This window comes from Candidatus Leptofilum sp. (assembly GCF_965223525.1).
In the GTDB taxonomy this organism is placed as follows: Bacteria; Chloroflexota; Anaerolineae; order Promineifilales; family Promineifilaceae; genus Leptofilum.
On record NZ_CBDCWX010000005.1, the window covers coordinates 980,417 to 1,038,087 of the forward strand.

At 51.7% G+C, this 57,671-nt stretch carries 44 protein-coding genes (2 of these 44 running past the window's edge); 14 read left to right on the top strand and 30 right to left on the bottom strand.

The genetic code is table 11. The features are described 5' to 3' along the window. A protein-coding gene (locus ACOQPM_RS09715; protein WP_420629057.1) for a S9 family peptidase crosses the window boundary here: on the top strand, positions 1–173 show its 3' portion. The gene continues 1,843 nt to the left of window position 1, outside the view; 173 of the gene's 2,016 nt are visible here — the last part of the coding sequence; the start codon falls outside the window, past its left edge; its stop codon occupies positions 171–173. A gap of 42 nt (positions 174–215) precedes the next feature. Here ACOQPM_RS09715 and ACOQPM_RS09720 read toward each other — a convergent pair whose 3' ends face one another. After that, the gene (locus tag ACOQPM_RS09720; RefSeq protein ID WP_420629058.1) at positions 216–758 is read right to left on the bottom strand and encodes a DUF805 domain-containing protein; all 543 of its coding nucleotides are present in this window, start codon (positions 756–758) and stop codon (positions 216–218) included. 266 nt (positions 759–1,024) lie between these two features. On the opposite strand from ACOQPM_RS09720, the gene prfA reads away from it, so the two are divergent. From prfA to ACOQPM_RS09745, 5 genes are all read left to right on the top strand, one after another. Continuing rightward, the gene (gene prfA, locus ACOQPM_RS09725; protein ID WP_420629059.1) at positions 1,025–2,095 is read left to right on the top strand and encodes a peptide chain release factor 1; all 1,071 of its coding nucleotides are present in this window, start codon (positions 1,025–1,027) and stop codon (positions 2,093–2,095) included. Positions 2,096–2,176: 81 nt separating this feature from the next. After that, on the top strand, positions 2,177–2,644 hold the full coding sequence (locus tag ACOQPM_RS09730; protein ID WP_420629060.1) for a MaoC/PaaZ C-terminal domain-containing protein: 468 nt from the start codon (positions 2,177–2,179) through the stop codon (positions 2,642–2,644). Between the two features lie 15 nt (positions 2,645–2,659). Continuing rightward, the gene (locus tag ACOQPM_RS09735; protein WP_420629061.1) at positions 2,660–3,118 is read left to right on the top strand and encodes a hypothetical protein; all 459 of its coding nucleotides are present in this window, start codon (positions 2,660–2,662) and stop codon (positions 3,116–3,118) included. Further along, on the top strand, positions 3,111–6,710 hold the full coding sequence (locus ACOQPM_RS09740) for a PBP1A family penicillin-binding protein (protein ID WP_420629062.1): 3,600 nt from the start codon (positions 3,111–3,113) through the stop codon (positions 6,708–6,710). The genes ACOQPM_RS09735 and ACOQPM_RS09740 overlap by 8 nt, the downstream gene beginning before the upstream one ends. Positions 6,711–6,891: 181 nt before the next feature. Continuing rightward, positions 6,892–7,632: an HAD family hydrolase gene (locus tag ACOQPM_RS09745; RefSeq protein WP_420629063.1), complete on the top strand. Its 741-nt coding sequence runs from the start codon at positions 6,892–6,894 to the stop codon at positions 7,630–7,632. 2 nt (positions 7,633–7,634) lie between these two features. On the opposite strand, the gene ACOQPM_RS09750 is transcribed toward ACOQPM_RS09745, so the two are convergent. From ACOQPM_RS09750 to ACOQPM_RS09810, 13 genes are all read right to left on the bottom strand, one after another. Further along, positions 7,635–10,679, bottom strand: coding sequence for an NACHT and WD repeat domain-containing protein (locus ACOQPM_RS09750; protein WP_420629064.1), 3,045 nt, complete (start codon positions 10,677–10,679; stop codon positions 7,635–7,637). A 69-nt stretch (positions 10,680–10,748) separates the two neighbouring features. Further along, the gene (locus ACOQPM_RS09755) at positions 10,749–11,483 is read right to left on the bottom strand and encodes a hypothetical protein (RefSeq protein WP_420629065.1); all 735 of its coding nucleotides are present in this window, start codon (positions 11,481–11,483) and stop codon (positions 10,749–10,751) included. Positions 11,484–11,499: 16 nt separating this feature from the next. Continuing rightward, the gene (locus tag ACOQPM_RS09760) at positions 11,500–12,915 is read right to left on the bottom strand and encodes a metallophosphoesterase family protein (RefSeq protein WP_420629066.1); all 1,416 of its coding nucleotides are present in this window, start codon (positions 12,913–12,915) and stop codon (positions 11,500–11,502) included. Between the two features lie 10 nt (positions 12,916–12,925). Beyond that, positions 12,926–15,232: a caspase family protein gene (locus ACOQPM_RS09765; protein WP_420629067.1), complete on the bottom strand. Its 2,307-nt coding sequence runs from the start codon at positions 15,230–15,232 to the stop codon at positions 12,926–12,928. A gap of 59 nt (positions 15,233–15,291) precedes the next feature. Continuing rightward, on the bottom strand, positions 15,292–16,953 hold the full coding sequence (locus ACOQPM_RS09770; RefSeq protein WP_420629068.1) for a caspase family protein: 1,662 nt from the start codon (positions 16,951–16,953) through the stop codon (positions 15,292–15,294). A 94-nt stretch (positions 16,954–17,047) separates the two neighbouring features. Then, a complete protein-coding gene (locus ACOQPM_RS09775) occupies positions 17,048–17,896 on the bottom strand; it encodes a hypothetical protein (protein ID WP_420629069.1) in 849 nt (282 codons plus the stop codon). Between the two features lie 17 nt (positions 17,897–17,913). Next, positions 17,914–20,196 carry a formylglycine-generating enzyme family protein gene (locus tag ACOQPM_RS09780; RefSeq protein ID WP_420629070.1) on the bottom strand — a complete coding sequence of 761 codons (2,283 nt, stop codon included), beginning with the start codon at positions 20,194–20,196 and terminating at the stop codon, positions 17,914–17,916. 2 nt (positions 20,197–20,198) lie between these two features. Then, on the bottom strand, positions 20,199–21,296 hold the full coding sequence (locus tag ACOQPM_RS09785; RefSeq protein WP_420629071.1) for a C39 family peptidase: 1,098 nt from the start codon (positions 21,294–21,296) through the stop codon (positions 20,199–20,201). Between the two features lie 70 nt (positions 21,297–21,366). Then, on the bottom strand, positions 21,367–22,476 hold the full coding sequence (locus tag ACOQPM_RS09790) for an NBR1-Ig-like domain-containing protein (protein ID WP_420629072.1): 1,110 nt from the start codon (positions 22,474–22,476) through the stop codon (positions 21,367–21,369). Positions 22,477–22,557: 81 nt separating this feature from the next. Beyond that, on the bottom strand, positions 22,558–25,737 hold the full coding sequence (locus ACOQPM_RS09795; protein ID WP_420629073.1) for an NBR1-Ig-like domain-containing protein: 3,180 nt from the start codon (positions 25,735–25,737) through the stop codon (positions 22,558–22,560). A gap of 89 nt (positions 25,738–25,826) precedes the next feature. Further along, a complete protein-coding gene (locus ACOQPM_RS09800; RefSeq protein WP_420629074.1) occupies positions 25,827–30,827 on the bottom strand; it encodes a pre-peptidase C-terminal domain-containing protein in 5,001 nt (1,666 codons plus the stop codon). Next, positions 30,824–32,050, bottom strand: a complete 1,227-nt coding sequence (locus ACOQPM_RS09805; protein ID WP_420629075.1) for an SIR2 family NAD-dependent protein deacylase — start codon at positions 32,048–32,050, stop codon at positions 30,824–30,826. The genes ACOQPM_RS09800 and ACOQPM_RS09805 overlap by 4 nt, the downstream gene beginning before the upstream one ends. Then, complete coding sequence (locus tag ACOQPM_RS09810; RefSeq protein WP_420629076.1) at positions 32,047–32,925, bottom strand: formylglycine-generating enzyme family protein; 879 nt, start codon at positions 32,923–32,925, stop codon at positions 32,047–32,049. The genes ACOQPM_RS09805 and ACOQPM_RS09810 overlap by 4 nt, the downstream gene beginning before the upstream one ends. A gap of 533 nt (positions 32,926–33,458) precedes the next feature. Between ACOQPM_RS09810 and ACOQPM_RS09815 the strand changes: the two genes are divergently transcribed. After that, complete coding sequence (locus tag ACOQPM_RS09815; RefSeq protein WP_420629077.1) at positions 33,459–34,628, top strand: aminotransferase class V-fold PLP-dependent enzyme; 1,170 nt, start codon at positions 33,459–33,461, stop codon at positions 34,626–34,628. On the opposite strand, the gene ACOQPM_RS09820 is transcribed toward ACOQPM_RS09815, so the two are convergent. From ACOQPM_RS09820 to ACOQPM_RS09835, 4 genes are all read right to left on the bottom strand, one after another. Beyond that, on the bottom strand, positions 34,610–35,764 hold the full coding sequence (locus tag ACOQPM_RS09820; RefSeq protein ID WP_420629078.1) for a choice-of-anchor X domain-containing protein: 1,155 nt from the start codon (positions 35,762–35,764) through the stop codon (positions 34,610–34,612). The two genes, ACOQPM_RS09815 and ACOQPM_RS09820, sit on opposite strands and share 19 nt — an antisense overlap. Before the next feature lie 61 nt (positions 35,765–35,825). After that, complete coding sequence (locus tag ACOQPM_RS09825) at positions 35,826–36,530, bottom strand: sulfite exporter TauE/SafE family protein (RefSeq protein WP_420629079.1); 705 nt, start codon at positions 36,528–36,530, stop codon at positions 35,826–35,828. A gap of 136 nt (positions 36,531–36,666) precedes the next feature. After that, positions 36,667–36,963: a hypothetical protein gene (locus ACOQPM_RS09830; protein WP_420629080.1), complete on the bottom strand. Its 297-nt coding sequence runs from the start codon at positions 36,961–36,963 to the stop codon at positions 36,667–36,669. After that, a complete protein-coding gene (locus tag ACOQPM_RS09835; RefSeq protein ID WP_420629081.1) occupies positions 36,950–37,162 on the bottom strand; it encodes a hypothetical protein in 213 nt (70 codons plus the stop codon). The genes ACOQPM_RS09830 and ACOQPM_RS09835 overlap by 14 nt, the downstream gene beginning before the upstream one ends. 259 nt (positions 37,163–37,421) lie before the next feature. On the opposite strand from ACOQPM_RS09835, the gene ACOQPM_RS09840 reads away from it, so the two are divergent. The 3 genes from ACOQPM_RS09840 to ACOQPM_RS09850 all read left to right on the top strand — a co-directional run bounded on the left by ACOQPM_RS09840 (position 37,422) and on the right by ACOQPM_RS09850 (position 42,185). Continuing rightward, the gene (locus ACOQPM_RS09840; protein WP_420629082.1) at positions 37,422–37,766 is read left to right on the top strand and encodes a hypothetical protein; all 345 of its coding nucleotides are present in this window, start codon (positions 37,422–37,424) and stop codon (positions 37,764–37,766) included. Next, the gene (locus tag ACOQPM_RS09845) at positions 37,733–38,116 is read left to right on the top strand and encodes a hypothetical protein (RefSeq protein ID WP_420629083.1); all 384 of its coding nucleotides are present in this window, start codon (positions 37,733–37,735) and stop codon (positions 38,114–38,116) included. Before ACOQPM_RS09840 ends, ACOQPM_RS09845 begins: the two co-directional genes overlap by 34 nt. Before the next feature lie 85 nt (positions 38,117–38,201). Then, positions 38,202–42,185 (top strand): tetratricopeptide repeat protein, encoded by a 3,984-nt coding sequence (locus ACOQPM_RS09850; RefSeq protein ID WP_420629084.1) that lies wholly within the window; start codon positions 38,202–38,204, stop codon positions 42,183–42,185. A gap of 59 nt (positions 42,186–42,244) precedes the next feature. On the opposite strand, the gene ACOQPM_RS09855 is transcribed toward ACOQPM_RS09850, so the two are convergent. The 3 genes from ACOQPM_RS09855 to ACOQPM_RS09865 all read right to left on the bottom strand — a co-directional run bounded on the left by ACOQPM_RS09855 (position 42,245) and on the right by ACOQPM_RS09865 (position 45,361). Further along, positions 42,245–42,382, bottom strand: a complete 138-nt coding sequence (locus ACOQPM_RS09855) for a hypothetical protein (protein WP_420629085.1) — start codon at positions 42,380–42,382, stop codon at positions 42,245–42,247. A 10-nt stretch (positions 42,383–42,392) separates the two neighbouring features. Continuing rightward, positions 42,393–43,988, bottom strand: a complete 1,596-nt coding sequence (locus ACOQPM_RS09860) for an ABC transporter substrate-binding protein (RefSeq protein WP_420629086.1) — start codon at positions 43,986–43,988, stop codon at positions 42,393–42,395. A 74-nt stretch (positions 43,989–44,062) separates the two neighbouring features. Next, entirely contained in the window at positions 44,063–45,361 is a 1,299-nt protein-coding gene (locus ACOQPM_RS09865; protein ID WP_420629087.1) for a peptidase MA family metallohydrolase, read from the bottom strand. A 149-nt stretch (positions 45,362–45,510) separates the two neighbouring features. Here ACOQPM_RS09865 and ACOQPM_RS09870 point away from each other — a divergent pair, with 149 nt between their 5' ends. After that, entirely contained in the window at positions 45,511–46,125 is a 615-nt protein-coding gene (locus tag ACOQPM_RS09870; RefSeq protein WP_420629088.1) for an NYN domain-containing protein, read from the top strand. A 98-nt stretch (positions 46,126–46,223) separates the two neighbouring features. Here the strand turns inward: ACOQPM_RS09870 and ACOQPM_RS09875 are convergent, their stop codons facing one another. The 6 genes from ACOQPM_RS09875 to ACOQPM_RS09900 all read right to left on the bottom strand — a co-directional run bounded on the left by ACOQPM_RS09875 (position 46,224) and on the right by ACOQPM_RS09900 (position 51,981). Then, a complete protein-coding gene (locus ACOQPM_RS09875) occupies positions 46,224–48,011 on the bottom strand; it encodes a hypothetical protein (protein ID WP_420629089.1) in 1,788 nt (595 codons plus the stop codon). A gap of 100 nt (positions 48,012–48,111) precedes the next feature. Further along, positions 48,112–48,297: a Flp family type IVb pilin gene (locus ACOQPM_RS09880; RefSeq protein WP_420629090.1), complete on the bottom strand. Its 186-nt coding sequence runs from the start codon at positions 48,295–48,297 to the stop codon at positions 48,112–48,114. 25 nt (positions 48,298–48,322) lie between these two features. Next, complete coding sequence (locus tag ACOQPM_RS09885; protein WP_420629091.1) at positions 48,323–48,757, bottom strand: Flp family type IVb pilin; 435 nt, start codon at positions 48,755–48,757, stop codon at positions 48,323–48,325. A gap of 75 nt (positions 48,758–48,832) precedes the next feature. Next, positions 48,833–50,392: an HD domain-containing protein gene (locus tag ACOQPM_RS09890; protein WP_420629093.1), complete on the bottom strand. Its 1,560-nt coding sequence runs from the start codon at positions 50,390–50,392 to the stop codon at positions 48,833–48,835. A gap of 38 nt (positions 50,393–50,430) precedes the next feature. Further along, the gene (locus tag ACOQPM_RS09895; RefSeq protein WP_420629094.1) at positions 50,431–51,333 is read right to left on the bottom strand and encodes a class I SAM-dependent methyltransferase; all 903 of its coding nucleotides are present in this window, start codon (positions 51,331–51,333) and stop codon (positions 50,431–50,433) included. A gap of 21 nt (positions 51,334–51,354) precedes the next feature. Beyond that, positions 51,355–51,981: a hypothetical protein gene (locus tag ACOQPM_RS09900; RefSeq protein WP_420629095.1), complete on the bottom strand. Its 627-nt coding sequence runs from the start codon at positions 51,979–51,981 to the stop codon at positions 51,355–51,357. A gap of 317 nt (positions 51,982–52,298) precedes the next feature. Here ACOQPM_RS09900 and ACOQPM_RS09905 point away from each other — a divergent pair, with 317 nt between their 5' ends. Continuing rightward, positions 52,299–53,540, top strand: a complete 1,242-nt coding sequence (locus ACOQPM_RS09905) for an NYN domain-containing protein (RefSeq protein WP_420629096.1) — start codon at positions 52,299–52,301, stop codon at positions 53,538–53,540. A 118-nt stretch (positions 53,541–53,658) separates the two neighbouring features. Here the strand turns inward: ACOQPM_RS09905 and ACOQPM_RS09910 are convergent, their stop codons facing one another. Then, positions 53,659–54,111: a pyridoxamine 5'-phosphate oxidase family protein gene (locus ACOQPM_RS09910; RefSeq protein ID WP_420629097.1), complete on the bottom strand. Its 453-nt coding sequence runs from the start codon at positions 54,109–54,111 to the stop codon at positions 53,659–53,661. Beyond that, the gene (locus ACOQPM_RS09915) at positions 54,098–54,688 is read right to left on the bottom strand and encodes a UbiX family flavin prenyltransferase (protein ID WP_420629098.1); all 591 of its coding nucleotides are present in this window, start codon (positions 54,686–54,688) and stop codon (positions 54,098–54,100) included. Before ACOQPM_RS09915 ends, ACOQPM_RS09910 begins: the two co-directional genes overlap by 14 nt. Before the next feature lie 218 nt (positions 54,689–54,906). Between ACOQPM_RS09915 and ACOQPM_RS09920 the strand changes: the two genes are divergently transcribed. Further along, positions 54,907–55,869, top strand: coding sequence for a 3'-5' exoribonuclease YhaM family protein (locus tag ACOQPM_RS09920; protein ID WP_420629099.1), 963 nt, complete (start codon positions 54,907–54,909; stop codon positions 55,867–55,869). A 21-nt stretch (positions 55,870–55,890) separates the two neighbouring features. Then, positions 55,891–56,550: a hypothetical protein gene (locus ACOQPM_RS09925; RefSeq protein WP_420629100.1), complete on the top strand. Its 660-nt coding sequence runs from the start codon at positions 55,891–55,893 to the stop codon at positions 56,548–56,550. A gap of 7 nt (positions 56,551–56,557) precedes the next feature. On the opposite strand, the gene ACOQPM_RS09930 is transcribed toward ACOQPM_RS09925, so the two are convergent. After that, positions 56,558–57,671, bottom strand: the 3' portion of a protein-coding gene (locus ACOQPM_RS09930; RefSeq protein ID WP_420629101.1) for an ArnT family glycosyltransferase. 1,043 nt of this gene lie beyond the right edge of the window; 1,114 of the gene's 2,157 nt are visible here — the last part of the coding sequence; the start codon falls outside the window, past its right edge; the stop codon is at positions 56,558–56,560.

Here is a 57,671-nt window from a genome sequence, read left to right on the forward strand (position 1 = left end):
GCTGCGACCATGAGCAGGGTGAGCAACTGTTCGTTGCCCTGAAAAAGCTAGGTGTAGACACGGAACTGGTGCTATTCCCCGAAGAATCACACGGGCTTTCCCGCGCTGGCCGCACCGACCGCCGCATCGAGCGGCTCAACCATATGATCCGCTGGTTTGCAGCGTATTTATAGTAAAAAGGTAGTTGACAGTCACCTTCGAAGGTGACTGTCAACTCATGCAATAAAACGTCCCCCACCTGTCTGACTAACACTCACTCTGCTTTCTTGAGCTAGCAGATAAAAGATAACAATTTGCCCAAAAGGAACCAAAAATAGTAATTGCCACCACCCACTTCTGCCAATATCATTTAGCCTTCTGGTGCCAACGGCAATGAAGGGCACTAAGAGGATCAGCGCTACGATTTGATAGGCGTTTGGGTGGAGGGTGGTAGCAACGGCCGTTACCAGCAAGGCAAATAGAAAAAACCACCAATACTCAAATCGAGTCGCGCCATCAGAAAAGTTAGCAAAATTAACAAAGCCAGCTTTCACAGCATCCAGTGGCGTCATCTTTTCCTCATCCTCATTCACAATCAGATCATTTGGGCCAATCTCAAAAGCGTCGGCCAAAGCGCGAACCGATTCAATGGATGCTTTACTATTACTTTCTAAACGCTGAACCGTTCGAAGGCTCAATCCGCAAGCCTCACTCAATTGCTCTTGAGACCAATTTTTCTCAGAGCGCAACCTTTTTACCTTACCTGAATCAATTCTCATTCACTTTTCCTTTAGGAGTTACGCAGTAAAGAGTACAAAAGTCTTTCTCTCTCTGGAATTCAAATCATTAGCTCCAAGACTTTTGTAGTCTGGTGAAGGTAAGTGCGTAACTCCTACCTTATGAACCATTGGCAATCTTTTAGTTACCATTTACACAAAACCAAGCAAAGTATATTTGAAAAATAGATGCACTGTCTACGACAGCTTGGCGACACTTTTACGACAGGGTTTGTTGCCCGCACAACAATATGTTATACACTTGAATTATGCTAGACAAAATCAAACAAGTCGTCACCCGCTACGACGAAATTGAACGACAAATGACCGACCCGGCCGTGTTGGCCGACCACGTAAAGCTCACTGAGCTAGCACAAGAACGCTCCGATTTGCAGGCGCTGGTGGAAGCGTACCGCGAGCATGAGCGGGTAAAGCAAGAATTGGCAGACGCCCGCGAATTGGTCGAACTGGAAGAGGGTGAAATGGCAGCGCTGGCAGCAGAAGAGGTTAAAGATTTAGAAGCCCGCCTAGAATCGTTGGATGGCGAAATGCGCCGCCTGCTGGTGCCCAAAGACCCCCGTGACGAGCGCAATGTCTTTGTAGAAATTCGCGCCGGGGCAGGGGGCGATGAAGCGGGCATTTTTGCTGCCGACCTGCTGCGAATGTATATGCGCTACGCTGAAGGCCGCAAATGGAAGCCTACCATTTTGGAAGAGAATGCAACCGGGGTGGGTGGTTACAAAGAAGTCATCTTTTCAGTAAAAGGCAAGGGGGCTTACTCACGCTTCAAGTATGAAAGTGGCGTTCACCGGGTACAGCGCGTACCGCAAACAGAATCGCAGGGGCGCATCCATACCAGCACGGCAACTGTGGCCGTGATGCCAGAAATGGACGAGGTGGACATCACCATCGATCCCAAGGATTTGGAGATTACGGCCACCTTTTCCTCCGGGCCGGGTGGGCAACATATGCAAAAGAATGCAACGGCCGCTCGCGTCGTACATATTCCTACAGGCATGTTTGTCAAAATACAGTCAGAGCGCAGCCTGACCCAAAACAAACAGTTGGGTATCGCCATTATTCAAGCCCGGTTACAAGAAATTGAGCAAGAAAAGCAAAATACGGCCGTGGCCGCCGACCGTAAATCACAAATTGGCACGGGCGACCGCAGCGAAAAAATCCGTACCTACAACTATCCACAGGGGCGCGTCACCGACCACCGCATTGGCCTCAGTAGCTACAACCTGCCCGCCGTCATGGATGGCGACATTGACCAATTTATTGATGCCCTTACCGTCGCCGACGAAGCGGAGAAGCTGGCCGCGTTAAACGAATCGTAAAAAATGTGTTCAGGTGCTCAAGGTAACTTTCCGCCCACTCACTTGAAAACCTGAACACTGGAACACCAAACGGAGTACTGAATGTCCAAACTCACCTACCAACCACGGGGAAGCTATTTTGAACAATTTGAAGTGGGGCAGCAGCTAGTAACGGCCGCACGCACCATCACCGAAACAGACATTGTCCGTTTTGCCGGGCTGACGGGTGACTATAACCAGATTCATACCGATGCCGAATACGCGGCCAAAGATACATTCGGGCAGCGTGTGGCACACGGCATGTTGGTGCAATCCATCGCCACAGGCCTGGCTGTGCAGTCTGGCATCATTGAAGGGACGGTACTTGCCTTCCGTGAGCAAACTGCCAAGTTCAGCCTGCCCGTTTTTATTGGCGACACGGTACATGTCGAATTAAAAATTACGGAGATAAAAGCGTTGCCGCGCTTGGGCGGCGGGAACATAAACATGAAGTACGCCGTTTATAATCAACATGGTAAAGCAGTGCAGCGTGGCGATTGGGTCATGTTGATCAAAAGCCGGAATAGTTAACTTTGCAGGTTACTAGTGAGCACAATCAAGCATTCGCACACATTTCAAATCAATCAGAATATTGATGTTCTCTTTCCGCTGTTTAGTGCTGAAGGGGAAAAGCTTTGGGTGCCTGGTTGGGATTATGAACAAGTTATGGAAGGCACAGAACTCCATGAAGATTATATTTTCCTGACCGAAGCTCATGACTATGCCTCAACAAAGGCGATTTGGCTCGTAAAAAAGTTTGAGCCTGAATCACATCTTGTGCAATTTTATAAGGTTGAACCAGAAGATAAGGTGGCTATCATTACTGTAGATTGCACGGAAATAAGCAGCAAGCAGACGCTGGTAGAAGTGAGCTATGAATATGTTGGGCTAAGCTCAAAAGGAAACGCATTCGTGGCTCACTACACGTCAGAAAAATACAAATCATACATAGATGAGTGGGAGCAATTGCTCATCAGCTACTTTGAATCAAAAACAGATGAGTGACGAACAAGAACGGCCGTTACCCCCAAACGATCCCGACGAAGAAACCCCCAAACCAGCATCCCTGCCAGATGAGGATGAAGCATTTGGCACGGTGTCGCTGTTTGATTTGATGGAAGAGGCTGGCGATGAAGAAACGCCAGAAACCATCGTGCTGCGGCCAGAGCTGGCTCCACGCCCCAAACCCGTACAGGCAGAAGATCCCAAAATTGATGAACAAGAAGTAGAAACGGCCGCTTCCAACGACGCCCCTACCGAACCCTCCGATGACGAGCAAACCCTCACCATTGGCCTACCCGGCTCAGATGATGAAGAGACCGGCGACTTGCCGGCCATTCAGCCAGCGCGACCCAAACCTGCCCCGTTGCCGCTTACGCCATCCAAGCTGCGCCCCATCGAACGGCCACCTGTGGAAGACCCCGACGCCACCGAGGTGTCGCCCGATTTAGCCATTCCCGCACCGGAACGGCCGCTTTCTGAGCAACCCACCCAAATTTACCAGCGCGAAGAGCCAGAGACAGCCAGACCACTTGACGAAATCGAAGCAACTGACGAAACCGACGCTCACACCGTCGTGCGCCCGGTGCGTGAAGCACCCACGCGCCCCCAACCGCGCCGCGAGCAACGACCAAACCGTCGGCCAGACCAGGGAGCCAGGCTGAGACCAAAACCCCAACAGCAACCCCGTCGCCAGCAAGGGCAACCCACCGGGCAGGTTGTCATGCCCCAACGCGAACCCAAACCGCGCCCCAAACGGCATGCCCCCGGACGCCGCAACTGGGGTAGCTGCCTCATTCGAGGCGTGGTGATCAGCCTAATGCTGGGCGTGGTGGCGCTAGCGCTCACCGCTGCGGGATTAGCCATTGGCTACCGGGTCATCGCCAGCGATTTGCCCCCCGTGACCGAGCTAGAAAATCGTGTTAGCACCTTTGAGACGGCGCGTATTTACGACCGCAACGGCAATGAACTGCTCTCTCTGGCCGATCCTAACGTGGGCAACCGCACCCGCGTGCCGCTGGCGCAAATCTCAGATCACCTAATCCAGGCGACCATCGCCACAGAGGATTCCCGCTTTTACGACAATTTTGGCTTTGACACGATTGCCATCGCCCGCGCCATCTGGCAGGCGGCACAGGAAGGGGAAGTGGTCTCCGGGGCCAGCACGATTACGCAGCAGGTGGTTCGCGCTACACTCTTGGAAGAAGATGAACGCACCGAGCGCACCTTCCGCCGCAAAGTGCGCGAAATTATTCTTGCCGCCGAGATGTACAACACCTACGACAAAGACACCATCCTGGAAATTTACCTGAACGAAATTTATTACGGCAATTTGGCCTATGGCATCGAAGCCGCAGCCGAGACCTATTTTGACAAATCGGCAGCAGATTTAACGCTGGCGGAAGCCTCTTTGCTGGCCGGGCTGCCTCAATCCCCCGCCAGTTGGGATCCGTACACCGCACCCCAGTTGGCGCTGGGTCGCCAATCGGAAGTGCTTACCTTGATGGCCTCCGAAGGCTACATTTCTACCGCCGAAGCGCAGGCCGCGCTGAATGAAACCAACGCCTTCATCTTCGACATGACGCCGCCCGTGCGGGAGATTACCTATCCGCACTTTTCGGTGACGGTGCTACAACAGGCGGAAGAGATGTTAGGAGCGCAAAATATTTATCGCGGTGGCTTGCGAATTCACACCACGCTGGACCCCACAGCCCAGCAGCTAGCCGAAACCACGCTGGCCAATGCCCGCCCCAACATCAACGCCGCTGGTGCCAACAATGCGGCCATGGTGGTGCTAGAACCGTCTACCGGGGAGATTTTGGCCTTGGTGGGCAGCGTAGATTTTGACGATGAAGAAATTAGCGGCCAGGTGAACATGGCACTAGCCCCACGTCAGCCAGGCTCAACCATCAAACCGTTTGTATACCTCTCGGCGATGGAGCAGGGCTGGACGCCCGCCACGCTGATTTGGGACGTGCCCACATCGTTTCCCAACGGCACCAATCCACCTTACGAACCGAAGAATTACGACAATGAATTTCATGGGCCGCTGCGGTTACGGCCGTCTCTAGGCAACTCCTACAACATTCCAGCGGTGAAGGCGTTGGAGTTCGTGGGCGTATGCAATTTTATTGATAACGTGCAAAAAATTGGGCTGACGTCGCTGCAAGACCCTGGCTGCGTAGAGCAGGGTGCGCCGCGCAACTACGGCCTGGCACTCTCGTTGGGCGGCGGCGAAATTAGCCCGTTGGAGATGGCTGGAGCCTTTGGCACGCTGGCCAATCAGGGCAACTTTGTTGCGCCATTCACCATTCGCCGCATCGAAAACAGTGCGGGCGATATTTTGTTCCAGGAACCAGCCCCCGATCCAGCAATCACTCAGGTGGTTCGCCCGGAACATGCTTTTTTATTGAGCGATATTTTGTCTGACAACAGCGCCCGCCAGCCGGAATTTGGCACGAACAACACGCTGGTTATTCCCGGCCATCGGGTTGCGGCCAAAACGGGCACCTCTGGCACCGACCAATTCGATGTGCGTGACGGCTGGACGATTGGCTACACGCCGGAGGTGGTGACGGCCGTTTGGGTGGGCAACACCAATAACGAACCCATCGGCGAGGGGCAGTCCGGTACGCGGGTGGCGTCGCCCATCTGGAACAGCTTCATGGCGCAATTTTTGGCCAATAAGCAACCGGTGGATTTTGTACGGCCGTCCAGCGTGGTGGACATCGAGATTTGCAGCGATTCCGGCACGCGCCCCGGCAACGACTGTACCGACCGCCGCATTGAGCGATTTGCTGAAGACCAGCCGCCGCTGAGCAGCGAGCAAGATTTTATTCAGGCGGTGCAGCTAGACCAATGGACTGGCCTGCAGGCTAACGATTTTTGCACCGAGAATGTGTACCAGGCCAGCTTCTTCACGCTGCTGGTGAGCGGTGGCGAAACCGTGGAAGCGCGTGAGGAAACGGTGGCGCAGGATTGGTTAGAGGATACGGCCGCTGGGCAAGCGTGGGCCAACAGTCGCAACATCGCCGTGCCGCTGCGCCTGCCGCCAACCCAATCGTGCGATGAAAACACACCTCGTCCGCAGATCACTATTAGCCAACCAGCGGCGGGCAGCGAGATTATTGATACGGTGGAAATTCGCGGCTCGGTGAGTGCGCCGGGCTTTGGCGGCTACCAGGTGGAGTATGGCTTTGGCAACGAGCCCGGCGGCTGGGGCATGGTGCAGGAGCAGCAAGGTTTGAGCGTAGAAAATGGGCTCCTGGCCAGTTGGGACACATCCTCACTGAGCTATTCTGGCCCGCTAACGATCCGGGTGCTGCTGTTTGGCCCGGACAATCCCAGCACGCCAGAGGAAGATCGCGCCATTGCCGAAGAGCGCGTGGTGGTGACCCTGCTGGAACCCACGCCAACACCTACTCCGACAGCGACACCGACCGCGACGCCCACAAACACGCCCACGGCCACGCCGACTGAGGAACCAACCGGAACCGCCACCCCCACCACAGAAAGCACAAGTACGCCAACGGGAACGGCCGTTGCCACCGAAACCGCCACCCCCACAGCGACAGCATCGCCTACGCCCACACCGTAAGCAGTTTTCTGCCACAATTGGCCCAATTTATGCCCAGCCCCCAAATTTTGCGTGAAAATGAGAGCAATTTCCTGCCCAAACAAGCAGCCAGGCCAGTTTTGATGTGACCTTCACGCCATCCCCTTGTCCAAAAAAGTACAATGACGAGCCATGATAGATTACATTCAGGCAAGGGTAACGTATGAGTTCATCGCAGAACGCACGGCAGGTGGGGGCGGTAACGGCCGTTCTCTTTGATTGGGACTTCACATTAGCATACTCACTGGGGCTGCACGTTTCCCATGTGGCTCGCACCACCACGTTGTTCCAAAAATATGGCGTTGTTTGCACCGAGGCGGACGTAATGGCTGCACGGGCGTCGCTGGCGGCAGATATTGCCAGCGGCAAGCTGACCGGATCGCTGCGGCCACAAAAAAAGCGGGAGATCATCCGGCTGTACCGGGAGCTGCTGCGCCGCCTCAACCACTCCGACGACAGCTACGACTTTGCCTACGACGTGTATGCAGGCTACGGCTTGCTGCCCCACTTTTTGTTTGATGATGTGCTGCCCACCCTACATGCCTTGAAAGAGCGAAACCTGAAGCTGGGCATCCTCTCCAACCACTCCTCCTCGGTTCGCGCCACGATTCACGAGCTTTTGGGGGAGATCATCCCCCAAAACCAAATCACGATTAGCGAGGAAGTGGGCATACACAAGCCCCGCAAAACGATCTTCCAGCGAGCAGCGAGCAAGCTGCGCCAAAAACCAGCCAACTGTTTGTACGTGGGGGATAATTTAGAGGTAGATGCCAAAGCGGCCGTACAGCCCGGCGGCTACGCGGGCGGCATCTGGATAGACCGCTACGAGCAGCAGCGCCTCAATCCCCTGCCCCAAAACGTCCACCGCGTCACCAACCTCACCCAGCTCATCTTGCTGCTGTGAGCTTACTCCTCTAAACTTTGCCAGTCCGCCTGCTGTTCGAGGGTGAGATATTCAAACAACGGCTCAAAAAGCTCCCGTTTGCTGCGGGGACAAGCGTCTAAATCATCCCGAAAATATTGTTGGCATTCTTCATCGGTGAAATCACGCTGAATGCGCCGATATGATTCATTTACGATGTATTTCACCGAATAACCGGGCCACACCCGTACCGTCTCATCGGCACCTGTAGTCACAATCCTCTCTCCATCTGGGTTAAATGTCGCTGACCAGACTGCATCTTTATGCCCATTCAGTACTGCCAGTTCATTACCTGTCACGTCCCACACTCGCGCCGTCCCGTCTATGCTGGCCGTCACAATTCGCTCCCCATCTGAGCTGAATGTTGCTGACCACACCCAATCTGTATGCCCGTCCAGTATTGCCAGCTCATCCCCTGCTACATCCCATACCAGCACCGTCCCATTATTAAGGTTTGTCGTCACAATTCGCTCCCCATCTGGGCTAAATGTCGCTGACCATATCCAATCTGCATGACCACTTAGCACCGCCAGTTCGCTCCCTGATGTGTCCCACACCCGCGCTGTCCCGTCTATGCTAGTCGTCACAATTCGCTCCCCATCTGGGCTAAATATAGCTAACCTCACCGCATCCGTATGCCCATTCAGCACTGCCAGTTCATTACCTGTCACGTCCCACACTCGTGCCGTCCCGTCTATGCTGGCTGTCACAATTCGCTCCCCATCTGAGCTGAATGTTGCTGACCACACCCAATCTGTATGCCTGTCCAGTATTGCTAGCTCATTACCTGTTACGTCCCACACTCGTGCCGTCCCATCTTCACTAGCCGTCACAATTCGCTCCCCATCTGGGCTAAATGTCGCTGACCACACCCAATCTGTATGCCCGTTCAGTATTGCTAGCTCATTACCTGCCGCATCCCACACCTGCGCTGTCCCATCACCACTCGCTGTCACAATCTGCTCCCCATTCGAGCTAAACTCTGCAGAACTGACCGCACCTTCATGCCCTCTGAGCACCGCGAGTTCGTTACCCTCCGTATCCCAGACCCGTGCTGTCCCGTCATCACTCGCGGTCACGAACTGCTCCCCGTCGAGGCTAAACGTCGCCGAATTGACCATACCTTCATGACTGTACAATATTGTTGTTGGATATGTTGGAAAAGGTGTTTGTAAAGTTATTGCTATTGAATAATGTGTGTTTGGTTGACGGTTTAGACGAAATCCTGCTACTGCAATCAATAATGCTTTTATAGGATCATTTCTTGCTTCAACACGCGCTAATTCTGCTAATTGGTTAGATTGAACCACCTCCTTTAATTGCCTAATTTCCGCTTGCGTCCTTACTGCTTGAAAAGTGGAATTAACTGAAATGATAAGCAAAATCCCACTAATCACTATCGCCCATCCGAGAATGCGGCCAATTCGTTTTTGACTTTTTAGATCTTCCTCGCGCTTACGGCTAGCTTGTGCTTTTTGTTGTTCCTGCTCTCTATGATCTAAGCTGGTCTGAACAAACTCGACCGAAATAGAACCAAGAGACGATTTTATTATCTCAAGTTTTTCTTCTATCTGTAGAAGGCGACGACCGCGATACAAAAACCCGGCATCGTGATCTTTAGCCCATGCTTGGGCGTCGTTGTTAATCTGGTTTTGTAAGGCAATGAGGTCGCGGTTTTCATCTACTAGGGCACGCAACCAGGGCCAGGCGTCAATCATTTTTTCATGAGCAATCGTCACCGTGCTGTCCTGGTCGCTGGTCGTCACAGCTTCCCCTTCCACCACGGCTAAATCGCTGGTGGTTACCAGGCGCATATCAGCCAGGTTAGCTAGCACTTGGGTCACTACCTCGGCGCTGCTGCCGGCGGGGATCAGTTCGGCAAAAGTGGCGGTGCGGCGGGTGTCTACGCGCCCTTGCCCCACCTCAATCAGCTTAGAGAAGATGTTTTTGGCAATCTCTTTTTGGTCGTCTGTGAAGTTGTCAAACACTTTGTTGGCGTGTTCTTCCAGTGCTTTTTCCAGCCCGCCCCGCTGCACATATTCGGGCAGGGTCAAATCCATCGGCTCGCCCTTTTTTGTTTTCTCCACTTCAAACAGGTCACGCAGGGCAAAGCTCATCAGTGGCAGCGCATCGGGGGAGCCTTTCATGTCGGCAATGATTCGGGAAACCAGTTTGTCATCAATGTCGGCACCCACTTGCAGAGCGGGCAGGGTAATTGCTTTAGTCAAATCGCGCGGGGCCATTGCACCCACTAGCTGGAATTGCTGGCTCATCAGCGCACGCAGCTTCTCGTGGCCGGCGCAGTTAGAGACAAAATCGGAGCGCAGGGAGATGATGATAGTGAGGGGGCTTTCTGGCGCTTGGGAGGCGTGGGTGAGCAGGTCAATGAAGGCTTGACGCTGTTCGGTGCTTTTGGTTTGGGTAAATAGCTCCTCAAATTGGTCTACCAGCAGCAGGCAACGGCCGTTCCCATCCTCCAAATACATCGCAACCTGACGCAGTAAGGTTTCGGCCGTTGGGTATTCATCATCTTTGGGCTGAAGGGCGTCGCCAACGGCCGTTGCTTTTGTCGCTTTTTCCATGGCCGTGGCCAACTGCCCAAAGGGATCGCCTTTCGGCTGCATCGTCGCCAAGAGCCAGCGGTCGCTGTTTTCAATCGCCTCCCCCTGGCGCAGCGCGTGGAACAAACCGGCACGCGCCACCGACGATTTGCCGCTGCCGGATGGCCCCGCAATGGTGATGAAGCTGGCCTCCTGCACCCGCTGGAGCAGTTCTGCCACCAAACTTTCGCGGCCAAAAAAGTAGCGGGCGTCGGCTTCCTGGTAAGCACTAAGGCCGAGGTAGGGGATACGGCCGTTCCACACCGTCGGCTGGTCCTTATTTTTCAGCTCAACAACGAGTGCTGCCACTTCTTCGACGGTGAGTCCCTGGTAAACGGCCGTTGCGCCGCGCCCAATCGCTATCGCTTTGCCATTTTTAATGTCGCCAATTTCAATATGGTCGCCACTGGTTTGCTCAGTTTCTGACATGCTGCTACTTCCTTTCTATGAAAAACGGACTGGAACGATTCTACTGTGCAAAAATTGGGTAGAAAGCGATTATTGTTGCTGAACGGCCGTTACAAACTGCGCCACCACCTCATCAAGTCCATGTACAGAGCCGCCTATTTCTTGAGCAAGCTGCTGCTGCCCCAGGCAGAGCAGCTTCAAATGCAGCGTGTCCACTGGCTGTTGCGCTGCCAAATTGAGGATGAGGTTCATGCCCTTGGTTAATTCGTCAGCAACCTCTTTTTGTTTCCTGGAAGCAAAATCTAGGTAATCTTTTAACTCATCTACCGCTTCTTGCACGGTGAGGTTGCTGATGGTGGACGGCCGTTCCGTAGGTGCTTCCCCCTTATTCACACTTGCCGAAGAACCTCGGCCAATGGCAAGCCCTTCGGCATTGTCAATATTGCCCACACTGATTTTGTCACCACCGACCTTATCACCCGCCACCTTGTCGCCATGCACTACATCACCGCTGTACACATGATAATTGACAACCTGCTGAATATCTTCCTGAGCGATGTCTTTTGGCAGTTGGAAATTGGCAGGCACATCTTGCCAATTGATAAAAGATCGCTTTTCCCTGACAAGATTTACCAGTTCTTGCAGCCGCCCCTCCCTTGCCAACGAAACAATTAAATTTCTGATGAACGCCGATTTTGTGTTGCCGGGAACATTATCAAAATCAATATTCAATTCAAAGCATAGCGATCGCACTTCTTCAAAATTAAAGCGTTCAGATATGTTGCTGTGCAACGCCGACATAAATTTTGCACTTTTACCCGCCATCAGTTTCCCTCTCTTTTTATAATGTTTCGCGGAAAATTTCGGTGCTGATGGCCTCACTGCCATCCCCAGGCACCGTGTAATAAATTGCTTCGGATGGTTGGTTTGGCGGTTTCAGCTTCAAAATCACGTACCCATGCTCATAAACCCCAGATCGCTCATCCGCCACGAGTTCGATCCGTTGACCCGGTTCAACATCTTTGTCGTACAGTTTTACACCGGTTTTTTCTTCAACTTCGTAGGGGTTTTCTTGGGCAAGAATAGGAAACGCCCCGTACCCCACGCACCGTCCCTTCGCCAACCCAAATTGATCGGCATACACCTGCAAAACATGTTCATGCCCCCAAAACCAGGCGTCAATCATTCTGGTTTTCAGAGCATCGGCAAACTGTTCTTGCAAATGTTGGTTAATGTAATCCTTACCAACCTTGAGATATGCAGAAAAAAGTTGGTGATGCGACAGGAAAATCACCCGACGATCCCCTCGATTTTCCAGCTTGTCCAGATGCCAGGCCAGCTCTTCATCCGTTAGATGCGTTTCATGATCCGCGCCAATGTCTTGAAGCACCAGTCGAGCGTTATCAACGGCATGTTTGAAGTAGTCGTGATCGTGGTAGCCAGTGTCTAGCCCATGAATTTGCCAATGATCGTTTCGCAAACAGAAGAAGCTGGCTTCCTGCTGCGGCGTGCCCGCTGGGGCGGCGGGCGGCTGGTTCAGGCGAGCCAGCTCATCGTAAAAAGCCGCGCCGCCCGCATAATAATCGTGGTTGCCGGGCAAATTGTAGAGCACACACGGGTAATCTTCACGAATGCGATTGACGATGTTGGTGAAGTTTTCGGCTTGCTCTTTGCCTGTGCCGGAGTAATAGACATCGCCCAAATGGATCACCACGTCTGGTTTGTGCAGGCACATCTCTTCAAAAACCAGCTCCGCCACCCGCTCGCCAGACCCCCAATCGGCAATCAGTCCAATTGTTAGCGTTTCACCCTTGCCCTCTGGCAGAGGGTAAACAAAATCCTCGCGGCGGGCGGGCTTGCGGTAGACGGGTTTGTTGCCGCTGAGCTTGTAGTAGCCAGCCGCCACGGAGGCAATCTTTGCCCAGTTGATGGCATCACACAGGCTGGCCGTGAGGATGTTTTGGAGCCGTTCAACTTCATCATCCCGCCCCAATGCCTTGGCCTTCGCCAAATCGAGCGTATGCTGCACACAAACGCCCATCGTGCTAAACAGATCGCCGCCACCTTTGGCATGCGGGTCTAGCACGTTGGCCAGGGTTTGCATGGTGTCGTCCTCTGCCTTAAGCCCCAGCCCGGCCGCGTCAAAAACTGACTTTTCCAAATCGTCCTGCTGAGCAATCTCATCAGCCAGCACTTCTAAAAATGCTGATTGAAAGACGGATTGTTCGGCCGTATGAAAACTAATGGGTGCTGTCATTTCTCACCTCTCATTTTTGCAGGCGGCCGACTACGAATTTAGTAGCAGCCCCAGCCACTTTAGCAATGATAGAGTTCGTAAACAGATTGACAATGCCCTCTACGGCCGTTGGCGCAGCTTCGGCAATGTCACTAATTAAATTAGCCATCTTATCATCATCGGCATCGTCCCCTTTACTTGCTTCTTCTTTGAGTTCGTTAACTTGAGGAATAACAGCCGGATTCTGTTGCGCCATTTGCTGCAACAATGGCGCAAAAAGCTGATTCAATTCTGCACCGCTGACACCTTGTGTAACATTTGCCTGTGCTCCACTACCAATGGCAATTCCTGTCCCGCTAACGTTACCAACCGAAATTTTATCCCCACCGACCTTGTCACCACCAACTTTATCCCCGTAAACTGTATCACCTTCGTTTACTGTTTTGTTTCCCATATGTTCCACATTCACATTGCCGCCAGCATTGATCTGATTGCCTTCCACTTTCTGTCCCTCCTGATTAAAAGTGGTTGTTGATTTGTCTACATTGCCATGCACTTCATCGCCCTCGACAATCTTCCCATCACCGCCAGCAAAGTTGCCGCCGCTCATGTTAAACTCTCCATCAATGTGAATACTACCCTCTTTATTAATAATATCGCGACCAGCCACATCACCGCCTTCAGTATTAATGTCCCCTAAATGATTAACGCTAACCAAATCAAACATTAATGAAATTACGTGGGGTTTAGCATATGGGGATGGATTTACCCTACTTATTGTTCGCAATGGTTTTGATCTAACTTTTTTGTGGTTACCTCCTGAAAATTGAAATACTTCTATCAAAATTTGTAAGTCACCTGAAATTAGAGGGGTCATCAAAAACTCTATTGGCTCCGGCTCATTATCCTCTTGTCCATACGGCTCTACCTCAATCATTTCCGAAAGGGAGGACGGTGAAAAATTGGGGGCACTGATTCTAATCTCGACATTTGCTGGCAATAGATTTTCTTGTTTGTCAACCGGAAAATCTAAGCGAAAGTCCCTCGAAGTCCGAACATCTTCCTCCTCAAGTTGGTAATCAGGTTCAAGGTCGAGTAGCTCTCGCAGACCTTTAGAACCTGAGTCACGTATAAGCGCTAAAACAACTGTAGCTTCACCAACTTTGACTTCACCTCTCGTTGCCGCGTCCATCACTTTGGCTTGACGCCCAAAGTTTGCTCCCTTACTATTGATATCAATAGCAATAGGCTTCTCCACATAATCATCCTCTGCAGCCTTGCCATCTCCACCAGTGAAGTTGCCTCCGCTCATATTAGACCCGCCATCAATGTGAACGCCACCTTCTTTTTTTATGATGTCTCGTCCGGCTACATCACCACCAGCACTAACATCCCCTGCAAAAACGCCGCCCTCTGCATGACCCACTTCAATGTTAACTGACGGCAGCGGTGCTAGCGGATACGGCGGTGTGCCGCCTAACCCTTTGGCCACACCCTGACCACCAATAAGCTGCGCGACAGGGAACACGCCAGAGGTCCGCATCACGGGGGTTTGGTCGAGGTTTTGCTCTTTAGCTGACAGCTTAACTTTGTGCGTCACCCAGCTCATCACGTCCGTGACAGACACCACGGTGGCATCATCGGCAGGCTTTGCATGACCTGTGAGCGCTTCAATGAGATGGTAGGTAAACAGGCTCATCTTCCCGTCTGTGCGAATGTAGGAGGATTGTGTGCCTGTTGAAGAATTCAAAATAGCGCGTCCCTGCCCTTCCTTTAGGTCGTTGACCGCCTTATCCCCTGGTTCCATCTCCAGAATGGGAATATCTTTTGTTTCCGGCAAATCAATGGGGAAAGCAGTGGCCTCTACATCAGGTGCGTTCAGTTCAATTTTTTTTACGTCCATGCCAGCCGCATGGCAGCAATCCAAAATAACCAGCATTCGCTTGGCTTTGATCGCATTGATTTCGGCCGTAAGTTCCTCTGCTTTGATGGCATCAGCCCGCACGCGGCTCATGGAGCGAATGTCGTAGGGGATGAGATAATATTGGTCGGTTGCTTTGTCTACCATGCCGTGACCGGAATAGTAGATTACGGCCGTTGCCTCTGCATCTTCCGCCACTCTTTCCTGCAACCAATATAAGGCATCCAAAATTTCCTTGTTCGTGGACTTCTCACCTTTAAGCAGTTTCACATTGTCAGGCTTATAAGCACATCGTTGAGGATGCACCAACACATCATGCACCGCCTGCACGTCTTTGGCCACTGTTTTCAATGCCAATCGCTCGATGTTATTCTCATCTACGCCAATTACGACGACATAACCATGTTCAAAAGCCATTGTTCAATCCTCTCGAAAACTGGGGAAGCTATAATTAGCGACAGAATGAAGGCATCTTATTATTTGCGGAGGCGCTTGAGGACGTATTTAGTAGCCCCTCCAGCCGCCTTAGCCACGATTGAGTTTGTGAACAGGTTAACGATGCCTTCAACGGCGGCCGGAGCTGCGTCGGCAATAGCACTAATCAAATCAGCCATCTTTTCGTCATCGGCATCGTCCCCTTTACTTACTTCTTCTTTGAGTTCGTTGACTTGAGGAATAACTGCTGGATTCTGTTGCGCCATTTGCTGCAACAATGGCGCAAAAAGCTGGTTCAACTCAGCCCCGCTAACACCCTGATTAACCGTTGCACTCGCCCCGGAACCAATAGCGATGCCCGTTCCGCTGACATTGCCAACTGAAATTTTATCCCCACCGACCTTGTCACCACCAACTTTGTCACCACCAACTTTGTCACCATGAACCGTATCCCCTTCGTTAACTGTCTTATTGCCACGCACAAAATCACCTCCACCGGTATTGATGTTATCACCCATATGCCCAATATTTACATCGCCACCTGCATTTACTTGATCGCCTTCCACTTTCTGTCCCTCCTGGTTAAAGGTTGTCGTTGACTGATCCACTGGTCCCTGATAGGTTGTCGTTGATTGATCAACAGGACCTTGATAGGTTGTGGTTGTCGTCTGAACGGTATTGCCGTCTCCTGTTACAACGAAGCCGCCTACATTGCCTTCCACATTGGCAGCCCCTTCGCCCAAAACCGTATTGTTGTCACCAACGGCGGCCGCACCGCTCCCAACTTCCACGTTGATGGACGGCAGCGGCGCCAGCGGATCGGGTGGTGTGCCGCCGAGACCTTTAGCCACGCCCTGGCCGCCAATGAGCTGCGCCACCGGGAACACACCAGTAGTACGCATTACGGGCGTCTGGTCGCGGTTTTGCTCTTTGGCCGACTGCTTGACTTTATGCGTCACCCAGCTCATCACCTGGGTAACGTATACGACATTGGCATCATCGAGGGGCGGGGCATGGCCGGTGAGAGCCTCAATGAGATGGTATGTGAACAGGCTCATCTTGCCATCTGTGCGGATGTAGGAGGATTGTGCCCCCGTTGAAGAGTTCAAAATGGCGCGTCCTTGACCTTCATTTAGGTCGCTGGCGGCTTTCGCACCTGGCTCCATTTCCAGAGTGGGAATATTTTTGGTTTCTGGCAAATCATCGGGGAAGGCGGTGGCCTGCACGTCTGGCGCGTCCAGATCAATATTTTTCACATCCATGCCCGCCGCGTGGCAGCAGTCTAAAATGACCAACATTCGCTTGGCCTTGATCGCGCTGATTTCGGCGGTGAGTTCTTCGGCTTTGATGGCATCAGCTCGCACGCGGCTCATGGAGCCGATGTTGTAGGGGATGAGGTAATATTGGTCGGTTGCTTTATCCACCCAGCCGTGGCCGGAGTAGTAGAGTACGGCCGTTGCCTCCGCATCTTCCTTCACCTTGTCCTGTAACCAGTACAGTGCCTCCAAAATATTCTTGTTGGTCGATTCAGACCCTTTGAGCAGCTTCACATTATCTGGTTTGTAGGCGCACCGTTCAGGATGGACCAGCACATCATGCACCGCCTGCACATCTTTGGCCACCGTGGGCAGGGCCAGCCGAGAAATATTATTTTCATCTACGCCAATCACCACCGCATACCCATGTTCAAAAATTTCACTCATTTTGACCTCCTGATAAATTAAGTCTCATTTGAGAAACCAATAAGCAATATTTCTCTCTGGTAAGTGGAAAATGTATCTAAAGAAGTCCAGTTTCTTAGCGGACTTCAATGAGTCCTTTCACACTGTACTTGCTTTCCTCACCGGTATCACTTGATCCTGTCACAACTAAGACATAAGCCGTTGTTTCTACTTGATCTTCTTTTTCAACAGTATCAAGCTGCCACCTGTGCTTTTTTTTGTTTTGCCACAATTCTATTGGTTCATCATCAATACGATAATCTGCCAATTTGTAGGTGAGCTGTTGTACTTCCGTTGCATCTACACGATCAATGAAAGTAGGCGCATTCTCATTCTCGTCAGTTGTTGACCACCGGTTATCATTTTCATTAAGAGCGTTGATTTTCTTGATAGCATCAATGATCTCTCCCTCACTGGTCTCATCTTTTCCTAAAAACATCTCGCCCTGAACATTTGTCGTTCCCCCGTTTAATTCTAAAAAGTTATTGCCAACTGATATAGTATTCTTAAGTTTGATATAAAAGGAATAGACATGTTGAATCCCATCATTAATACTAGGATCTATATCTAGTTCAATGCTAAATGGTTGTTCATCCGCTTCGTAAGGTAATTCAAACCCAAAATGCACGAAATTGTTGGCTAAATTTTTTCCAACCTCCAAATCAGCTAACCGATCATCCCGCCAAATCTTCACAAATCGTTGGCCTGCTTTTATCCCCTCGTCAATAAAAAACCAAGGTTGTTCTGCATCACCAATGAATTCACGAATCACATCGATCATTTCTGCTTTAACATTAAACTGTAACAGGCAGTGGCCAACCTGGTATTTGGCATGACTAATAAGCCCATCAATTGATTTTGCTCCAGGGTCAATATGTACAGTTGGGTCATCAAAAATTAGTGGTGTTGTCTTTATATCTGGCATTATATCCCTCCATAAATCTAATCATGTCCTACACAACGAAAGCCTACTTTATCATCAACCACAAACGGTAAACTAAAGTATGTAACTTCAGGGGAAAAATCAACGCTCTGCCAGCTTCCACCGACAGGGTCTAGAAAAAGGAGTTCACAAGACCCATCCGCTTGGCTCTGGCAAAGTTCCTCCGGCCTGCCATTCCAATCTCCAAACTCACGCTCAGAAAAGGAACGCGTCCATTCCCAAACATTGCCGACGAGGTGGTAAATTTTGGTATCGCTAACTCCGTTATTCATATTTGGGATGACTGGCATTGGTAGAACCTCACTTCCATTGGCAATATTGGGAGGAGTTTCGGCTAAAGAAGGCTCAATAAAATCATACGTTGTTCTCCATTCTTCATACGTCGGTAATTGCCTGTCCAACCATTGGCAATAGTCGCTGGCTTGTTGGGCAGTTACACCTACCACGGGTAGATTCTGAAGCGAGACATTTAGATAGCCATTCGAGGGATCGGCAGGTGCGGTACAGACATCGGCCTGAACACATAGTTGATATTGCTTATTCGACACTTCATGCTGCTCAATCTGTATCTGTTCCCCAACTGAGATCAGGGGAGTGCGAGCTTGCCGTTGTAAATAGCTACTGCGAACATCGGAAGAAAAGAAGATTCCAATTACTAACAAGGCGACTGTAGTTGCTGACAACGCAAGGGAGCGAGCCAATTTTAGCTGACGCTTACGCATTGCTTCCTTAGCCCTTTCTCGTTCCTTCACGGCCTCTTGGCTTAAGTCGATCAGGCGAAAAGCCTCGAAGGAAAGGTTGAGATTGGCTAGATATGGCTCGATAATTGCCAGCTTATCGTGGGCAATGCGGGATAGAGCGTTCTCACGTGAAATCAATAATTCCTGATAGATGATCTCTTGAGCTAGCTTACGCCTCTGAGTTTCAGGATCGAGAGCAATCTCTGCCAACAAGTAATCATGTGTCAATTCATAGATCGATTCATCATTTTCATCTTTTTCAAGGCGAATGAGGTGATTGTTATGCAAAACTTCTAAAGTTTCCTCAAGAGCCTGACCAGCATCTTGCCCCAATTCTAAGGTCAATTCACGTCGGCTTTTTTTGACGCGCATCTTTTGTGAGTTTGTTAATGCTTCCAGAGTGCGGCTAGCTATTTGACGCTGACGACCAGACATTTGGCGATGTAATACGCGAGACAAATGACTGGTCAAAATACCCTCTGCCCCGGAAGCTCCGTGTCCACGCGGTTTTTGATAGAGTGGCCTACTAATCACCTTGACATTTTCGTCCACCAATTCTTCAAACAATGTGTAGCAGACCAGTTGCATTTGAACCGGGGCGATTCCTTCTTCACCATCATCCAAATCAGCTAAAATTTCCGCAACTAACCCATCTTCATAGCTTATTCCTTTACGTTTAGCTGGTTCAGTTATCACTTCCTGGGCTTCCTCCATTTTGAAGGTTGGTAAGAAGTAAGCATTGTCGAAAGGCTTTAGTCCACGAAATAGTCTCAGCTCTGAGAAATATTCTTTGCGCAGAGCCAGCACCCACCAAATTGGTAAACCCGAATCCACACAAGCTTGAAGAACCTCTGCAAACGTTTCTTGCTCTGAGAGAGAAAGTTCCGTGAAGAACTCTTCAAACTGATCGATGAAGATGTACAAACGTTGGCCACCTAAATAATGTACTACCCTTGCTAAAAATCCGTTCAATGACATTTGGTCATCCGCAAAGCGGCTCAACTCGGGTTGGCTGTTGTAATCTGGCAGAAAGGCACGTTTGATGCTTTCAGTTGGTGTTTGCCGATACGGCCGTAAATACAAAGGAAAATGCCCCTCAGCCAATAATCGTGAAGCCAACCCAGCCTGCAACAGTGACGACTTGCCAGAACCCGAATCAGAATACAGAATGGTGAGCTGACTCTGTTGCATTTTTTCTTGCATTTCCTGAATAGCAGCGGAACGGCCGTAAAAAAACGGAGCATCCTGCAACTCATAATCCAACAAGGCTTTGTATGGATTAAATCGGCTGTCGTGGGTTATTGTGGCAACGTTGGCAATATTTTTGAGCTTTGTCTCGATTGATTCAGCCAACTTTCGTTCTGCGAGCTGAATTGATTTATCTAGCTCATCTACTCCTGAAAGGGCTTGATGAATTTGATTAACAATGACACTGGCACCTTTGCCAATGGCAGCAAGGCTTCCCGCAACATTACCAACAGTGATTTTGTCGCCACCGATATTTTCGTGAGGAACGGCCGTTCCTGGAGGATCAACAACCATTGTTAGCTGCCCTCATCTTCCGCAAAGCCAATGCCCACCGAATTTTTGCCCAATTCGTTGTAATCTAGCGCGGGCAAATCTGGGTTCACCAGCTCATCCAGACTGAGTGCCTTCGCCTGGTCAATCGTGTCGCTAGGCAGGGCAGGGTTCGTGCCTGCCCCACTTTGCCCCAGATTCGGAATCAATAGTTTTTCGCCCAGCATCAACCCCTCACGCTTCAAATCATTGAACGTTTTGATGGTTGGCCAGCGATGTTGCTCACCATAAAAACGTGCCGCCAAACCAACCAGCGTATTGCCAGATTGCACGGTGTGGGTTGTGTAGGTTTCTGCAAAATCGCCTAGATGGGTGCGCCAAAGCTGCTTTTCTGCCTCAGTTTCGGGCGGTTCCGTCCAGCGGTAGGCAGCCAGTGCCCACATCCGCCGCTCTTCATCGGCAACTGGCTCTGTGGGTGCGGTCAGTGTGGTGGGGGCAACGGGCGTTGTGGGGGTCGTGGGTTTGGGGGGCGTAACGGGGGCTGGCGTGGGAGCCGGAGCCGATTCAGTGGCAGCGGTGCGCTGCCCATCTCCAGCAATAATAACCACCCAGTTGGGATTTTCGTTATTGGTAAACCCGCCCCATCCCGCCGCAAACAGATCGTTGGGCAGTGCAAAGAATGCACCCTTGCTGCGTGCCGCCCACATGCCAAAAAGCGGATCGTGCATCAAAACGTGCGTGTCTGTGTAGCCTGAAATGACGACAAAGTGACCCCATTTGTAGCTATTTCCCGTTGCAGAAATCCATGGCTGATATTTCACCAGGGCGATCATTGGTTTGCCCGCATCAATGTTGGCACGTAAATGGTAAAATGCGGTGGCTTTGGTGTCGTACTGGATGTTGGTGGCGGTTACCTGATGGGCTTTGAAAACATTGACCAGTTCCCACACAAATGTGAAATCATTAGGGTCTTTGGATGGAAGATGATCATAAATGCCGTCTGGCGTGGCTGTTTTGCCAAAGTAGTTCAGGAGCATGGCAGTGCAGGTGGGGCCACAATCGGAATTATTGAATTTGGCATCATTGTCCCACTGGGAACGGTAAGGAATTTCTAGTTGAGGCATTTATATTTTTCTCCTTTTGAATGTTTAGACGCTTTGGGCGCACACGGGGGTGCGCCCCTACAGTTGTCGGTTACAAACCGGCGACGCGCTCACGGGTAAATGGTTTGCGTGTGCCTTTCTGGTGAATTTCGGAAATGGCGCTCCAGGGCGGCGTATGGGGATCGTCGTGCTTGCGTTCCCAACCAACCAGGCCATAATTTTTTGCGTAGAAGTATCGTTCACGGCCGTTTACCCATTCCAGTTCAAGCACATCGTTTAGCTCAATGCCGGTGGGGAAGCGATGTGTGGCATGGTGGGCGATCAGTTTGATGGTATCGGTAACCGTGCCGCTGTTGGCGGCAGAGTGGGAGCCGTCCGCTTTTTTGTAAAATTGCACGCGGCGCGTCTGCGTAAAGGTTTCGCCAATGGCCATGTGTCGGCGCAACCAGCGGCTACCTCGTGGCAAGTCGTCATCCTTTAAGCGGTAGAAACGGCCGTTCCCCGGCGACGTATCTGCATCCCGATAAATAAAATCACCATCGAAGAAAAACTGTTCCCACTGGGCATTTTTTACGTGGTAAAAGTGACCGCCATCCTCCTGGGTTTGCACCCGCTCCTGGCTGCCCCAGGCATTTTTCACCTCGTACTGGCGGCCGTCTCCCTTAATGAAGGCCAACAGATCAATCGTGGGCAGCGGCGCGGTTTCCATCGTGTCCACTTCTTCTAGATGTTCGGCCATTGTGCTTGTGTCGCCCGCAGCTGGGGTAGCCACTTTTGGATTTACTTCAGGCTGAACCACAGCCTGGGCATCCACCTCTACCTGCACCCAGCGGATGGGGCCAAACCGCGTACCGTCTGGAGCCTGTAGCTGCCAATTGGTGGCGTGCGTCCCTTCCGCCTGGGGCGCAATGATGGTGATAGTGAGCTGCGCGATGCCGCCCGGCGGCACCTGAGTCGGTGCGCCAATCTCTGTGATGGCGTAAGCCTTTCGCCAACTGAGCGAACCGCGCGGAAACGCTTCTGTTTCAGGGTGCGGGGTTTCGCTGTAGACAAGGCTGTAACGGCCGTCCCAGGTGCTGCTGCCGTTATTCTCAAATATCCAGGTGACTGGAAAGGTGGTGCCAGGTGGCAGTGCCGTTAGATCAATGCCGCGCATAAAGCCAGCAGCCTTTGCCTGGTTGTGAGCTGCGTTTGTGTTCATAATCTCTCCGTTGTTACTGAAGCGTATAGCGTATTTCGTATTGCGTAGGAAGAACGGAATACGCACTATGCAATACGTTTTTCAATTGCCAGAGCCACTCGGCTTGGTGTACACCATCGTAGAAATAATGGCGTTGCGTAAATTTGTTTCTGCCGATTGGGACGGAATGTGGTTCATGTATCGTGCTTTTAATGAGGTGATTCGGTTGACGGCCGTTGGCGGCGTCAGCGGATCAATCATCTGGTAATCGTCCCCCGACCGTTTGACGATGACCACCCAATGCTGATCCACAAAAGCAGTATTCAGCCGCGTATCTACCTGCGCCACCACAATATGCCCTTTGGCCAGCGCCTTATCAATGCGGCTGATGGGGTTTTCACCCGTCCAGACCGCCCAATCCACCTGCTTGTTGGGCCACGACTTCACATTTTTGTTGTACTGCAACCCGCCCAGATAAGCCGGAGCCAGGAATGGCGTGACGGAACTGTTAGCGCTAAATCCGCCCTGATTGGCTGGCATGTTTTTCAATCTTTGGTTCATCTCTTGTGGCGTAAGGCGCGTGCCGTAGGCTGAAAGCGCCATAGCCATGCAGGTCATCAGGCAGCCCCAGGTGCCAATTTTCTCTCGGCCAAAGCCAAGCTGGTCGTTGCGCCAGCGGGGGTCAACTTGCGAATACCACATTGTCTGGTCAGCTAGAAGGCGAGACAGCGGCGTGCTGGCTGCACCAGCGGCAGGCAGGCTGCCTGTAACCACTATCTTCGCCCAGAGCGGGTCACCAAAAAAGTTGCCCCGATCGTCTTTGAGTCGCCAAACGGAGTAAATTTCGCCCGTTTTGCTTTGTGGCGCGGTCATGGGCACGGTCAGGATAACCTCATCGCCCGGTTTGGCCACAGGTACCACATGCGACGCATTGCTGCGAGCCATCTCAAAATTGCCGTCCACGTATGCCAAATGGAAGCCATCGCCCCACTGCCGCGAGCCGCTATTTTTAACGCGCCACTGCTTGTTGAAGTCGGTGCCTGCCACAATTTTCTCGTAATCGGGGATGGTGTGGTCGGCCAGGAAGGTCATGTCTGGGGTGCGGGCAGAGGTGCCAACGGGGGGCGCAGGTACGACGGTGATGTCTACGTAAAAGTGGGCAAAAGCATTGCCTTGCGGGTCCTGAATTTGCCAGAAGCTGCGGTAGATACGGCCGTCCCGCTCTGGCGCAGTCAAATTGAGGGTGAAGACGGCCGTCTCGTCCGGTTCTAGCTGGGTAAAGTCGCCAGCTTCCGTGACGGGAATTCTTTGCTTGGCAATCATCGGGTCTGGATTGCTGCCGCGCGGTACGTAAACCAGCGTGTAATTTTTGTCCCAGGCGGTGGTGCCGCTGTTTTTGAACGTCCAGCGGCAGGTGAAGGACGCGCCTGCTGGCACGGCGTCCAAATTAGCCTGGGTGGAGCTAAAGGATTCAAAGGTCGCCTCAGAGACCTCTGTAAACAGATCAACTGACTTGGCCAGCCCTTTGTAACGGTCACGCATGGCCACGAAGGCATCAAACACATGCGCTTTGGGCTTGTTGTCGGCCGTGAGGATACCAGAATTACGCATGATGTCGGTCCAGCCAAACCAGATGAGTGCCTGCACATAGTCGTTGTAATTGTTGGCGATCTCATTCACAAATTCACGCATGTAGGTGGCAATGTTGGCATAATGCTCTGAGCCGATGTGGATGTCGGCCGCTGCGCCCACTTCGGTAATCCACAGTGGGATGTTGGGGTAAGCACGTTTGAACATATCCAGCGCATCCCCCAACTTGCCAATGGTGGCGTAGTTGAAGAGGGCGAGTTTGACGTAACGGCCGTATGGATGGTAAGCCAGCGCATCAACCGGCAGCTTGCCTCCCAGGGCTTGCTGCACCTGCCGCACGTATTCAATGGCATTGCCTGGCCCCGTCTTTAGCCCACCCAAAATCACCGGCGCACCCGGATGCGCCTGCCGAATCGCCGCCGACGCCTGCTGCAACACTTTGGCATAGTTGGCGGGGGCAATACCAATCGCGGAATGGTTTTTGTTACCTTTGTCGTTGCCAAATTCGCTGTCCTGCTCGTTGTGGATTTGGTAGGCCACCATATCGCCAAACTCAGCGCAGACCCGCGCCACGCGGCCGCACGCTTCGCCAAACCGCTGGGCGTAGGCACCCCAGCCGCCATTATCCCACGGCGCATTCCCCCAAAAAGTATCCTGGTGCAAAATGATCAGCGAACGAATGCCTTGATTGGCGTAGGTTTGGATGATGTGTCGGTAGCGTTCCTGATACGCTTGCTCTGGCGTTTTTTGCAAGCGCGATGCCCAAAAGACAAAGCGCACCCAGCCTAGCCCATTCATGCGCTCGGCGTCCAGCGGATGGCCGTCGTTGATGTTGACATTCATGCCGAAGCCGACTTCTTGGTCACTGCTGGGCTTGATGGGTATTTCTGTGGGGAGCTGCCGCCCCACGCCGATGGCCAGCCAGCGGATGTCGCCAAAGGCGTTGCCCTGGCCGTCTCGCAGTTGCCAATGGAAGGCATAAGCTCCGGCCGTAGTTGGTGCGGTGAGGCGCATGGCAATTTCCACCAGTTCGCCCGGTTTTACCTGCTCACGTTTGGTGAGTTCGCGTAGCGTGATTGTGGCGGGTGCGCCCATGGGGGTCGCGGTGCGGGTCTGGGTGTCGGGCACGCCTGTTGCCAGATACCCAATTTGGAAGTCGCCTGACCAAACGGCCGTGCCCATATTTTGCAACGTCCACGTAGCCGTAAACTGCTGTCCTGGCTGCATACTGTTGAAGTTGGCCACGCTGTTGCTAAAATCCACCATGCGGTAAGCCAGCGATGCACCAGTTGATTTCGGCACGACCAGCCGCATCCAGCGCACTGGGCCAAACTGCACGCCATTTGGCGCACGGAGCTGCCAATTGGTGGCAAAGGTTCCATCCCCACTGGGAGCCGTAAAGCGTAATGTGACCCAAAGCGTTTCGCCCGGCTTTACCGAGCGAATGTTGGAAAGCTGACCCAGCGGCTGGACTGTTTGTGTCCCTAACGGTGAGCGTGGCACGTTGGCCGTTTCTGGGTGGTGGGCTTCTGTGTATACAAGCTGATACTTGTCATCCCAGGTGGTAGACCCTGTGTTTTTGAACCCCCATTTCGCCTGAAACGTTTGGCCTGCTGCCACGTTGTCTAAATCAACGCCAACAGCTTCAAAACCAGCAGCTTCTGCCTGGTGCATGTGTGTACGTGTGCTCATGTTGCCTCCTGTCTGAAAAATTTCCACCTGCTAAAGGTGTCGATCTTCTTAAATGATTGTTACGCGGTTAGGTTACTCTCCTGAGGATTTTATTCATTGCGAAGAATTTCCAGCAAATTGTGGTTTATATCACCATCAACAATAAATGGATTACGACCTTCTTCTAACTCTTCAATCCATCCTTCTCGCAATGTTTTGTTATACCCCCCTTCCCATTCAATAAATTGACGGAAATATATAAGGGCTTCTTCTGTACGGTCGAGTAAAGCAAGGGCTACCGCATAGCTGTCGGCAATGCCGCCGTTGGTTGGGTCTAGGGAAACGGCCGTTTCACAAGCAAACAACACCTCTGCCGCGAAGCCCCACAAGCTGCCCCACCAACATATTTCATTATATTCTATAGCCGTTAGCCGATTAGGCTCGTCAAAGACACCAATTTCTTGCAGCTGGGCTAACCCTTCAGCAACCATACCCTGCTCAATTTGCTCTAAGGAAGCCGGAATAGGGTTTGTTTCGATCGTAAGCTCATACTCCCCTTCACTGCCACCCAAGCCGGTGGCGCGAATGTAGTATTGGCCTGATTCAGAAATTGGAAAATCTTCAATTAAAGCGTTGAGATTGCTGCCACCATCATCATCTTCCATTAGCAAATTGTTATTTGAGTCGAGCAGGGTGAGATAAGGGTCAAGCCCAATATCAACTTCATTCATCCTGATGGTGACAAAGTCACCTGCCTGCGCCTTGAAAATCCACACTTGCGACTCTTCCATGTTAGCGATTTCGCTTGTATTCAATGAAATTTCTGAAGGTTTCCCCCTCGTAATCGTAAGCTCGTACCCTCCTACAGAACCACTCAAGCCAGTGGTCTGAATATAATATTGACCTGTTTCAACAAGTGGGAAGCTAATGATTAAAGCATTGAGGTTGCCGCCGCTATCATCATCTTCTATTAACCAATTGCTGTTTGAATCGAGCAAAGTGAGATAGGGGTCAAGGGCTTCATCAACTGCATTCATCGCGATGGTAACAAAGTCACCTGCCTGGCCTTCAAATACCCAAAGTTGGGTATCATCGGTGTGGGCTGAATTTGTAGAGCCTAGAAAAGCATTTTTGGGGAGTCCCTGGGTTACCTCAAGTTCATAGGAACCGAATGACATATCAATTCTAGTGGCGAGAATGATGTATTGTTCAGCTGAAGTAAGAATTAGAGTGGGAACTAATGAGTTAAAGCTCTCTCCATCATTGTCGTTAAAATCAACGAAATTCCCATCTGCATCGAATATAATTAGGAAGGGGTCTAGCGTGTCTGTTGTCGTGTTCATGGAAATAGAGAATATATCGCCAACATCCCCGTTAAATGCCCAAACCTGTTGTGCCTGAGTTGTGGAGACGATAGGCGTTCCTATTGAGAGGGATTTGGCAAATCCAACTAAACGATTGCATGCCATATCATAATCAGAAGCATCACCAAGGGCACAAATGAGCCCATAGTCAAAGATGATATTGTGGTTGAATACATCATAATATTTCTCGGGTAGAAGCGTTGCTATCTGATTAAAGGCTGTTTCATACTCATATAAGGCATCACTGTACAGTTCTTGATCAAGAAAATCTTTCCCTCTGGCAATGATATTGGCAATATCGATAAGGTCGCTGGCAATATTACTTTCTACAAGGGCTTGTAGCGTGTCGGTGTCATTTAATTGGCACGATGAGGGATCTAGAATATGTTGACTTAATAACTCTGCTAACGCCCAAGAGGAGAAGTCAATGTTTAGAATATCCTCATTATCCGCTTCTTGAGCAATTTCACTGGCATAAATGTAATCTTGTTCAGCTTCTGCTAAGTTGCATAGTTGTAAACTGATTTTAGCTTCGTCAAGGGCATTGAGGGCCAAGGAGATATGGGGGCCAAAATCGTAATATTCTTTGCAGGTTTGTTCATAGGAGTCTAAAGGAAAGGCATTTTCCCATTCTTCTTGGGTGAAATTGCGATTAGCGAGGCCACACCCTATTTGCGGCCAAGACGATAAATTTGCCTCGTACCAAACGATATTATTTTTATCATCAAGGGTTAGATAGGCTTGCTGGCTGGGCAAAAACAGGCCATTTCTGATTCTGTTTGCTGTTTGCAGAAGCGAACCTAATTGATGAAGTTGGATCTGTTCCTTATCAAATCGCCACCATTGTAAAAAACTACCCCCAGAGGTTACAAGCAGGCTGCTCTGGCCTTCGACTTCGGGAAGAAGGGCAATTGATTGAATGTTGTGGGAAGTTGGCACAGGAACAGCTTTAGATTCGCAAATATCGTAATCTAAAATGAAGAGTTGAGAGTTGCTCGTTTCGTTTTGTTGACCACTCCATACCAGATGGTTTTCATAGTCAAAAAAGGCAACGGCCGTAATGTTGGGAAGCGGCAACTGACAAGCGTGTGTCAGTGGCCCGCCGTCTGAAAGATTATGGATTTGGATCTGGCAAACGGCCGTTTCGTTTCCATCTCCTTGGCTACTCCCCGTTCCTGCACCTTCTTGTGCATCGGATGCCGGTTCATTTGCTTCGGCACAAGCGACGATAGCCAGAACAGTACCGTTTGCATTGAAGGTCATTGTTGAGATTGACGGGTCTTCATTTTGTTCGGTCATGGCCTCAATGGTAATGCTTTCACCAATTGCACCATCTGTAAGTGGAAATACAGTGACCGTTTTGTCTGCTGCAATGGCGAGTCTTGAGCTATTTTGATCAATGGTAGCCTGGGTAATGGTGTTTTTTGTGGTCGGTAGCTCAACTGTTTTTGTAATCAATTCATCAATTGACCAATAAACAATTGCACCCTCTTGGAGGGTAGCCAAGGTATGGGCTTGGGGGCCGGGAAAAAGATTTGAAATTGTTTCTGTTGGGACTAAGACGCTGCGACTAAAAAGCGTGTCTGCCTGATCCATCTCAGCTTCATCAGGCTGCGGTAAGTAAAAAAGTGCTTCAAGTAAAATACCCTGAGTAAAATCTTTGGCAGAGTTTATAGAAAGATTATCTGTTGTTTCAAATTGGGCACTTGTAATGGTTTGGTTGGCAACAACACCTAACAGCACCGCACTAACGGTTTGAGAATTATTTAAATATTCTTCGGCTTGGGCTGCTAGCCACAATGAATCTGCTATGTACTCTTGTTGCTGTGCCTCCACTTGAGCAGCTTCTGCTTCGGCCTGGGCTGTTGCTGCGCGATTGGCTGCTTCTTGTGCTTTAATTGCCTCATCGGATGCACGAGTGGCATTTGCAACTGCTGTGCTTTCAGCCGCAATTGCCTGAGTTGCAGCAGCTTCTGCCGTAGCCTGTGCCCCAATCGCTTGTTGCCTTAGGCTAAATGCAAAGATAGTAGCAACAATTGCTAGAACTGTAAAAACAACAGCTGTAGTGGCCAATCTTCCCTGTTTCGCCTTAGCTGCCTCTGCTTCTTCAGCACGTTTTTGCTGTAAATCTGCCTGTTTACGATGCTCATCGGCAATGGCTCGTTCGTGTTCTAATTGTTGCTGTTGTTGTTTTGCCTGCTGTTCTGTTTCTCTAGCCTCTTGGGCTTCTTGGCTGGCGTTCAGGTAGATATTCGCTTCATCTGGCAGGCTTTGCATAGTTTTTGCCTGCTGTTGGGCGGCTTTTAGGCTGTCGTCTTTTAGTAGCAGGGCGGGGTCTTGGGTTTTCTTATAAAGGAAAGCCGCATTGAGCCAGGGGGTTTGGCGGTTCAGGTTTTCTTGCCACTTTTGGTTGGCACTGAGGATGGGGTCTACAAAGGAGTCGTGAACGAGTTCGATAAACGGCCGTCCTCCCCGCATGTCGTCTCGCACAAGATGATGTTTGGTGTCTAGCAAGGCAACAATTGTTTCGGGAACGCCCTCTGTCTCCGTTTTGCCACGTGGTAACAAGCTGCGTGTGCCAGCCTCTGTTATTAGCTCTTTTGAAAACCAGTTGCGTAACTGGTACTCATCAATTGTGGGTAACGTAGGGTCATTTAAGATGCTAGTCACGGCCTGCTCATAATAGCTGGCTAAAGCAGTGTCAATAAATAGTGCTAGGGGATCCTCATTGGTTACGGTCGCACTGTCTACTCCCCCGTGTCGCGATTGCTTCACATATTGCTGTGCTACCTGATCTACATTTTCCATCGTGATGTTTTTGCCAGGAACATCTGCCAAACTTTGCCATAGCTGCATACAAACGACCTGAAGTTGAACCGTTTCTACATACGGATCCAACTTCTCTATTGTAGCCGTGCTACTCTGCACACGGCGCAGATAATTAACCAATTTTTGAGCAACTTCAGGGGCAAACGGCCGTCCTGCTTCCTCGGCTGGTAAACTAACTGCTTGGAGAGCGGCCGTTTCCCGCATACGCTCCATGTTATAGCGAGAGCGTAAGCTGTTGGGCAGCAAGTGAACATAAGGGGAAATCCGATCCACATAGTCGCCACGCATACTCAGGAGAATATATAAATAAGGATCCTCAGACATTGCCTTTGAGAGCTGGTGAAAAAAAGCAATCCGCTCCTGTTCATATTCTGGATGAACGGTAAAAATTTCCTCAAATTGATCAATAATTAGAACACGCGGTTTAACCGGAGTAAATGCTTCTTCCTCATTCCATTCATCATCTTCTTCTGTAGGATAAAAGTGACTACTCCTCTCATCAGCATAAATAAAATCTCTGCCGTCAAAAATAAGATCCAACAAAAATTGGCTTAAACGAAGAGAAACCAACTTCTCTGGCTGTTTGCTGATCCCTAAACTCATAAGCAAATTGAAGACAAAAATATTTTCTACACTATTCGGTGGCTTAACTGAATCACCCACGCGACCAATTGGCAACACCTCAAAACCTTCCTGTGAGTCTTCCAATTGAGGAATCAACCCAGCGTTGAGCAAGGAGGTCTTACCTGCACCTGATTGAGCGTAAAAAAGCACTAGCCGCCTGGCTAATAAAAGAGAATACAACTCATCTGTTTCACGAGAGCGTCCCTTAAATAGGTTGAATTGGTCGCGGGCAAAAGACCTCGGCCCAACATATGGATTATTGTTGTGTGCTAAATTTGGTTGCTGGGAACTCATGATTCTGCTCCAATCCAATCTAACCATTCCTGCCACAATGTATTGATAAAGTCATCTGATCGGCTAAACTTCACATCAAAAGAGGCTTGTTTGAAGTAATCTTTAATATATTTTTCGGCTTGTTTTCGATCCTTTTCTTTGTCATTGATCATGGGCTGTTCATCTAAATCAATATGAATAGCGGTACTGGAGCGACGACGCTTAACAAAGCCTTCATCTCCCCGGAGCAATCCTCGAAATAGAACTTTTAAGTCCCAATCATGTAATCGGTAGCCCAGCAGCAATAAAGAGGACTCTTTTAACACATGTTCAAAATAGGGGGGGATAATGCCATCACCATTATGACTTTGTCCTTTTTCATCCCGAGCAATTGCCCACAATAAATCCAGATAATCATCTTCACTTAAAACCATCGAGGCCGGGTATTGTTCCATGCCTAGCAAATGGTAAACAACCGGGTTGTTCTTGTCTGGCTTATAATCTGGGTTTGGTCGGTGTTCTGGAGCCAGATTCTCTGGTGCCATATTCCAAAAGCAAAGACGGCTTTGTGGATATTTACCTGCGGCCTCTAGCTCTCGTTCAATAAAATCATGGTAGCTAGTTGTGATATAAACTTTGATTGGTAAACGAGCCAATATTTGTAGCGGATCCTCTTGGCCTTCTGGAAATTGAGGATAGTCCAGCTCGGCTACAATATCTGAATAAGATAATGTTTGTTCTTCAGCTAATTGTCGAATAAAGGCCATTTCTTCATTATCGTTTTTCATCTCAGCAACATCATAAGCAATGCCAATCAACTCATCTTTTAGAAAGGAGAGATAATCTTCTTTGGCAGTAAGTGGCTCGTTATGAACAAGGGCATAAAATTGGGCCACTCGAGCAATGCGGATATTATCTGTAAGTGGGTAGGTGATGGGTTCTTCTTTACCTTCTAAATATGTGCCGCCATTAGCCCAACTTTGGGTTAGCTCTTCTGTAACATTCAGCTTGTCATAATCAATGTGGGAGTTGGCTTGGTTTTTAGCCGTCGCCACACCCAGGTTTTGGTCGGCATCATGGTCAAAAATATGGGCATTGCGTATGGTGTCACCAATAATTGGAATGAGTTTGCCATCTTGAATATCTTTGCACCGTTTTTTGAAAAATAAATCTTTACTTGGCTGGCTTTTTGGCCCGCGCTGTCGCGCTAGGGCATCTCCGCGCCGCATAGGTCTTGTGCTCATGTTGCCACCTCCCAATTGAGTACCACGCGAAAACCAATGCGGCCGTTTTTCATCCCACGCATATAAGGCAGTTCTGATTCACGCCGCGTTACTCTAAAAGGTCCGTCGGGCAGTAAGGAAGCCCCCCGCGTCACCCGCCGAATTCGCCGACTTTCTTTAAGAAAATCATGTCCACTGTTTGGCCTCCACCCTTCCTGCGCTTCCTTCCAAGGATATTTGCTAATAGAATCGAGATTATGGCGACGGTTGCGTCCCCATAACGACGTTGTCCACTCCCGAATACTGCCTACCATTTCTATAGGCAACCTGGCAGCTAATTCCCACTGGGCTTCAGACGGTAAGGTATACGGCCGTTCTGTTTCCTTGATAAGCCACGAGCAGTAAGCAAGGGCATCATACCAAGTCACTCCCTTTACTGGCAGCTCGCTTTGCTCCTCAGAGGGGTCGTTGCCGTTTTGCCAGCCTAGTTCAGAAGGCACATCCCTGTTAGTCGCGTCTAGAAAGAAATTATATTGTTCATTGGTTACTGGTTTTTCACTTATTCGATAAGCAGGTAAAGTCATTTCAAATTGCGGTGTTTCATAATCTGGGATGCCTTCATCTGGCTCACTGCCCATTTGAAACGTACCTGCTGCTACGAAAAGCGTTGCAGGTTCCCATGCTTCCGTTTGCATCTTCTCAAGCGTAAAGTCTTCCTGCTGCTCTCGATTGTTAAGCGTTAGAATTTGTTCAACAAGCTTTGGCGGAAGGTTAAATTGTGCCTTCGCGATATGGTAATTATTACCAATCTGGCCAATTTTCCCGTCGCCTGCAATGTTCGCCTGATGTCCATCAACACGCTGTCCTTGCTGGTTATATTCACTGTTTTTTATCATTGTAGAAATCCTGAGGTGTGTTTTATAGAGGTTACTGGACTATCGTTACTCTATCGCTAATTTGTGTGAGTTTGCAAAATGCCTGCACAACGGAAGGATACGATTGAATGGCGTGACGGCCGTATTCCCGAAAAAACTATTCGCTTTGGCTGACCTTAGACGAGAAATGACTGGATAATCGGTAACCGTCACGGCTCATACGCGCATCATTATGGTTGGGCATCAATTTTTGTACTGCAAACAGAGTTTGTGTGCAAACCACAGAACAATTTTGAGAACGAAGGACGGTTTCTCTGCGGTTTACTCAAGTAAAAGCCAAGTGCGAGGCTACTCTAGTTCAAAATTCTTTTGGCTTTTACAGCGTTGCCAGCAAATAGTTTGTGAAATAGCAAACGACAGTTTTGCCGACTACAAACAGAATAAATGATTTAAGGATGAGGGGCAACTTTGTGAAATGAAGCGCAAAACCAGGTTGAGCCTATTTTGGCAGGCAAAATTCTCAATATAACGCTACCGCAAAAAGGAAAAATCTTTTGAAAGCAGAGTTCTTAATCGATCCCGATGTTGTTTTCCTGAATCATGGCTCGTTTGGGGCGACGCCCAGGCCCGTTTTTGCCAACTACCAAGCGTGGCAGTGGCAGCTAGAGCGTCAGCCCGTACAGTTCATCCAGAAAGAACTGTGGAACCATTTGGCACAGGCTCGCCAGCAATTAGGCCACTTCGTGGGAGCCAATGGTGACGATCTTGTTTTCATTCCTAACGCCACGTTTGGTTTGAATATTGTGGCCCGGTCGCTGGTTTTGGGGCCAGGCGACGACGTGTTAACGACTGACCATGAGTATGGCGCGTGCACTAGCGTGTGGCAGTTTCTCAGCCAAAAGCGCGGCTTTGGCCTTGTGCAGCAGCCCATTTCTGTGCCGCTGACGACGCCGGAAGCAATTGTGGATCAGCTTTGGCAAGGCGTGACGCCTCGCACTCGCGTTATCTTCCTTAGCCACATTAGCTCGTCTACGGCCGTTTGCTTTCCTGTAGCCGAAATTTGTCATCGAGCGCGGCAGGCGGGCATTCTAACGATCATTGATGGGGCACACGCACCGGGGCAGCTGCCGCTGGATTTATCAGCAATTGACCCAGACTTTTACTTTGGCAATTTGCACAAATGGTTGTGCAGCCCCAAGGGGTCTGCATTTTTGTATGCACGGGCAGACAAGCAGTCGCTCATCGAGCCATTGGTTGTGGGCTGGGGCTGGGGGCCAGAGCGGACGCTATCGTTTGGCTCTGATTTTCTGGATTATAACCAGTGGCTGGGTACGAATGATGTATCGGCGTACCTAGCGGTTCCGGCGGCAATTCAGTTTCAGGTGGATCATGATTGGACGGCCGTTCGCCAAAACTGCCACCAGCTACTCACCGAAGCCATCCGCCGCATTTGCGCCCTCACCGGGTTGCCCTCCATTTACCCAGATGGCGGCGCAGGCTTCTATCATCAGATGGCCACCGTGCAGTTGCCCCAGTTGGCAAACCCGGAGGCATTCAAGGCGGCGCTGCTGCAACAGTTTAATGTTGAGGTGCCCATTGTGACGTGGAACGGCCGTCACCACATTCGCATCTCGGTGCAAGCCTATAACACCTCAGCCGACATTGACATCCTACTGCAAGCCTTAGCGGTTCTTCTGTCCACTGCTCACGACCGGCGGCGGTAAATGCGGCGGCCTTCCCAATCACAATGGTTGCATTTGTAGCGGCGTACCGGCACGCCAATTAAATCCAGCAAATAATCTGGCATTTCACGCGTAATGCGCTTGAAATCATGCTGCTGGCAGTTAGGGCAGCCAGCACTGTACTGCCAATCGGGTCTCTGAACAACGCGACTGTAACCAACTTGTGCCCCAAGCACCAAAAAGCCGACCAAGGCAAAGGCAGCAATGAGTCTGGCTCCCCAGCCAAAGCCAAGCCAGCTTAACCACCATGGCATCCCAGACAAGACACTGATGCGGTCGGTGCGGGCATCGTATTGAATCACAACCATCTCGGCCGGGAACTCTGTGCTAAATTCAAGCGGAATCGGCTCCATCGAACGGCCGCTTGCACCAACTCCCTCGTCTCGTCCTTGAATAAGCACATAGGCTTGGTAGCTGCTTGGCAGCGGAATGCGATAGGCTAACTGAAACTGCCCATTCCCAGATGGATCCATCTGCGTTTGGGTATCCTCACTATCCCAACGGTTTGGTTGAAAGCTACCCACAGCCACAACCCGCGCTGGCAGCGTGTCGTTGGCAGTAAAGGCATAGCTACGCGGCCACAAACGGCTTGGGGGCATCTCTGGATTAAAGGTGAAGGTGATTGGCTGATTTGGTGCGGTGGCAAATACCCAGGCAGATTTTTCGGGAACGGCCGAATTCCACTGTCCACAGGGCAACACCCGCCACAAATACCGCCCTGGCTCCTCAAATGTGATGGTGCGTGAATAAAGGTTATCCCCGGCCGTGCGATCACCGCTGGTGCCATCATCGAGCAGCGGCGTGCTACGGCCGTTCCAATCCAAAAAATCTCCCGTCAGGCAGTATCCTTCTTCAGGATTTGTGGGCGGCGTGACGGCCAATGGCTCCACTGGACGAGCAACGGTAGCCTGCGATTGTGCCAGCCGGGTGAAGGGATTGATAAGAAAGAGAACGGCCGTTGCCAGCAACAAAACCAGGAGCGCTTCTCGCCACCAGCGAAGCTGGGGCAACCTTCGCTGTTTACGAGAAGCAAAACGGTATCGTCGTTCCACACGGCGGCGGCGTTTTGTTGGGTCTTGGGGCTGTGCTTCTTCAAACTGCTCCTGTTGCTCATCCATAGCTGACAGTGTAATGAGTTCTTACTGTTTGAACAAGAGAATTCACTCAACCTTTACCCGGCTAACCAATCATTAGGCGAATTCCGAGCAGGACGAGGAGGATAAGCACGCCCCGGCGGAACTTGTCTGGCGTGACACAGCCGTCTACCAATCGCCCCAAAACAAGCCCTAACCCAATACCTGGCAACGCCCACAGATATTTTTGCCAAACAACGGCCGTAAAATTCCCGCTGATCGCATGGGCTGAAAGCGTAAAGAGGCTGTTGATAAAAAAGTACGCTTGCAAGTTGCCCTTAAAGGTGGCTGGCTCCCAGCGGCGGCAAGTGCCATAGATGATCACAGGGGGGCCGCTGGTGTTGTAAGCACCGCTAAGCACCCCGCCAATAAACCCAAAGCCATACGCCCATCCAGATTGGCGTAGCTGAGGCAGCCGCGGGGTAAACAGTGCGTACAGTGCGTAGCCGGTCACCACAATCCCCAAAATGGCTGTCACGATACGGCCGTCTACCGTGCGTAGCACAAAAACACCCAGCGGAATACCAACAACCGAAGCCAAAGAGATTCGCTTAACGGCGGCAAACTGGAGGCTTTTCCAATAACGGCGCAGCAAAAATATTTCGGCGGTGAGAGCCACCACCGCCACCAGCGGCGTTGCCGTTCCCACGCCAACTGCCCCCACCAGCAGCGGCATAGAAACCAGCGCCAGCCCAAAACCAGAGGCCGACTGGACAAAAATAGCCAGGAAGATAATCAGGGTCACAATCATAAGCGGCGGATTGTAACCGCAGTTGAGAGTGGCACAAAAAAAACGGCCGTTTCCACACACAACAGAAACGGCCGTTTTAATTTTGTAGGCGGGAAAGAATCCGCGCCACCAACGCGCAACAAGAAACTGCGGTTGCTTAAATAATGTCTTGACCCGTAACCAATTGAACCAGCGCCACTACAGCTATCGCCAACCCCCAACCCCAAAGCGGGAAAAAAGCCAGATATGCCCCCGCCTTCATGGAAATCCATTTGGGACGGCCGTTAAAAGCGTCATTTCGCAGACGGTAGCCCAAATCCAGCAGCAGCATCAAGGTACCGCCAATCAAAACCGCAACGGCCTCATTGCCCGGTGCCACAAAACGCTGGAGCAGCAAACCAACCGCGGCGCTACCAAACAAAAAGAGTATCGCTAACCCATTAAGCCGCATCATCTTTTGCCTCTATCGCCTGTTTCTTTTGGGCACGCCCTTCACGCCACATGCTCCACAAATTAAGCACCACAGCAGCCCCCGCAACCACCGTAATCCGCATAATTATCCGTTCTGCCGAGGGAAACGAGGTTGCCAACAACGCCCCAGCAATCACGATGACAACCAATAAACCAATTTGCACTAATTTGCTATTTTTCATTTCTATGACTCCGTTTTTTGTAACTCATAGGCAGCAGCTTACGGCTTTTATCTCACGTTTGTCTGACAATTAAAATGAAGGGAAAACCATCCCGACAAAATCGGCATTTGGCTATCGCTCCACAGTGCTAGACAAGGGGGCGGCAACAGATAAGACAAACTTTGGTAAACGCCTGAACCCATTGAACAACACAGCCAACTTCCTTATAATGTTTTTGTCCTTGAATTGTTCCGTTCGCAAATACAGTTGGGAGGTGCGTATGCTCATCAAAACCCCTAATCATATTGAATCCATCGCCTGGGAAGGCGAACTTGTGCCGCCGGAAACGGCCATGTCGGCCAAAGACGCGGCAGAACGCCCGGTAGTAACCCTGGGCAAGCCAGAATTATGGCCGGTTGCCGACGCCCTGGGAATCGAAGTTGGCAATGGACACCGCCGTTGGGCGGGGCTGAATTTTGGCTGGCTCGCTTTGCTTGTACCCTGCGCGACCCAAACGGCCGTCGCCAAATCACCAACGCCGCCCAATCCCTCTACCTGCGTCCCCGCAACGCCAGCGCAGAGCAGGGAGCTGTGTACGCCTACAGCCTCTTCCCCAACCGGCTGACAGTGGAAGACAAAGGCACGTTCAACGTCAAACTCAGCCCCGAACTCTCCTTTGCCAAAGTGATCAGCTTTAAACCGGGCGAGCTGGGCGTAGAAATTGAACACCGGCAGGCCTTTCCCATTGTGCAAAGCTACGGAGCAGGACAGACAACGGCCGTATGGGAATTCAAAAGCCATCCCGCCCACCCGCTTGATGGTGACCAATTTGTCTACGCCATTATTGCCGCCCTACCCGGCAGCGGCGGCGGACGTGGCTCCATTGAGTTTGTGGTGACCGTGCAGAATGAATTCGGCCCACTCCGCTATGGCATCCCGCAGGAAGAGAAACGCCATACTAGATTCACCCTTTAGAAATAATGAATTGTGAACAATGAATAATGAATTGAGAAGTGAGAGCCCCATTCACACTTCTCAATTCATTATTAGGAACTACGCCATGACCCAAATTCGACTCATCATTGACCGCCAGAAAGACGACTACACCGCCAAGTGGGTAGACGCCAATGGCCCTTTGTCCGATTCATTCCCGCTGGTTTTGCCCATGAACAGCGACAACGTGGAAGAACTCCGCTGGTATCTGGAAGAATTTATGCAGTTCCCCCTCGGCGGTGAGCGCACCAAAGCTGCCGCCGTTGAGCGCAAGCTGAAAACCTGGGGCGAAGCATTGTTCAACGCCCTCTTTGGCACGGTCGAAGGCACCCATGTTTACAACAACTTCATGCGCGACCCCGAACCCCGCCTGCTGACCATCGGCACAACCGACGCCGACGCGCTGGGGCAACCCTGGGAGATGATGCGCGACAAGCGGGGGCCACTGGCCTTTCGCGGCGTGGTCATCCGCAGGCAGCTGCAGGGCAGCGGGATGCGCGTCAGCTACGATTTTGGCTTGCCGCTGCGGATTTTGCTCATCGTCAGCCGCCCCACGGATACAGGCTTTATTGACCCGCGCACCAGCCTGCGCCCGGTGATGGACGCGCTGGACGAGCTACCCGACCTGGCCCAACTTGATTTTTGCGAACCGCCCACCTTTGCCCGGCTAGAAGAGATGGTGTCGGCAGCGCGGGCGGCGCAAGAACCGTATCACATCGTCCATTTTGATGGCCACGGCACCTACCTGCCCCGCACCGGCGTCGGCGCATTGGCCTTTGAGCGGGACAATGGCCAGTCTGAACTGATCGCCGGAACCCGCATGGGCGACTTGCTTTCCCGGCTGGAAGTGCCGCTGGTCATTTTAGAAGCATGCCGCAGCGCCGACCTGTCCCAGAAGCCCGTCTTTGGCTCCGTGGCCCCCGCTTTGCTGCAAAGCGGCGTCGGCAGCGTGGTGGCCTTTAGCCACGCGGTGCATGTGGAAGCGGCCAAACTGTTGGTGGAACGATTTTACCGCCAACTGGCCGATTCCCGTTCTGTAGGACAAGCCTTAGAAGAAGGGCGCACCCGCATCCACGCCAACCGCACCCGCTGGCTCTCTCGCGGCCCCAACGCCGAGACGATTGATCTGCAAGATTGGTTCATCCCCCAACTCTACCAAATCGGCCCCGACCCCACCCTCATTCCCTCTGCAACTCCCTCTCCCCGTGGGGGAGAGGGACGGGGTGAGGAGATTTTCCACAACTTCCCCCCGCCTCCCCGCTACCGCTTCCACGGCCGTGCCGCCGAACTGCTAGAGTTAGAACGCGCCTTCCGCCGCCACAACGCCGTCCTCTTTAGCGGGATGGGCGGGATGGGCAAAACAGCCCTGGCGCGCGAGGCGGCGGCCTGGGAACTGCGTAAAGGTCGCTTCAGCGCCGCCGTTTTTCACTCCTTTGAGCAAAAAGCGGGCGCGGAGCGGGTGGTGCAGCTATTGGGCGCGGCCTTGCGCGGGGAAGATTTTCCGGCTTTGTCGGCGGATGAGCGGTGGGAAACGGCCGTCAACCTCTTCCACCAAACCCCCGTCCTGCTGGTGTGGGACAATTTTGAATCCACCTTGCCCATCTACCAAAACGACGATCAGACATCTGATTTTTTGAAAAAATCGGATGTCTCGGAAGCCACCGCCTTCTCCGACGACGCCCGCGCCCAGCTGCACAAACTGTACGCTGAGTTGACTGGCGAGCGAAACGGCAAACGGCCGCAAGGCCGCCTGCTCGTCACCTGCCGTCCGCAGGAGACTGGCCTGCAAGGGCTTAAAGAGCTGCCGCTGCGTGGCTTAGCCCGCCCGGACAGCCTCTACCTGCTGGCCGCCATCCTCGACCAAAAGAGCATTGACGTGACCGCCAGCGCCTACGACCGGGACGAGATGGCCGACCTGCTGGCAAAGCTGGACGACCACCCCCTCTCTATTGAACTGGTGGCCCCCCATTTGCGGCAGCTAACCCCGGCGCAAATCGTGGCTGACTACGACCAACTGCTGCCCCAATTTAGCGACGACGACGCTTACGAAGGGCGCAACCGCTCCCTGCTGGCCTCTTTGGCATTTTCCCAACGCCGCCTCAGCGAAGCTGCCCAGCAGGTATGGCCTTACCTGGGCTGGTTTGATGGCGGAGCTTTTGAAGCGTCCATACTCGCTTTTGCCGAAATCGCGCCAGAAACGTGGGCGGCGGTGCGGGCAGAACTGGTGGAGACCGCACTGATTCGCGTCGAGGAGCTGGACGGCTTCAACACCCCTTACCTGCGTTTTCACCCCACATTGGCTGACGCGGCACGCCTCAACCCCGCTGAGGGCGAAACAACGGCGGCGCGATTTGTGGCGGTGTATTGGAATGTAATGGAATTGGCCGGCGACTTGCTGCGCGGCCAACACCCGGCATTAGGGATGGCGCTGACCGCCCGCGAAGAGGCCAACCTGCGCCGAGCCGCCGCCATTGCTTTTAAGCAAGGGAAACGGGCCGCCGGTGGGGGCATTGCCGAGACATTGAACGTTTACCTGCAACGCGCCGGGCGACTGCGTGAACGGAACGCCCTCACCGCCTGGACCAAAGCGCAGTTAGCCGTCCCGGATGACGATTTGCCGGACGATGCCGCTTGCGAAGCAATTTGGCGGCACGCCTGGACGCTGTTCACGCAGGGGCAGGCGGCGCAAGCGATAGAGGAAGTGCAAGGCCTCATCGAGACCCTACAAAACAACGGCCTCCGCGACGGTGCCGACCCCACCTTTCAAATAGCGCTGGGGTATCGTAGTCTAGGAAGGGTTTATGTCCGTGCCGGACGATTTGATTTGGCGGTGGCTCTTGCGAAACAAGCGATTAACTTGTTTGAAAAACTTCCAGGAGAAGCAGCGCAGGGCAACCTCGCCGCCGCGCTGGGCGACCTGGCCAACGCCTATAAAGATTTGGGCCAACTGGACGAAGCTCTGCGAATGGCCGAACATGCACTGGTTATTGACCGTGAAATCGGCCGTGACCGGGAAATTGCCGTCGGGCTGACACAAATCGCCCAAATCCTGACGGAGCAGAACCGGTATGGTGCCGCCGAACACCGCTATGAAGAAGCGCTGGCGGCAGCGCAGGGGGCTGGCGATAAGGAATTGGAAGGCTCAATCATACAGTGGATGGGCATTTTGCATGGTCGTCAAGGAGAGTACGGCCGTGCTGTCACCCGCTACCGAGAAGCGCTCAACATCTTCCAGCAAGTTGGAGAGCAAAGCTCGCAAATGCGTACTTGCGATTTGCTGGCAAGCGCCGAACAGCAGCGCGGGCAGTTGGATGCTGCGGCAACGTGGTACAATCGTGCCCACGAACTGGCGCAAAAACTCGGTGACCGGGGACAGTTAGCCGTTGTTGCCCAAAACCGGGGCATCCTCTACCAAACGCGGGCAAAGCAGGCCGCCGACAACACCCACCGTACCGCCTATTTGCGGCAAGCAGCGGCTTCTGTGGCCGAAAGTCTAGCAATCAAGCTAGAAATGGGCAATCAGGTAGGCGCAGCGTCGTCATATGGGCAGTTGGGGCAAATATACCGGCTGTTGGGAGAATTTGACAAAGCGGAAGAAAATACTTTGCAGACCGTGCGAATCTATGAATCGCTCAATTTGCCAGAAGTTTACATGCCTTACGGTGATATGGCTGCCCTCGCCCGCGGCCGGGGGGATGCAGCAGCGGCGGCGCAGTGGCAGGCTAAACGGGAGGCCAAACTCGCCGAACTAGAGGCCCTCCGTCGCGCTGATGCCGCCGATCAAGCTGCCAATCCACTGGCCAACCCGCAGTTGGCACAGTTCATTTTGGCACTGGCGCAAGCCGCATACCAGGCTCGCTCCACCAACGCCCCGCTCCCCCCTGACGTTGAGGAAGCCATCGCCCAACTCATGGAACAGCCGGGGCCATTGGGGCAAATCGGCCTCTTCCTCTCCGCCGTTGCCGCCAATGAACCCATTCCTGCCATCCCCCCCGGTCTCCCGCCCCAGTTGGCCCAAATCCTGCAATCATTGGTCGAGGCGTTGTCGTAAAAAACATGTGGTAGGGGCGAGGCAATCGGCCAAAACGTTGGTACAAACAAACCACCTCGTCACCGATTGCCTCGCCCAACATTATCGCAAACCATCATTGCTGGCACGCGCATAGGCAATTGGGCGAGGCGGTTGGAGGGGAACGGCCGTCTGGTTTGCGGAAGATCGAGGCCAACCGCCTCGCCCCTACCACACACCGTTCACCGTTTACCGATTTACCGAAACGCGGTGCCATTGGCGAACGCCCATAGGGGTGAGGACGTACCCGTCCAAATCGGGGCTGATGAGGGCGGCTTGCAGGCTGTGGCTAACAAAAACCACCGGCGCGTCAGCGACGATGCGTTGCTCAATTTCGGCGTATTGCGCCAGGCGCATGTCTACATCTTCCTCAATTCGTGCCTGCTCCAGCAGCATATCCACTTCAGAGTTAACATAACGCCCGACGTTTTGCCGCGAACTGCTATGGTACAAAATGTCGAGGAAGTTTTGCGGATCGGGGTAGTCGGCGCACCAGCCGCTACCGTAAATATTGCCTGCGTTGCCCGCGTACAGCTCATCGTAATAAATGAACGGATCCACGACGACGGGTTGGATGGTGATGCCTAACATTTCTTGCCAGAGGGAGATTACGGCCGTTACATATCCCCCCACATCCCCATACCCAGACGTCGTGTAGGTAAGCGTCGGGAAAGTGTTGCGGTCTGCATACCCTGCCTCGTCCAAAAGCTGGTTGGCTTTCACCGGATCGAAGGCGTAGCCACGGGCAGGGTCACTGCTGTAGCCCGGCATTCCCGGCGGTAAAGAGCCAGTCGCCACCAAAGCATCGCCGCCGGAGAAAGTGTCAATCAGTAGTTCTTTATCCAGCGCATAGTTAAAGGCTTGGCGCACCTGCACGTCGTCAAATGGGGCAATTTGGGTATTGAGGCCAATCGTCGAGGTGCAAAGGCTGACGCCTAGCTCAAGCTGATCGTGCAGCCTGTTGTTAGGGTCTTCTACGCGATCCAGATTGGCCCCGCCAACACCAACCAGATCAATGTCGCCTTCTTCGTACTGCGCCAGCGCCAGCCCCGGTCCCAAATCATACACAACGTGGCGTACGCGGGCTGGTTCCAGATAGTAACTGTCGTTTCGTACCAGAACGATCTCTTCATTATCCTCCCAATTTTGTAGGCGGAAGGGGCCGGTGCCGTTGGGTTCGTATTCCCAGTTGCGCCTGTCTACCGTCTCGCTATCCACCACAAAGGCCACTGGGTAAGCCAGCTTCTGCAAAAAGTAGACGACTGGGGCGGTTAGCTGCACTTCCAGCGTGTGGTCGTCAATGGCCCGCAGGCCGCTAATTTGCTCTGCCTCGCCATCGATCACCGCCTGAATGCCTGCGATGTCGCCGAGGTAGGTTTGCACAGTGTCGGAGCCGGTGTCTGGGTTGGCAGCCCGTTCCCAACTAAAAATGACGTCCTGGGCAGTGAACGGCCGTCCGTCATGGAACAGCACATTTTTACGCAGGTAGAAGGTGTAGGTTAGCCCATCCTCACTCACTTCCCATCCGGCGGCTAGCTCTGGTTGCACCTGCAAATCAGTATCTAGCATCACCAATCCAGAGAAGATGTGGCCTAACGCGCCGTCGGGGCCACCCAGCGTTTTGGCGGGGTCCAGCGTGCGCGGCTGCCCACCGAGGAGGAAAATTGCGTCGTCCCGGTCAATATCGGCACTTTCTTGCAGCAATTGGGGCGTGCGGCTTACAAGTTGACAGTTGAGGAGTGAAAGAGAGAGAAGAATGATGATGAGTGCTTTTTTTAGGAACACAGAGTTACACGGAGATGTCACAGAGATGCACGGAGAGTTCTCCGTGCGTCTCTGTGTTCCGCTTTTTGGTCTAATCATTTGCGCCTCCTGGTTACCAGACCAAAGCCAACCAGCAGCACGGGGAAGACGGTGAGGTTGCAGATGCCACCTGTGGGGTTTCCCGTTGGGGTTGGTGGCACGGCCGTAGCCGCAGCCGCCGGTTCAGTGGGTACAGATTCCGGCAAACCAAATGGTTCGATGGTGGGGATGGCTTGGGCAGAAACGGCCGTTGGCGTGGGCGGAATATCACGCGCAGGGAGATTTAAACTTTGCCGCCATTCTTGCTCTAATCCATCTACATTAAAACCGTAAACCGCTTCCAATGCCTCGTCGTACCCTTCGCCCTCTGCCAAAGTAAGCAACAGCGACTGCATCTGCTCTTGGCCGTATGTTTCCAGCAAAAACTTCACCACGCTGTAGCTTTGGCTGTAGGCAATGCCCGCTTCTGGGCCATGTGCCGAAAATGCCCCGTTCAGGCTGCGTACCGGCTCAAAGCTGTTGTTTTCAATGCCATTGGCAATGTCGGATTGAACCGTTTCGCTCGGTTCGCCTTCGGCGTAGACGGCCAGCCCCTCATTGAGCCAGGTGGGGCGACTGCCGCCGACGCAGCTACGACCAAACTCACCAATCACCAAATGAGCCAGCTCGTGGCGCACGGTAGGTACGCCCCAGCTTTCGGCAATGCGCGGCGGCACGCCGATGAGGATAATGTTGTAATCGCTAAAGGCCACACCGCCTGCCCACTCCTGAATGTATAGCACCGCGTCGCGCATGTCATCCGATTCGCCGTAGATAAAAAGCTGCACTTCGTTGTCTAGCGTGATGCCCATCTCGTTTTGCAACTGGTCTAGCCCGGCAACGGCAGCATCCAGCAAAATCGGCCCTACTTGGTCACCTTCATACCAATGAAGGCGAATGTTGGGCGCAGTGACCGTTTGCCACTCAAAGCGTTCATCCACAAAGGTGTGGCTTTGCTCATCTGTTGTGGTCACGTTGCCGCTGCTGTCGGTGATTTGCCATGACCAGCGCAGCGTCGCCCCTGGCGGTGGATTGCCAGAGCGAACCATTTCCCAGGTCCACTCTGCTTCGTTGCCGTCCAGGGGGATGGGAACGGCCGTATTTGCTTCCAAACAGCTCGCCCGATCCACCTCATAAACCAAATTGACCTCAGCCACGTCGCCAGCATCGGCCACTTCCAGTTGGAACGTCACCGACTGCGGAAAATCCACCTGCGCCTCGTTGCGTGTGACGGTGATGCTGCTTTGCGTCCATGCAGTCTCAGCCCCCCCAAATAGCCAGCCAACAAACAAAACTGTTATTGCAGTACGAACCATCAAAATCGCACCTCTTTTCATCAAATACAACAAATACTTCCTCCTATTGATTCAATATGGTATAATCTTGGCATATCCCCCCCGGTAGCTTCGGCGAAAGGGTGCGAGGCCGTCCTTTGGGCGGCTTCTGTGTTTCTCTGGAGGGCTTCTTGAAAGCAATTGTTTATGTTGACGGTTTCAATCTTTATTATGGTGCATTAAAAAACACACCTTATCGCTGGCTAAACATTAGAAAATTGTGCCAGATTATGCTGCCAAGAGATCAAATTAGCCAGATCAAATATTTCACTGCGCTTGTTAACCCACGCCCAACAGACCCAAACCAATTGACTCGCCAACAAACTTATTTGCGCGCCCTACAAACCATTCCAAGTCTTGAAATCATCTTTGGTCATTTTCTGACCCACGAAATAATGATGCCGCTTGCACCACCTAAAAGTGGCTACGTGAAAGTCATCAAGACCGAGGAAAAAGGCTCTGATGTTAACCTGGCTCTGCATTTATTAAGCGATGGATATAAAAATGCTTACGATGTCGCTGTTGTTGTGTCTAATGACTCTGATCTTCTTTTGCCGATTCAGTTTGTAAAGAAAGAATTAGGCAAAAAAATTGGCTTGCTCAATCCACAGAAACATCCTAGCAAAGTTTTGATAGCCAATGTTGATTTTGTCAAAAATATTCGTAAAGGTGTTCTTTCAAAAAGTTTGTTTCCAAAGAGGCTATCTGATTCCCGTGGCTCGTTTATGAAGCCCGCCACTTGGTAACCACACCGACGAGATATGAAACTCACCATTATTTTTCTCAGCAGATTTCGCAGATTAGCCAGATTTTTCATCTTATAAATCTGCGTAATCTTTGATGATTAACTTTGCCGACGGCCGTTCCACCACCAGCCGCCAATACCCAAAACCAACAACCCCGCTGCGCCAAGAATAACTGGCAAAGGGCTATCGCTGGTTGCTTCCTCTTCCGCGATGGGTTCTTGAGTTGAAACGGCCGTTGGCGGCAAAACAGCAACTTCTGTGGCAGGTACGGCCGTTTCTGTCGCCTGCTCCGTCGCAGTGGCGGATGGCGTGTTAGTAGGCGTCGCTGTCGGCGTGCTTGTTGGTGAGGGGTCGGGGGTTGGCGTGTCTGTCGGCGTTGCTGTGGGTTCTTCAGTTGGCGTTTGGGTGGCCGTTGCCTCAGGCGTGGGCGTTTCCTGCGGTAACGCTGTCGGCGCATCGGGATCAACCGTCGCAGTGGCCGCTGGTGGATTTTCGTCCGCAGGTGGGCCACTGACAGGCGGTGGCGCAGGCGCAGAACCACCATCCAGCGACTGCACCAGATAGTAAACGGGGCCACCAATCATGCAAAAATCCCCGGCCGTCTGGGCGCAAATCGCCCCCGGCACCGTGACGGTAAAGACACCGTTGTTGGCTGAGATAGTTTGCCTACTGCCCCACATGTCTACGAGAACGGCCGTGCTCGCCTCAGCCACTACCTCCACCGTTTGCGGTGCAGGCAAGCGAGAGAACAGCACCGTCGTAGCGTGCGTTCCCTGATCCAGTCGAATCTGCCCCCAATGCCCCCAATGCTCCCGCTGAATGCCCTGCATCCCCGCCAAATATTGCACCGCCACCTGGTACGTGGTGAACGCCGGGCGGCGGGAGCCATCCATCCGCAGCAGGCCAAACGGTTCTGGATTGGCGGCTACGTCATCTGGCGTGTCTTGCATCTTGTAGATGGCAATCCGCTGCGCCCCCGCCGCCATCCCCACCGCAAACACCTGCGGAATAAACGCCGCCTGCTCTTGCTGCGTTACCAAAAACGTCCAGTTGGGAACAGGCCAAGCGGGGTCGTCTGTGGGTGGTGCGTTCGTTTCCACCAACCAAACCGGCTTCCAGGGAATGCCCCGACTGCCGACTGCCCCGTAAAATTGCTGGATGATGTTGAAAATCGAATCCGGCTGGAAGTACAAATGGGCAGTAAGGGCATCGAAGTAATAGTTGTGGTCTGGCGCAGCGGGGTCGGCCACCACAACATCCAGAAAATCGTAAATGTAGTTGGGGTTCCAGAAGTAGGTGAAGGCGCTCAGGTGAATAGTGCTGTTGGGGTTCACTTCTTTAGCAGCCAGATAGGCCGTCCGCTGAAGCTGGAAGAAATCTTGCACGGAGCCGCCCCAGGTGTGCCCTGGCGCGTTGGGGTCGTTGACGTCCGGTTCGTTCCAGATGATCCAGTGATTGATACGGCCGTTGTACCTACCAACCGACTCGCGTACAAAATTGGCCCAAGTGTTGTTTGGGTCTGTATGCGGCAAATGCAAGCCGCGCGGCAATTCACCCTCCCGCGCCCAATCAGGGATGCCGATCAGCAAGCCAACAACGGTACGCCCGGCGGCAATTTCGCCATTGATTTGGCTATCGCTCACGCTGGCTGTCCAGGTGCCGGGGCCGCCCGCTTGCACTTCGGCCCACTGAAAACGCACCCGCGTCCAGGCTGCGCCGAGCGCGTTGGCCTGCCCCGGATTTTCATAACTTTCGATGACGCCAAAGCGGTAATCAACCGGTGCTAGAGCTTGCTTCTCAATAGGGGCCGCTACACCTTTTTGCGGCGCAATGGCTAACAAGTTCAACACAAGTAGACATAATAAAGTAAGTCGTTGTGGATTCATGCTGCAAGTTTACCGAGGGGAAGCGGATTGTGGCAAGCAGACGCTGGTACATAAAGAAGTTCAACTTCTCGGAGAAGTTGAACTTGTAATAAACCACCAGCTAATTACAGATGGAAGTGCCACAAATGCAGTTACCACAATAGGATGGCTCCATAAGCTGACTGAAAATATTGCCAATCTGCGGGCCTAATAACGTCAATACGCCCATCACGACAATAGCAACTAGCACCAAAATGAGGGCGTACTCGACCAACCCTTGCGCGATCTGGTTTTGATTTGTGAACATGCTCCCTCCAGCAAATGTTCCGAATTTAGTTTTGAGCTGGATATGAATCTGACATGCTGTTGCCACCAGCGGCCGTTACGGTAATGGTTCCTGGGTTGGGCCCGACGGCCGGAATGGTGATGGTGCAATTGGTATTGCAATTAACCGTGCCAGATTTGCCGCTCTGGGAATCTACGGCCGTTACATCCACCGCCGCCGACACCTGAATCTGTACCACCACATCTGAGCCGCCCCGCAAGGCAGAAACCGAGGTAACGTTCCCGGTTGGTGGCGAGCCTCCTCCACCGCCGCCCCCGGAGGAAGTAGCTACGCCCAAACCATCTACCACCCGACTAAACACGTTCCCCACTTGGGGCCCAAGCAATGTTAAAATGGCAATGACAATGACCGCCACCAATACCAAAATGAGGGCATACTCAACCAATCCCTGGCCTTTATCTGGAAGATTTTCTTGTTTCATTTTTCCAACCTTTTCTCGATGTTTGCTTAGATTTTTGGAAAATTCTCTAACAAAATCACCCTGCTGTTAACTGATCTAAAGCCCAAACTTAATGTCGGGAACGGCCGTACTTTCTACCACAAAATCACGGGCAAAAGCAGTTTCCATCAGCGACGCGGCATTCCGTTCAGCTTCCCACAACTCCACAGCGGGATAATCATCTGCTATGAGGGTAAGACGAAGGATGGTATCATCCCAAACGGCCGTTACATCATCCACATTCGCATTTCGTCCCCGCTCTAAAAACTCTGCCAGGCGCAAAATGGCTGCCAGCCCCAACAAAATCTCCTCGTCACCTTTGTCTAGAAGCGAGGTAAATCCATTTGACGATGGCTTCCCCTTGCGATGATACCGTGTTAGCAAAGCAATTAGTGCGGTCTCACGCGGCGAAAACCCCGGCAAGCCGCTATTTATGATCAGCGTTTGCGAATGTTTGTGATGATCATCGTAGCTGATAATCGTGCCTAAATCGTGCAGCAATGCGGCCGCATCCAGTAGTTCACGCTCGGCCGGGCCATACCCGTGCAAGGGAGCCAACTGGTTAAACAGGCGCGTTGCCAGGTAGCGTACGTGGCTGGCGTGTGCCTTTTGGTAATTGTACACCCGTGCCATGTTCAGCACGCTAAAGCGGCGCACGTTAGCCACCACCGGGTAATCCAGATGCTGCCAAAATTGCTCCAAAAATAGCCCTTCACGCAAGCCATTCTTGGAAATAGTAACAGCTTCAACTTGTAGCCGATCCATCACCTCTGCCAAAACCAACGCCCCGGCAAAAATAATGTCTGCCCGGTCTCGGCTCAGGCCAGAAATTTGTCGCCGCTCAGATACCGGCAACTTCTCTAGTAACTGTACCGTCTCTTGCACCGACGCCCGACTCAAAACAAAGCCATGAAGCGTATTAAGTGGATGGTTTTGGCGCGCAGCCTCAATCTTGGCCAGGTTGCGAATGGTGCCGCCCAATCCAACTAAATGTCGGTGTGGTTTTGCCTGCTTTTTCTTTAGCCAGGGAATGGTGTCCAAGTGGCGACCAATTTGCTGTTTAAGCACTGTCACATCGGCAAATTCAATGGGGTCTGAACAGACAAACTGCTCAGTGAGTGCCAACGCGCCAAGCGGTACAGAAGCTCCTTCCTGGTACCGATTGCCGCGCACTTTGCTAACCTGGGCGCTGCCGCCACCAATGTCTATTACGTAGCCATTGCCCAACTGCACTTCATTAAGCGCGCCCAGCGTGCCGTAATACGCCTCGCGTTCGCCATCCAGCACCTGCAAATCGAGGCCAATTTCTTGGGAGACTTTTTGTAAAAAGGCGGGGCCATTGGCGGCATCTCGCACGGCACTGGTGGCGGTGGGAATGATGTGATCAACGGGGTAGTTGTCGCAAAATCGTTTGAACAGGCGGAGGGTGAAGAGGGCACGGGCAACGGCCGTATCGCTTAAACCAGCGTCTGTCATTCCTTCACGCAGCCGCACCACCTCCCGAATTTCATCTTCCAAGCGGTAAGCATAACCGGGTACCGCGTTGAGAATAACCAGCCGGGCAGTGTTGGAACCGAGATCAATGACGCCGATGCGTTGAGAATTGTTTGCAATCATTTGTTGACCTTATACAACAACGGTTGCATTGTACCATATCAGACGGGTTCTTTGAAGTCGTAGAGGTTATCTTCGACTGCCCATTGGCGCTGGCAGTTGGAATTGGGGCAAATGAGACGGCCGTCTACCGGTTCCGGCAAGGCAGTTTGGCAATGGGGACAAGCAAAGAAGGTGGTGGGAGCGGCCGTTTCGCCTTCACTGGGATGCTCAATATCCACAAACACGCTGGGGCTAAGTTGCAGCCAGTTGCCCGTGTGCTGCATCAATGAATCTAGCCCAGCCAGTAGGCGAGTCGGCACAGTTCGTTTAATCACACCTATGCGAAAATGCGACACGGTGAGCATCTTCCCCGGTTTGAAGCTAGCTGCGGCTAACTGCTGGCGAATCCAGCGAGGGTGAAAATCAAAATTGAGGGCCACAAATTCAATTGGCTCTAAATTTAATGGCGACCAATCCTGGCGGCGCAGGCCGTAGCGCAAAATTGCCTTGAGGTTTTGTTTGTTGGCAAATTCCAGGATGTAACGGCCGTTTGGCCGGGCAATGCGGGCTAGCTGTTGAAACAAAGCCGGCACGTCGGCTGCATGGTGCAGCGTGCGAATTTGCACCATCGTGTCGAATAATCCAGCCACAAAAGGCATCTGGTACCAGTTACCTGCCACGTACACAAACCGCGGATCGTCCCCCAAATGGGCTTGGGCTTCCCGCAGCAGCGAGCGAGAGTAATCGAACAATACCACTTTTTGGTAGCCTAGATATTCATCTGCCAAACGGCCGAATCCGGCCCCGATTTCGATGAGCGTTCCACCAGTTGGCGGCATGAGGCGGCGCAGGGCAATGCGCTCAACCTGGTCTTCATAATTGCGCCCCTGCCCTTCCCAAAAGCGGGTGCGGTAGTCGGAGCCTTCGTAGTCACAGACGGGAGGCGTGTCGGTGTTGTTCATGTGTTAGTGAAAACAGGTGGGTTAGCGAACGGCCGTGTCTGGCGGTGACGGTGTTGAGCCAGCTTGCCTTACGCGGGTAAAAAGCTCATCATTAGACGATGGCAACCCTTTTATCAACTGATCCAGCGGCTCAAACAAACCGCGAAGCACGTTAAATGGTTCCCCCAAATCAGTATCTTGCAGCGGAATTTGCACAGGTACGTCCATTTGCACTGGGATTGTCTGATCAACGCCCACGTCCAAGTCTAGGGCCACTGGCAACGGCAAGCCAGCCGGCAGTTCCAGATTCACGTTTCCGTTAATTTGCCCACCGCCCCCAGGCAACGTAAATTGTGCGGGGATTGTCAGGGGAACATTTTCCACCAGAACCACTTCGGTTTCTTCTTGCAAGGGCAATGTAAAGCTGATAGGCATTGTGGTATCCAGCGAAATTGTTTGGGAAATGGTTGCGTTGCTCATATCCACAAAGCTGTCGCTCAGTCCGCCCACCAGGGGCTCTGCCACAGAATCCACAATTGGCAAGATGAGGGGGGCAGCTACGAGAAGCACAACCAGCAGCACAAAATTCATAATAAACGAAAAGATAATGGCAAAGGTTTTAAACGCTTGCCACGGTTTTCCTGACCAAGCCCATTTATTGCGGTCCATTGTGTACCTCCGAACCCACTTTGGGTAACCTACATTAGATTTTGTAATCGGCCAAAGTTAATAGTTGAATTTGCAGGCTTCATCCTACCGATTACTTGACATAGTATTAGTACATTATGGTAACATGGAACGAAGAATTAGTAAAACGGCCGTAAGTCATGGCAACCTTTTCAACAAATTTTTGGCAAACGGCCGTTTCCTACTTTAACCATTCTCCAACGCCAATTGGTTTCCCGTGAAACAATTGCGGGAATGTTTGAATCAAGTAGAATACAAAAAGCCTAATATCTTACCTTCGAACAAGCCAAATTTTATTCATGTCTACCCAATCAAACAGACCAGAAAAAGACACGCCCCAACTTAGCCAATCCCCTAGCAACGATGTTGCCATTTTGCTCGACTTAGACAACCTCGTCATTGGTGCTAAGCAAATCAATCTAACCTTCGATGTTAATTTAGTGCTGGCGCATATCAAGAAATTGACAAACGGCCGTATCGTCCTGCGTAAATCATACGGAGATTCGCGCCAGGATCAGCAGCTCATCCGCGAATTGGCCACGGCTGGATTCGACACCCGCAACGCCGTGCGAATCAACAGCTTCAGCAAAAATCTAGCCGACATGCAAATTGTGGTTGACACCATGGAAACTTTGCTAGACGGTCAAAACTTCAGCACCTACGTTCTCATGACCGGAGACCGAGATTTCACTCCGCTTGTTCAAGCACTACGCAAACGGGGCAAGCAAGTCATTGGCATGGGCGTTAAGCACACCACTAGCCAAAGCCTGGCCAACCTGTGTGACCAATACATTTACTACGAAGATATCGTGCCTACACCAGAGCTAAACGAAGCCCAGGTCAAAGATTTATTGGCCAAATCACTGCAGCAGCTGCTGGCCAATAATGAACGGGTGCGGGCTAGCGTGCTTAAGCAACATATGTCAGATGGTAGCCACGGTGCTTTTGACAAAAGTAGCTACGCTGAAGGAAGCTTCCGCAAATTTCTGGAGTCTCACCGAGACTTGGTAAGCGTCGAACAGGTAGAAACCACTATCTACGTCAAACGTCCCATAGCTCAGAAGAAGCCGTCGGTTCCTCTTCACATTCGCTACCGTCGTGAGCTAAAAAAGCGGCGGCTGCGCGTAGTGGAACGTGAGATTCGCTTCACTATCATTAAGGACCTGATTCATCTGCTATCCTCGAATGACCAGATTCGCTGGCGCGAACTCATTGACATAATGGCCGACAGTTACAAGACCAATGGTCATAAAATTTCAAAGAATGCCATTAACGCTGTTTTACTTACGGCGCGTCAGGCGCAGGTGATTCATACGCTTAAAGACAAATCACTTTCAACCGCTCCCGTCCTGTTAGAAGTTAAAGGGCCAAAAGCGTATCAGGAATCTGTGATGCGATGCGATGCGATATACGTGAAAGGAATTCTGGACTTGGCGGAGGAGTTTGACGAGACGGAAGCAGCTCTGGCACTTCATTATGAGCCTAAATATTCTAATTACATCAAAACGCTTATAAAGAATTTTGAGCGGCTAGGCATGTAGAGTAAATCGCAGAAAGTTTTCGGATGAAAAAGGAGCCATTGCTCTGCGGTTTACTCAGGTAAGCGGCCAAAATCATGGCTCGCTAATTTCAAGAACTTCTTGCTGATTACAAGAAAAGTTAAAGCGCGACTTCATCACGGTGGCCTAATCCCAAACTATTGTCAATAAAATAAAGACGCTCTGGCCGTAAACAATACCAGTTTACCTTTGCCAGGGCGTTTTGCATTCTTGCATCGGCGTTGGCCAAAAACGGGTATTTTTGCAGGTAGCGGGCAATGGATGTTTCCCGTGAAACATTCATCAATAAGGACACTTTTCCCTCTAACTGAATTCCTTTGATTTGCTGCCAATCCTGGTAATCTTCTTGAATGGTGGCGGCAATATGGGGAACGGCCGTAAAATTCCGCACATGCCTCGTATGCCCTGCAGATAAAAATACCAGGTCAAAGCCATCATTGACGTAAAAAACGGCCGCTGCCCATAGACCTTCCGCGCCATTTGTAGCCAATGTCATGACCTGATGAGTTGCCAGGTAATCCAGTGCCAACTGCTTGGGGTCACGCTGCGTCACGGCTGGCCTTCCCTCCTTGCCAACGTGTGAATAAATCTTGCGGCAGCTCAATCTCCAGCAAATCAAGTACCCGATTGACCGTCTGGTTAACGATGTCGTCAATGGATTGTGGGCGATGGTAAAAGGCGGGCATAGGCGGTGCCAAAATTGCCCCCATCTCAGTTATCTGTACCATGAGCCGCAAATGCCCCAGGTGCAGCGGTGTTTCACGGGGAACCAGCACCAATCGCCGACGATCCTTTAGCACCACATCGGCCGCCCGCAGCAGCAAGTTGTCGCTAAATGAGTTGGCAATGCCTGCCAACGTTTTCATCGAGCAAGGGATTACCACCATGCCCCACGTTTTGAAAGAACCAGAAGAAACGGCCGCTGCAATATCCCTAAACCGGTACGTCACATCCGCCAACTGCATCACATCCTCAGCAGTTAAATCAGTCTCCAGGCCGATGGTGGTGGCTGCGGCCGTACTCATCACCAGGTGCGTTTCTACATCTGGCAAATCACCCAGCAGTTCCAGCAAGCGAATACCATAGATGACGCCGCTGGCTCCCGAAATCCCCACAATTAATTTTTTCATGACGCCTCCACACGTTTTGGTATCTTTTCATTTTAGTATAGGTAGTCAGAAAACCAAATTCCTCTTACAATCGCCTTCTATAATTTTGCCAAAACCATTACCTTGAATGAACTACCCTGCTGCAAGCAGACGGGGTATCAAAACCGAAAAAGATTTTATTCGCCACAAGTGGCGGGGTATTCAATCCCTTTAGGGTAAATCAAATTTGAGAGGCTTTTGTGAAATCATTTTTTGTTACCAATATCAAAATCGGGGACGAGTTGGAAAATGAACCGTTCCTCATTCAAGATTCTATTTTGCGTGAGACGAAGGATGGACGGCCGTATCTACTAGGCTCTCTCCGCGACAACACTGGGCAACTTTCTTTTGTCTACTGGGACATCCCCAGCTACACTGAAAGTTGGGTCGCTACCGGCAGTGCCGTACTGGTTACTGGCCGCGCAGTGCGCTACAAAGACGCCCTGCAAATCAACGTCACGGACATGAACCAAAACCAGGAACCTGTTCTGGCGGATCTATTGCCAGCCAGCCGCCGCCCTCGCGCCGAAATGTTAGCAGAGCTAAACACACACATCCGCAGCCTGGGGCAGCCCTGGCAGCAGTTGGTAACGAAGCTGCTCTTGGAAGAAAAATTTTTGGCACTTTTTGCCGATGCGCCCGCCGCCCGCAATATGCACCATGCCTACATTGGGGGCTTGATGGAGCACACGCTGAGTATGGCCAAAATAGCAAATCAGTTGGCCAGCCATTACCCATTTGTCAATCGGGATTTGCTGCTGGCAGGCACGTTGCTGCACGACATGGGCAAGACGATTGAGTACGACATCAGCAAATCGTTCAGCTTCTCGGAAGACGGCCGTCTGGTAGGCCACATTACCCGCGCCGTCGTCATGGTAGAAAAAGCAGCCATAGAGCTGGATGATTTTCCAGAAGAGGATTTGCGTCATCTGGTGCATCTCATCGCCTCACATCACGGCACGCAGGAATGGGGTTCCCCCATTGTGCCCAAAACGCTAGAAGCGATCTTGCTGCACCAAATTGATTTGCTAGACAGCCGCGTCCAGGGCTTCTTTGACCACCTGTCTAATGACAACGGCGAAGGCGACTGGACAGTCAAAAGCAGCTACATGTTCAACACAGAACTTCGCCGCCCCGACGGTTTCGACTGGCAATCTAGCTAAAAATCCATAAACGATAATTATATGCGGCCTTACAAATTTCCAAAAAAGTTAATCGCGCTTTTATCATTTTGGATAGCTGTGTGGTTATGGATCACTTTAACGCCAACACTGCCTATCTTGGCTTGTTTACCTGCGGGGCGATTCAACTATACCGTAACAGAAAGAACCCATGATGCAGAATTGGTGTTTGAGGGAACGGTTCTAAAAACAAATGATTTGGATAGCACAGTTGTTGAAGGAGATTTTGGCAACATTGGTGCCGGGAGCAGAACATCCACTGGCAGCTATGGAGCAACAGTCGCAGTACATCAATATTTCAAAGGTTCTGGACCTGAAATAATTGAAATTGAGGGCTTCGGTTTGGGTGGGAGCTGTTTGTCATCAGTATTTCCTGGAAGCAACTTCATCTTTTTTGCAAATGGTAATCCTTCTGAAATATTGACCGCCAACTATTTGGGAGTTTATAGTGCCGTTGAAGAAGCAAATGCAGCAACCATTGCTGAAGCAATAAAGGCAACTGGCCATCTGCCTGTCGAAATCCAACATTCTCTCAAATATGATGCTATCCTATTCTTTTATCGGTTCTGGCCTTTCTTTGCTTGTTTGATGCCAATTGCTTTTATCTCTCTGCTGTGGTGGCTAATTCGGAGAAGAAAAGCTCGACAGAAGTTGACAGGATAATATCTGGCTATGGCTCTATGCGGTACACTGCGTAAAGTAGTCGGTTGTTTTCGTCGCGGATTTCTTCGTAACGGCCGTTCTCCCACGCCTCTTGTACAAATCTCAATTCATCCAGTCGCTCTGGCAAAAAGATCATCATTGTTGGCTGAGTGATCTGCCAATCTGGTGGCGCAGTTAATGGTTCAACCAGATCAACAGCCTGCACATTTGGAGCCAAATACGGAATGGTCGCCAGGCTGAAATAGCCCATGCGCGGGAAGCCAAAGAAATATACATCAGGCGTTTCTGGTTCGTCTTGCAGGTCATACGCAATTTTTGTAGCCACCACCGTGTTATCCCCACCCAGCGTGTACGATTCATACAGGCTACCAAAATAAAATGTTATGTCAATTAACACAAGCGCGATGAGCAGAACGGCCGTTCCCAGTCCAACCCATTCTCTGCCCGCAGGCCAAAACTGCCGTAACCAGCCGCCCACCAAACCCAGCGGCAGCGCCACAAGTACCATCACTGATGGCAGCGCCAAAATAAACCGCTGCGAAGCTGGCGGGTCCTGACTAAACCCACTTAGAAAAATAACGGAGAGGATAGGCAGCAGCAACAAACCAAAGCGACCATCCAGTCGCAGCACGCCCCAAATAAATCCTAGCAAAAACAGGCTCGCCGCCATTGGCAGCAGCAGCGGCACGCCCGGCGCATACAGCAACTGTAATGGTTCGTGAGTAAACCCCAACGCCGCTTGCCCCATTTGGCGCAACACAATCACCCCTTCGCTTACGCCTGCTGCGGCGGCCATATTGGTCATCCGCTCGCCCATGATGGTAACACGGTTCAGCGGCGCTTGGAACTCAGCCCAGTGGGTTGCAAAATAAATCCCCAACGGTAGCACGGTAACAACGGCCGTTCCCGCACAAAGCAGCATATTCACAAGTTGCTGTTGCCATTGCACGCGCCGTCGCCACCACAGCCCCGCTAGCCAAATGAGTAGCAACAGCGGCAGCACCCGCACCGACACGTAAAAATATTGCCCCAGGCCCAGCGCAACGCCAGCCAAAAGCCACGGTAGCCGCCGACCCGTCCGCCAGCCAAGCCACACCCCAGCCAACACCAACGCCACAAAC

Bases quoted from the DNA above. Each gene is read 5' to 3' on its own strand.
- ACOQPM_RS09875 (WP_420629089.1), bottom strand. From the start codon at position 48,011: ATGAATCCACAACGACTTACTTTATTATGTCTACTTGTGTTGAACTTG.
- ACOQPM_RS09810 (WP_420629076.1), bottom strand. From the start codon at position 32,925: ATGATAAAAAACAGTGAATATAACCAGCAAGGACAGCGTGTTGATGGA.
- ACOQPM_RS09795 (WP_420629073.1), bottom strand. From the start codon at position 25,737: ATGAGCACACGTACACACATGCACCAGGCAGAAGCTGCTGGTTTTGAA.
- ACOQPM_RS09800 (WP_420629074.1), bottom strand. From the start codon at position 30,827: ATGAGTTCCCAGCAACCAAATTTAGCACACAACAATAATCCATATGTT.
- ACOQPM_RS09740 (WP_420629062.1), top strand. From the start codon at position 3,111: ATGAGTGACGAACAAGAACGGCCGTTACCCCCAAACGATCCCGACGAA.
- prfA (WP_420629059.1), top strand. From the start codon at position 1,025: ATGCTAGACAAAATCAAACAAGTCGTCACCCGCTACGACGAAATTGAA.
- ACOQPM_RS09840 (WP_420629082.1), top strand. From the start codon at position 37,422: ATGCTCATCAAAACCCCTAATCATATTGAATCCATCGCCTGGGAAGGC.
- ACOQPM_RS09790 (WP_420629072.1), bottom strand. From the start codon at position 22,476: ATGAACACAAACGCAGCTCACAACCAGGCAAAGGCTGCTGGCTTTATG.
- ACOQPM_RS09905 (WP_420629096.1), top strand. From the start codon at position 52,299: ATGTCTACCCAATCAAACAGACCAGAAAAAGACACGCCCCAACTTAGC.
- ACOQPM_RS09925 (WP_420629100.1), top strand. From the start codon at position 55,891: ATGCGGCCTTACAAATTTCCAAAAAAGTTAATCGCGCTTTTATCATTT.
- ACOQPM_RS09805 (WP_420629075.1), bottom strand. From the start codon at position 32,050: ATGAGCACAAGACCTATGCGGCGCGGAGATGCCCTAGCGCGACAGCGC.
- ACOQPM_RS09770 (WP_420629068.1), bottom strand. From the start codon at position 16,953: ATGAGTGAAATTTTTGAACATGGGTATGCGGTGGTGATTGGCGTAGAT.
- ACOQPM_RS09780 (WP_420629070.1), bottom strand. From the start codon at position 20,196: ATGGTTGTTGATCCTCCAGGAACGGCCGTTCCTCACGAAAATATCGGT.
- ACOQPM_RS09900 (WP_420629095.1), bottom strand. From the start codon at position 51,981: ATGGACCGCAATAAATGGGCTTGGTCAGGAAAACCGTGGCAAGCGTTT.
- ACOQPM_RS09885 (WP_420629091.1), bottom strand. From the start codon at position 48,757: ATGAAACAAGAAAATCTTCCAGATAAAGGCCAGGGATTGGTTGAGTAT.
- ACOQPM_RS09755 (WP_420629065.1), bottom strand. From the start codon at position 11,483: ATGGCGGGTAAAAGTGCAAAATTTATGTCGGCGTTGCACAGCAACATA.
- ACOQPM_RS09880 (WP_420629090.1), bottom strand. From the start codon at position 48,297: ATGTTCACAAATCAAAACCAGATCGCGCAAGGGTTGGTCGAGTACGCC.
- ACOQPM_RS09830 (WP_420629080.1), bottom strand. From the start codon at position 36,963: ATGATGCGGCTTAATGGGTTAGCGATACTCTTTTTGTTTGGTAGCGCC.
- ACOQPM_RS09765 (WP_420629067.1), bottom strand. From the start codon at position 15,232: ATGGCTTTTGAACATGGTTATGTCGTCGTAATTGGCGTAGATGAGAAT.
- ACOQPM_RS09895 (WP_420629094.1), bottom strand. From the start codon at position 51,333: ATGAACAACACCGACACGCCTCCCGTCTGTGACTACGAAGGCTCCGAC.
- ACOQPM_RS09915 (WP_420629098.1), bottom strand. From the start codon at position 54,688: ATGAAAAAATTAATTGTGGGGATTTCGGGAGCCAGCGGCGTCATCTAT.
- ACOQPM_RS09745 (WP_420629063.1), top strand. From the start codon at position 6,892: ATGAGTTCATCGCAGAACGCACGGCAGGTGGGGGCGGTAACGGCCGTT.
- ACOQPM_RS09730 (WP_420629060.1), top strand. From the start codon at position 2,177: ATGTCCAAACTCACCTACCAACCACGGGGAAGCTATTTTGAACAATTT.
- ACOQPM_RS09720 (WP_420629058.1), bottom strand. From the start codon at position 758: ATGAGAATTGATTCAGGTAAGGTAAAAAGGTTGCGCTCTGAGAAAAAT.
- ACOQPM_RS09865 (WP_420629087.1), bottom strand. From the start codon at position 45,361: ATGGTTCGTACTGCAATAACAGTTTTGTTTGTTGGCTGGCTATTTGGG.
- ACOQPM_RS09775 (WP_420629069.1), bottom strand. From the start codon at position 17,896: ATGCCAGATATAAAGACAACACCACTAATTTTTGATGACCCAACTGTA.
- ACOQPM_RS09785 (WP_420629071.1), bottom strand. From the start codon at position 21,296: ATGCCTCAACTAGAAATTCCTTACCGTTCCCAGTGGGACAATGATGCC.
- ACOQPM_RS09850 (WP_420629084.1), top strand. From the start codon at position 38,202: ATGACCCAAATTCGACTCATCATTGACCGCCAGAAAGACGACTACACC.
- ACOQPM_RS09750 (WP_420629064.1), bottom strand. From the start codon at position 10,679: ATGTCAGAAACTGAGCAAACCAGTGGCGACCATATTGAAATTGGCGAC.
- ACOQPM_RS09825 (WP_420629079.1), bottom strand. From the start codon at position 36,530: ATGATTGTGACCCTGATTATCTTCCTGGCTATTTTTGTCCAGTCGGCC.
- ACOQPM_RS09760 (WP_420629066.1), bottom strand. From the start codon at position 12,915: ATGACAGCACCCATTAGTTTTCATACGGCCGAACAATCCGTCTTTCAA.
- ACOQPM_RS09890 (WP_420629093.1), bottom strand. From the start codon at position 50,392: ATGATTGCAAACAATTCTCAACGCATCGGCGTCATTGATCTCGGTTCC.
- ACOQPM_RS09820 (WP_420629078.1), bottom strand. From the start codon at position 35,764: ATGGATGAGCAACAGGAGCAGTTTGAAGAAGCACAGCCCCAAGACCCA.
- ACOQPM_RS09835 (WP_420629081.1), bottom strand. From the start codon at position 37,162: ATGAAAAATAGCAAATTAGTGCAAATTGGTTTATTGGTTGTCATCGTG.